The organism is Alysiella crassa DSM 2578, assembly GCF_000745955.1.
Classification (GTDB): Bacteria; Pseudomonadota; Gammaproteobacteria; order Burkholderiales; family Neisseriaceae; genus Simonsiella; species Simonsiella crassa.
In genome coordinates this window covers 1-57671 of record NZ_KN050786.1, presented here as the reverse complement: position 1 = coordinate 57671, position 57671 = coordinate 1, and the positions used below count along the sequence as shown (strand labels likewise).

Here is a 57671-nt window from a genome sequence, read left to right as displayed (position 1 = left end):
TGATTTTCCATAGCTTGCACAATGGCATCTAGTGTAAATGGGCTGTACGCTGTATAAATAATTGCCGCCATATTATTCCTTTATTCATTTATAATTATGAATCCATAATTTTATTCTATCATAAAAATCTTGGATTTTTATCCGTTTTTTACAAATAACTGAAAAAGTGTTAAAATATTTTAACAAGCAATTTTTATACCAATTTTCAAAATAATGGTAAGGCAGCCTGAAACGGAGAAAATCATGATAAAAACAAAATATGGGCTATTATTCGGCAGTTTCATTTGTGTGAACGCGCTCGCCGCCCCTTTGCAAGACATTTATTTTGAACACAAAGACTGGGCAACCGCTTGCGACAACACAGGCACTTGCCGCGTGGTGGGTTATCATCATGAAAATGAAGATGAAAACTTGGTTTCCGTCTTATTTACCCGCCAAGCAGGTTCACAGCAAATTTCGGGCGAATTGACTTGGTTAAGCGAAAAAAATATGGGCAATCCCCAAAATATTCACTTATTGATTGACCATCAAATCATTGGCAAAATCCCATTCAAGCAAGGCGACAGCGTGCCGCTTTCGCCCAGCCACACCGCCGCCATCATCGCCGCCACCAAAGGGCGCGGCGTGGTGCATATTCGGGTGGGCAAAAATGTGTTTGTTTTGTCCAATGCGGGTGCGGCGGCGGCTTGGTTGAAAGCCGATGAATTTCAACAATTTGGCAAACTCAAACCGCAGCCCAAACCCCTTATCAAACCAGCCAAAACGCTTTCAGGCAGCCTGAAAATCAGTTCAGCCGAACAAAACGCCATTCGCCAATTATTGCGCGGCAAAATCAACAACGACACCTGCCACGAATTACACGAATCCAGCCACCCCGTTTCGCTCTATCGCCTGAACGCGCAAAATGTGTTAGCCGAAACAGAATGTTGGCGCGGCGCGTATAATGTGGGCTACGCGTATGCGGTGCTGGACAATTCGCGCCGCCAAATCCACCAAATCCCCACCACAGACGGCTCGGATTATGCAAAGGGCGTGATTAGCAATTACCACAAAAGTCGCGGTATGGGCGATTGTTGGTCGGGCGCAGAATATGTTTGGAATGGTCGCCGTTTTGTGCAAACGTCAGCGCATACAACGGGTATGTGTCGCGGTTTTGCGGGCGGCGCGTGGCATTTGCCGACTTTTGTGAGCGATGTGAAATAATGTTCAGGCAGCCTGAAAGGTTTTTTTGATGAGAGAAATCCATATTTACCACAGCAAAATCAGTCTTTTGATTGATATTTTATTGCCGTATCTTGTATTGGCTGGATTATATTGGTGGTTTGACGGCAGCCCATGGCAGCAACAGGCGCGTGAAATGTTGCCGATGCTCAAAGAAATCAATTGGTTGGCATGGCTGCAAAAAATATGGGATACAGAGTGGGGCATATTCCTTATTTTTGTTGGAATGTTGGTTTTGAATTTGCTTTGGGGCATTTTGTCTTCATTCCGCCAAACATACTGGAATATCATCTATCTGTTTCAAAAAAAGCCGCAAATCACCATCAATGCCTACAACATCAGCAGCCACCGCGAACAAATCAGCATGGCTTGGGACAATATTGCTTCGTTTGAGTTTCGCAACTACAAAGGCAATGTTTCTCTCATTTTGGTTTACCGTCCCACTTCGTCTGACGAACGATTGCAGCCTGAAAATCCCCAATCACAATCCAGTTGGCAAAATCTGAAAAATTATTTTAAAACCCATTTGGTACAACAAAATGCTTATTTATCATTGGACAATTTGGCGATTGATGAGAAGAAATTAAGCAAATTGTTCACACAATTGATTGCCACCCAAGACCCTGCACAACGCGAAATATGGATTCATCAGTTTCAGGCAGCCTGAAAATTCAAATCAGAAAGAAATAATATGAAATACAAAGACCTACGCGAATTTATCCAAATCCTTGAACAACAAGGCAAACTCAAACGCATCACCGCCCCCGTGTCGCCCTATTTGGAAATCACCGAAATCAGCGACCGCGTTTTGCGTGCTGGCGGAGCGGCTTTGTTGTTTGAAAACGTGGTCAAAGCAGACGGCACCAAATACCCCTACCCCGTTTTGGCAAATTTGTTTGGCACCACCGAGCGCGTTGCCATGGGCATGGGCGCGAGCGACATCAGCCAATTACGCGAAATCGGCAAAACCTTGGCATATTTGAAAGAACCCGAGCCGCCCAAAGGCGTAAAAGACGCATTCAGCAAATTGCCCTTGCTCAAAGACATTTGGAGCATGGCACCGAATATCGTCAAAAACACCCCTTGCCAAGAAATTGTTTTGGAAGGGGAAAATGTCAATTTGTACGATTTGCCGATTCAGCATTGTTGGGCGGGCGATGTTGCGCCTTTGATTACTTGGGGCTTGACCGTAACGCGTGGTTACAACAAAAAACGCCAAAACTTGGGCATTTACAGGCAGCAAGTGTTGAGCAAAAACAAAGTGATTATGCGTTGGTTGGCACATCGCGGCGGCGCATTGGATTTTCAAGAACACAAACGCCTGTTCCCCGACCAGCCCTACCCTGTTTCGGTGGTGTTGGGTTGCGACCCTGCCACCATCTTGGGCGCGGTAACGCCCGTTCCCGATACGTTGAGCGAATACCAATTTGCAGGTTTGCTGCGTGGCGCGCGCACCGAATTGACCAAGTGCATTGGCAACGATTTGCACGTCCCAGCGCGCGCCGAAATCGTGTTGGAAGGCGTGATTTACCCCGATGAAGTCGCGCTGGAAGGTCCTTATGGCGACCACACGGGCTATTACAATGAACAGGATTATTTCCCTGTGTTCACGGTGGAACGCATTACCATGCGCGAAAACCCCATTTACCACAGCACCTACACAGGCGCACCGCCCGATGAACCTGCCGTATTGGGCGAGGCTCTGAATGAGGTGTTTGTGCCATTGTTGCAAAAGCAATTTCCTGAAATTGTGGACTTTTATTTACCGCCCGAAGCCTGTTCCTATCGCATGGCGGTCGTGAGCATGAAAAAGCAATACGCGGGACACGCCAAGCGCGTGATGATGGGTTGCTGGTCATTTTTGCGGCAATTTATGTACACCAAATTCATTGTGGTGGTGGACAATGACATTGACGTACGCGACTGGAAACAAGTCATCTGGGCGATGACCACGCGCATGGACCCTGTGCGCGACACGGTTTTGATGGAAAACACGCCGATTGATTATTTGGATTTTGCCAGCCCCGTGAGCGGTTTGGGCGGCAAAATGGGCTTGGACGCGACGAATAAATGGGCGGGCGAAACCAACCGCGAGTGGGGTGTGCCAATTAAACATAACCCTGACACGGTGGCGAAAGTGGATAAAATGTGGGCGGATTTGGGTTTGTGAAATGTGTTTCAGGCTGCCTGATATTTTCAGGCAGCCTGAAATTTCCCAACACACCCATTCACAAAATCTATATAATACAAACAGTCCCTTAACCCATCTCACGAAGGAGTAAACCATGCGTAAACGTGAACCTGCGCGTTTGGCGTTTAAAGAAATCGGCGGTCGTTATGACCATGTGATTCGCCAATTGGAAACTTTATTAGCGGAAAACACGATTGAACCCAAATTGCGCGAATTGATTAAAATCCGCGCCGCACAAATCAATGGCAGCCTGTATCATGTTGATAAACATGTAAAAATCGCCAAAGATTTGGGCGAAAGCGATTTGCGCTTGCACCATTTGGCGATTTGGTACGATTCGGACTTGTTCAACGACCGTGAACGCGCCGCCTTGCAATGGACAGAATTGCTGACCAAATTATGCGGTCATGGTGTTTCTCGCAAAGATTATGATTACATTAAAGATTTTTTCACAGAAGAAGAATTGGTGGACTTGAGTTTTATTATTGCCACCGCCAATTCACGTCATCGTTTGGCGGCGGCGTTTTTGCCTGAAGTGGGCGCGGAAGACGCGGCATTTGGACATCAGCGTTAATTTTCAGGCTGCCTGAAAAATCATAAAGTGGGTGGATTCAATGATTCACCCATTATTTTTTTATTTTAAAAATCAATATGTTTCCCGAAATTAATTATTTAACTTTATTTGTGTTGGGTTTTTTTGGTGGCACGCATTGCGTGGGCATGTGCGGCGGCTTGAGCAGCGCGTTTGCCTTACAATTGCCGCTCCATATTCCGCGTATTTTATTGATTACATTACTGAATATTGGACGAATCAGCAGTTATATTGCCATTGGCGCATTGATGGGCGCATTGTCGCAATTGGGTTTGGCATTAGATGAAGCGCGTTCGGCTCAACTGATTTTGCATGTGGCGGCGAATATTTTATTATTATTGATGGGTTTGTATTTGGCGGGTGTGTGGGCGTTGGCGGCGAAAGTGGAATTATTGGGCAAACCTGTTTGGCGGAAAATTAATCCCTTATTAAACAAATTATTACCCATACAATCGGTTTCAGGCTGCCTATGGGTGGGGGTGTTGTGGGGCTGGCTGCCGTGTGGTTTGGTGTACAACGCTTCTTTGTACGCGCTGGGAAGCGGTTCGGCGGCGCAAGGGGGTTTGCTGATGTTGGCGTTTGGGCTGGGGACTTTGCCGAATTTGTTGGCGATGGGCGTGTTTGCCGCCCAATTGCGTGTTTTTTTGCAACATAAATGGGTGCGTTTGGTGGCGGGATTGTTGGTGTGTGGCTGGGCGATTGGGTCGCTGTGGCAAATTGTGCAGGCAGCCTGAATAAATTATCTTAAATAATTGAATAAAAATATTATTTTATATTTCAGGCAGCCTGAAACTTGTTTTTATACCTGATTATGCGCATAATCTTGTTTTTCCCTTTTAACAAACTGATTTTAGGATAATGTATGAAAAAATTAACTTCTGCGGCGGCGTTGGCGGCATTTTTGTTGGCAGGTTGCGCGGGTTCGGGCAGCGCGGTAAATGATATGGCGGCGGGCGTGGGTTCGGTGCTGGGCGGCATGGTAAACGGCGGCGACAATCAAACCAACACCGAAGGCAAATCGCCCAGCATTACGGCTGGGTTGATTAAAATGTATGTAAATAATCAATGTGTTACAAATTTACAAGCCCGCAAAGAATGGCGTACCGCCGCCCTGTTGATGACGGCAGAAAAACAAGCCGAATGGGAAGACAAAATCTGCGGTTGCGTGAGCGAAGAAGCCCCACAACACATCACCGCCGCCGATTTAGCCAATGTGATGACCGAAACAGGTCGCGCCAAATTGATGACCGAAATCACCACCAAAACCGTAACCGCTTGCTACAAACGCTTGTTTACCGACAGCATTACGGGTAAATAATGTTGCAGGCTGCCTTGCAGTACCCTATAAAAAAACGTGTCAATCTGACGTAGTAAACCCACCAAAATTGTTGATATTCAACAAAATGGTGGGTTTACACCCACCCTACGGCAATGCCTATTTTTCAGGCAGCCTGAAATTTATTCTCCAGCTATTTATTCAACCAGTTATTCAACGAGACCCCAATCATGCACTACATCAGCACACGCGGACAAACCGAGCGCAAAACCTTCAGCGATATTTTGTTAATGGGATTAGCCCCCGATGGTGGTTTAATGCTGCCTGAAGAATATCCTGTGGTTTCCGAAACCATGTTGGCGAATTGGCGCAATTTGAGTTACAAAAATTTGGCTTTTGAAATCATCAGCCTATTTGCTACCGATATTCCTGCCGAAGATTTGCACAACATTATTTCGCGCACCTACACCGAAGAAACCTTTGGCACGCCCGACATCACGCCCGTGCGTACCCTGTCGGACGGCATTAAAATTCAAGCCCTGTCCAATGGTCCCACGCTCGCGTTTAAAGATATGGCAATGCAATTTTTGGGCAATATGTTTGAATATGTATTAAATAAACAAAACAAACAGTTAAATATTTTAGGCGCAACCAGTGGCGACACAGGCTCTGCTGCCGAATACGCTTTGCGTGGCAAAAAAGGCGTAAACGTGTTTATGCTCTCGCCCGAAGGCAAAATGTCCGCTTTCCAACGCGCCCAAATGTTCAGTTTACAAGACGAAAACATTGTCAATATCGCCGTAAAAGGCATGTTTGACGACTGCCAAGACATTGTCAAAGCCGTACAAAACGACCACAGTTTCAAAGAAAAATACCACATCGGCACAGTAAACAGCATTAACTGGGGGCGAATTGTCGCGCAAGTGGTTTACTATTTCGCAGGCTATTTCCGCGCCACCGAAAACAATCGCCAAGAAGTCAGCTTCTGCGTGCCAAGCGGCAATTTCGGCAATGTCTGCGCGGGGCATATCGCCAAACAAATGGGTTTGCCCATCAAACGCTTAATTGTCGCCACCAATGAAAATGACGTGCTTGACCAATTTTTCAAAACGGGCGAATACCGTCCGCGCAATACCGAACACACTTATGTAACCTCCAGCCCCTCTATGGACATCAGCAAAGCCTCTAATTTTGAACGCTTTATTTGTGATTTAATGGAACGCGACAGCAGCGAAGTGGCAAGTTTGTGGGCGGAAGTGGGAACGGGCAAAGGCTTCAATTTGGCGTTCAGGCTGCCTGAAATTCGGGAACAATATGGTTTTGTGTCGGGCAAAAGTTTACACCGCGACCGTTTGGCGACCATCAAGCAAGTCTTTGAAACCGATGGCGAATTAATTGACCCACACACCGCAGACGGCGTGAAAGTGGCGCGTGAAGTGCGTTTGCCAGACGAAACCATTATTTGCTTGGAAACCGCATTGGCAGCGAAATTTGACGAGACGATTCGTGAAGCCGTTGGCGATGTGGCGATTCCGCGCCCAGCCAAATTGGCGGGTTTGGAAGATTTGCCGCAGCGCGTGCAAGTCGTGCCAAACAATGCCGATGTGGTGAAAATGATTATTCGGGAAAAATTAGATAATTAATCATTAGATAATGAATTGATTTAAAAAAATATTCAGGCAGCCTGAAAAATTTCAGGCTGCCTAATATTATGTTTCACGCACCCCACAACACCCACTCACGTCCACACTGTCATCATGAAATGCCGCCAACGTGCTGCGGTGCCCAATACTGACGATAATGCTATCAGGCAATTTTTGTTTCATTAAATCATATAATTGTGCTTCGGTGGCTTCGTCTAATGCGGCGGTGGCTTCGTCCAGCAAAATCAATTTGGGTCGCGCCAAAAAAATTCGCGCAAAAGCAATGCGCTGCAATTCGCCCAACGACAATAAATGTTGCCAATCTTTAGATTTATCCAAAAAATCAATCAAATGCGCCAATTCACATTCACGCAAAACCGCATGCAATTCCGCTTCACTCGTCTGCAAATCGGGATAACACACCGCTTCGCGCAGCGTACCCTGCGGCACATAAGCGCGTTGCGGCACAAACATGGTTTCAGCAAAATCAGGCGCAAACACTTTGCCCGAACCGCCAAACGTCCACAGCCCCGCCAACATTCGCAATAAAGATGTTTTGCCACAACCCGATTTGCCTTTAATCAATAAACTTTCGCCCTGCCCTACGCTTAAATGAATGTTATTTAATAAAATTTCCCCATTGGGGCGCAATAGGCTTACGTCTGATAATTTCAGGCAGCCTGAAACCGTTTCGCGTTGCGCGTGGGCGATTGCTGCTTCTTTTTCCATGCTCGCCAAAAATCCGCTCAAACGCTCCAAACGCGCCCGATATGCAGTAAATTGCTCATAAAATAAGCGAAAAAACGACAAAGCGCGTTGCAATCGCGCAAAGGTTTGCACCGTTTGCTGAATATCGCCCAATTTAATTTGCCCCGCAAACAGGCGCGGTGCTTGCAAAATAATCGGCAATAATTGCACCGCTTGGCTAAACATATCGTTAAAACCACTCAAACCCACACTTTGTCGCGCCATGCGCCAACGATTTTGAATAATCAAAACAAAACGTTGTGATAAACGCAAATGCTCCGCCGATTCGCCATGATAAAACGCCACACTCTCCGCATGGTCGCGCACCCGAATCAGGGAATAGCGATAATCGCCGTTCAATCGCTCATTTTCATAATTGTATTGAATCAATGGTTTACCTATCCACATCACCACCACAGTCGCCACAATCACAAAAATAAACACAAAGAAAACAATCCCATGCGGAATATTGACCCCAAACACCGTCAGCACCCCAGCCAGCCCCCACAGCACCACCGCAAACTCCATAGACGAAATCACCGAATTGAGCATGCCACGCACAAATTCAATGGTATTGTGAATAAAGTCCTGTACATCTTGTTGAATACGTTGATCAATATTATCGGGCGTATGGCGCAGCATTTGCAGGCGGTAATAGTTTTTGTCTGCCAACCAGCGCGCCACCAGCACCGCATTCAGCCGCTCCGACCATTTAATCTCAAGGGCTTGGTCAAAAAAATCATTCACCGCGCCATTAAACGTCCGCAACAAAACCACCGCCGCATTCATCGCCGCAAATACCCAAAACGCATTCACATTCAAATCCTGCATAGATGTATATAAACCATTGGACATAAAGGTACTTAATACATTTAAACGCACTTCCGTCAGCAATAAAATTATCATCGCCGCAATCATCAACAACACACGAAACAGCGTTTTTTTGTCCAAACACAGCGTTAAAACATGGCGAAATTGCACACCAAAACGCGTTTTGCCCACCCAAAAAATCAGGATAAGACACGCCAACAATACCCCCGCAAAGGTTTTCAATAACCATAAGGGCGTGTTATACAATTCAATTTGCCATTTTTGCATGATTTTATTTCAATAATTAATGATGGGAGATAAAAATTCAGGCAGCCTGAAAACGCTTTCAGGCTGCCTGAATCCATTATAATTGAGAATATTTTGCAACAAAAGTGTAAACCATTTAAGTTTTTGATTGACAAATAGAAAGAAATTTTGCCATCAATTCGGGCGATTTCACACCAGCCGATTGTTCCACACCACTAGACACGTCCACCGCCACCGCGCCCGTTTGCGCCAAAGCCGCCGCCAGATTGTCCACATTCAGCCCCCCCGACAAAATCCAGCGTGCACCCAAATCATCAGGCAACATCGTCCAATCAAAAGCATGACCTGTACCACCGTATTCACCCACCACATAGGCATCAAAAAGTACCGCCCGCGCGTCATCATATTTTTCCAACGCGTCCAGCACATCCGCCTCCGAACGCACGCGCACCGCTTTTAAATAGGGGCGATGAAATTGGCGACAAAATTCGGGCGACTCATCACCGTGAAATTGCAAAATATCCAATGGCACGGTTTGCAGAATTTTTTGGATATTTTCCGCCGTCTCATTCACAAACAAGCCCACCGCACTCACAAATGGCGGCAATTGTTGAATAATGGGCTTGGCGGCTTCGGGCGTGATGGCGCGTTTGCTGCCCGCAAAAAAGACAAAACCCAGCGCATCCACCCCCAAAGCCGCCGCCTTTAGCGCATCTTCGCTGCGCGTGATACCGCAAATTTTTGTGTGAATTTTCATATCATTAAACCTTATTTTCGCTCAATTTTTAGAGTAGAAACTATATCATAAACTGCACGACTGCCCAAAATTTGTTACCATTGATGGCTTTCAGGCTACCTGAAAACAGATAATTTCCTTAACCCAAATTGCATAAACAGAGAAACAACATCATGATAAAAAACAGCTTTATTTTACTCACCACCACCGCCCTACTCGCCGCTTGTGCAGGCGATGGCAATTCACGCCGCCCCTGCACCAACCCACCTGCGGGGCAATACTGCATCCAAACGGGCGACACGCTGACGCGCATTTCACAGCGTTTTCGCGTGAATGTGGCAGATTTGCGCCGTTGGAATAATTTAAGCAGCGACACCATTCATGTGGGCGATAAACTGATTATCCGCCCACCATATAATCATAAAATCGCACCAAACAATGCTGGCAAAACATTCAGTTTACACATGCCCGTCAAAGGCAAAATCATTCAAAACTACAGCAACACCAGCAAAGGCATTGACATCGCCGCAGAACGCGGCACGCTGGTACATGCCGCCGCAGATGGCGTGGTAATTTATTCAGGCAGCACTGTGCCACATTACGGCAAAATGCTGCTCATTCGCCACAGCAATACGACCATAACCGCTTATGCCAATAATGAAAACCTGCTCGTGCCAATGGACGCACGTGTCAAAGCAGGACAAATCATCGCCGAAGTGGGCGATAGCGGTCGGCGCGATGGGCGCACGGCTTTGCATTTTGAATTGCGTGTGAATGGCAAGCACGTTAATCCAACTCATTATTTCAAATAATAGTACGGTAATATTTTCAGGCAGCCTGAAAGCTCCAAATGACTGATTTAATTGACCAATTACTAGAACATCTCTGGCTACAAGAACGACTTGCCCACAATACTTTGGAAGCCTATCGCCGTGATTTACACAAAATCGCCACCCGTCTTTCCGAACAAGAATTGGATTTTTGGACGGCAAACGCGGTGGATTTGGCGGCGGCGGTGTACGCGCCCGATGAACAGCCACGTTCACAGGCACGCGCTTTGTCGGCGGTCAAGCGGCTGTATGGTTGGCTGGCAGAAACCGCGCAGCGCGAAGACAATCCCACCCGCGATTTAAAAGCCAACAAAACCCCGCACACCCTGCCCAAAATCATCACCGAACAACAAATTGACGACCTGCTCAACGCGCCCGATTTGGACACGCCACACGGTTTGCGCGACAAAGCCTTACTGGAATTGATGTACGCCACAGGTTTGCGCGTGAGCGAAGCCGTCAAATTACGCAGCGATGAGGTCAATCTAAACAATGGTTTAGTCAATACCATCGGTAAAGGCGACAAACAGCGCATTGTGCCACTTGGTGAAGAAGCGGTGCATTGGATTGGACAATATATCCAATTTGGGCGACCTCTTTTGTTGAAAAATCGGCGTTGCGATGCCCTATTTGTCAGTCAAAAAAAAACAGGGATTACGCGCCAATTGGCATGGCTGATTGTAAAACAATATGCTGATTTGGTTGGCATAAAATCGCTATCGCCACACAGTTTGCGCCATGCGTTTGCCACCCATTTGGTCAATCATGGCGCGGATTTGCGTACCGTGCAAATGTTGCTGGGACACGCCGACATTGCCACTACACAGATTTACACCCATGTTGCCAATGAGCGACTAAAACACATTGTAGAACAACACCATCCACGCGCCTAATCCCAAATAGACGTGATTTTTATTCATACATTTTGCACACTTTAGGCAGCCTGAAAATGTGTAAAATGCGTTTTTTATGCAAATTATTTTTTAATAAAATTCAAATATTTATAAATAAGAAATTTTTTTATTTACGAAAAAATGTTTTTTTAATCCAATTTTTTTGTTTACAAACATCAATTTATGTAAACATAATTACACACTATTACGCTCATCTATCTCCATCAATTTAATAGGATTTTTGAAAAATAAGACTACCCAAGTTCACAAAAACAAGGTAAATTAACACCCCGTGCAAAGCGGTCAAATTCTATTGATTTTTTGATTGCTTTGCATGAATTTAATTCATTTAGAAAAACATTGATTTGCGGTATTCACTTTTCAGGCTGCCTGAAAAGTGTGCCAGCAAAGAGGAAATCTTTATGCAAACCGAAAAATTACACTCTGGCAAAAAACGCCCCGTGTATTTGGATATGCCCACAATTATCAAGCATTTACCCATGCCTGCGATTGTATCCATTTTGCACCGCGCTACGGGCGTTGCGCTGTTTATTTTATTACCGTTTCTGCTGGCGATGTTGAGCGGCTCGCGCTCTAGCGGCGAAGATTTTGCTTTCTACAAAGCATGGGCAGACAATTGGTTCGTCAAGTTGATTTTGTGGGGCGTTTTGTGGGCGTTCTGCCACCATTTATTTGCTGGCGTGCGCTTTTTATTGATTGACGCTGAAATCGGCTTGAACTTGGAAACAGCGCGTAAATCTGCGCGTATCGTTCTAATTGCTGGCGCAGTAACCGCTTTTGTTTTGGGGATTGCATTATGGTAAACCGCAAATTAACTGGCGCACATTATGGTGTGCGCGATTGGGTAATGCAGCGCATGACGGCTGTGGTGATGGTTGCCTATACTGTTTTGTTTTTATTCTTTTTATTAGGCATGGCTGGTGCAGACGATTACACCGAATGGCAAGCCTTTTTTGACAAAACGTGGGTAAAAGTATTCACGCAAACCACGTTTATCGCCCTATTCTTGCATGCTTGGGTAGGTATGCGCGATTTGTGGATGGACTATATTAAACCATTCTATTTGCGTATGTTTTTGCAGTCTGCCACGATTATTTGGTTGGTGGGCTGTACCGTTTATTCATTCTTTGCAATTTGGGGCTAAAAAATCATGACTTATCCGATTCGTAAATTTGATGCCGTAGTGGTCGGCGCGGGTGGTGCGGGTTTGCGTGCAGCCCTGCAATTATCACAGGCTGGTTTAAACACCGCCGTATTATCTAAAGTATTCCCTACGCGCTCGCACACGGTGGCGGCGCAAGGGGGCGTGTCTGCGTCCTTGGGCAATGTGCAAGAAGACAATTGGCACTGGCACATGTATGACACCGTAAAAGGTTCAGACTGGCTGGGCGACCAAGACGCGATTGAATTCATGTGTAAAAACGCCGTAGATGCGGTGGTGGAATTGGAACACATGGGTATGCCATTTGACCGCGTGGAAAGCGGCAAAATTTACCAACGTCCATTCGGTGGACACACCGCCGAATACGGCAAACGTGCCGTAGAACGCGCTTGTGCCGTAGCCGACCGCACAGGTCATGCCATGTTGCACACTTTGTATCAACAAAACGTGCGTGCTGGCACCAACTTTTTCGTGGAATGGACTGCGCTGGACTTGATTCGTGATGACCATGGCGATGTGGTCGGCGTTACCGCGATGGAAATGGAAAGTGGCGAAGTGTTTATTTTCCATACCAAAGGCGTGTTGTTCGCCACAGGCGGTGGCGGTCGCATTTACGCTTCTTCCACCAACGCATTCATGAACACAGGCGACGGCTTGGGCATTTGCGCTCGCGCAGGCATTCCATTGGAAGACATGGAATTCTGGCAATTCCACCCAACTGGCGTGGCAGGTGCTGGCGTGTTGATTACCGAAGGTGTGCGCGGTGAAGGCGGTATTTTGTTGAACGCGCAAGGCGAGCGTTTCATGGAACGCTATGCGCCAACCGTGAAAGATTTGGCTTCACGCGATGTGGTTTCACGCGCGATGGCGATGGAAATTTATGAAGGTCGCGGTTGTGGCCCGAAAAAAGACCATGTATTGTTGAAAATTGACCACATTGGTGCGGAAAAAATCATGTCCAAATTACCAGGGATTCGTGAAATTTCCATTCAATTTGCTGGCGTGGACCCGATTAAAGACCCAATCCCAGTTGTACCCACCACACACTACATGATGGGCGGTATCCCAACCAATTATTTGGGCGAAGTGGTTGTGCCAGAAGGCGACAATCCTGAAAAAGTGGTAAACGGCTTGTACGCGGCAGGCGAATGTGCTTGCGCTTCGGTACACGGCGCAAATCGTTTGGGGACAAACTCTTTGTTGGACTTGGTGGTATTCGGTAAATCGGCTGGCGACAGCATGGCGGAATACGTTAAAAACAATGATTTCAAACCTTTGCCTGAAAACGCGGGCGAGTTCACCAAACAACGTCTTGACCGTTTGAACAATCAAACAGGCGGCGAAAACGTGGACGCTTTGCGCAACGAATTGCAACGCACCATTCAATTACACGCTGGCGTGTTCCGCACAGACGTGATTTTGAAAGAAGGTATGGAAAAAGTCTTGGCATTGGCAGAACGCGTAAAACGCACTGAAATCAAAGACAAGAGCCAAGTTTGGAACACCGCTCGTATTGAAGCTTTGGAATTGGATAATTTGATGGAAGTGGCAAAAGCCACCATCGTGTCCGCCGAAGCCCGCAAAGAATCTCGCGGCGCACACGCTTCCGATGACCACCCAGAGCGCGATGATGAAAACTGGATGAAACACACTTTGTATTATTCAGAAGGCAATCGTTTGGTGTACAAACCTGTTCACACCAAGCCTTTGACCGTTGATTACATTGAGCCAGCAAAACGCGTTTACTAATAAAACCAGTTTTTTCAGGCAGCCTGAAAGTCTTTTCCCAATCTTAAATTAGGAAAAATATAGAAAACAGGCAGCCTGAAAAAACAAAAGGAACACCCACATGGAAAAAATTCGCCTACAAGTGTATCGCTACAACCCAGACCGCGATGCCAAACCTTATATGCAAGATTACGAGTTGGAAATTGATGCCACCGATGTGAAATTATTGGACGCGCTCGTAAAATTGAAAGCACAAGATGACAGCTTATCTTTCCGCCGTTCTTGCCGCGAAGGGATTTGCGGTTCAGATGGCATGAACATCAATGGTAAGAATGGCTTGGCTTGCTTGACTGACATTCGCAGCCTGCCTCAACCAATTGTACTGCGCCCCTTACCTGGCTTACCCGTTATCCGCGATTTGATTGTGGACATGACGCAATTTTTCAAACAATATCATTCTATTAAACCTTATGTAGTGAATGATACCGCCAAGCCAGAACGCGAGCGTTTGCAAAGCCAAGAAGACCGCGCTGAATTGGACGGTTTGTACGAGTGTATTTTGTGCGCGTGCTGCTCAACGTCTTGCCCATCATTCTGGTGGAATCCTGATAAATTCGTAGGTCCTTCTGGTTTGTTGAACGCTTACCGCTTTATCGCCGACAGCCGCGACACAATTACCAATGAGCGTTTGGACAATTTGAACGACCCATATCGCTTGTTCCGTTGCCACACGATTATGAATTGCGTGGACGTGTGTCCGAAACATTTGAATCCGACTCGTGCGATTGGCAAAATCAAAGAGATTATGTTGGAACGTGCCATTTAATTTTTCAGGCTGCCTGAATCTATCTCCATTGTTCAGGCAGCCTGAAATCACGTTCACAAAAAATAATCGCAACCATTAGAAAAACGAAACCCCATTCACAAACGGTAAACGACTATGGCACAATTTGACGATACCGCAAAACGCCGCATTCGCTTCCAAACCCGACGCGGTTTATTGGAATTGGACATCGTGTTAAAACGATTTATGGCGGAAGAATTTGAGCAATTAAGCGATGAAGAATTAGCTCTATTCGTGGATATTTTGGCGTTGGAAGACCAAGAATTTTTGGCAATCGTCAATCAATATGAACCATCGCCACGCGCTGATTTTGAACCCTTATTGCAAAGAATCAGAAATGCGAAAGCATAAAAAATTCTGTTTTACCTGTTTTCAGAACTTTCAGGCAGCCTGAAAACAGCACACCAGCCTGATTTTATAAGTAAAATTATTTAACCCCAAGCTAGGAGCCAGAGATGACTAACAAGACTGTAAAACTGCAAGGTGAAGGTTTTGACACCACCGAATTGCCCGTATTAACAGGCACTTTTGGTAATGAAGTGATTGATGTACGCGCATTGAACAAAGCCACAGGCATGTTCACGCTTGACCCTGGTTTTGTGTCCACCGCAAGCTGCGAATCCAAAATTACTTTTATTGATGGCGACAAAGGTTTGCTGTACTACCGTGGCTATCCCATTGAACAATTGGCCGAACACAGCGACTATTTGGAAGTGTGCTATTTACTGATTTACGGCGAATTGCCCACCGCAGAGCAAAAAGCCAAATTTAAAGAAACCGTTACCAAACACACCATGGTGCATGAACAATTAACATGGTTCTTCCGTGGTTTCCGCCGCGATGCACACCCAATGGCGATGATGGTGGGCGTGGTGGGCGCATTGTCTGCATTCTACCAAGACAGCTTGGAAATCTCTGACCCACGCCACCGTGAAATTGCCATTTTCCGCTTATTGTCCAAAGTACCAACCATCGCGGCAATGTGCTACCGTTACTCTGAAGGCTTACCATTCAACTACCCACGCAATGATTTGGGTTATGCCGCCAATTTCATGCACATGATGTTTGCCACACCTTGCGAACCTTATGAACCCAATCCTGTGTTGGTACGCGCATTAGACCGCATTTTTATTTTGCACGCCGACCACGAGCAAAACGCCTCCACTTCTACCGTTCGTTTGGCGGGTTCTTCTGGTGCAAATCCATTTGCGTGTATCGCATCTGGTATTTCCAGCTTGTGGGGACCCTCTCACGGTGGTGCAAACGAAGCCGTTTTAGATATGCTGGATGAAATCGGCGATGTGTCTCGCGTAGCCGAATTTATGGAAGGCGTGAAACAGAAAAAATACCGCTTGATGGGCTTCGGACACCGCGTTTACCGCAATATGGATCCTCGCGCTTCCATCATGAAACAAACTTGCCACGAAGTTTTGACCGAATTGGGTTTACAAGACAGCCCCAAATTCAAATTGGCAATGGAATTAGAACAAATTGCGTTGAACGACCCCTACTTTGTTGAACGCAAATTGTATCCGAATGTGGACTTCTACTCTGGTATCGTATTAAGTGCATTAGGTATTCCAGTTTCTATGTTTACGGTAATTTTCGCCTTGTCGCGCACAGTGGGCTGGATTTCTCATTGGAACGAAATGATTAGCGACCCGAACCAAAAAATCGGTCGCCCACGTCAGTTGTACACAGGCTCAGCACGCCGCGATTTTGTACCCACAGATAAACGCTAATTGAATCTTCAGGCAGCCTGAAAAACTGGGAAACTGGTTACAGGCTGCCTGAAATGCTTTGTAATTTCATCTGATATTTTGATTCAAACGCCATCTGCCAATCATGTAAATAAATACCCCACGCGATATAAGCATTTTCATTTTTTTATGAAATCAATAGCATAACAAAGCAATATTTTGTCAAGCGCAACCCAGTTTGCTTGCTTGTAATGTTTTGTAATAATTCACTTAATGCTGGTTTACACATCAAAATTTCCTGTGTTATGTATATCAAATCATTTGTTAAACCTTTCAGGCTGCCTGAAAAACACATCCCATCAATAAAAAATAACTGACAAACTCTTAACAAAAATAGTAAAATAAACCCATTTGCACAGGGTCAAAAAATCCCTTCGCACACCGACTAACTACACTTAGACGAAATTAAAGGTAAGTGCCATGATGGACGAAAAACGCAATTTTTCCTATTTATTCGGCTCAAACGCTCCCTATATTGAAGAGCTATACGAGCAATTTTTGAGCGACCCTAACTCTGTAGAAGAGCATTGGAAACAATATTTTAGCGATTTGACTGCCCAGTCAGGTGCAAAAGATATTGCCCATCGCCCTATTCAAGAAGCGTTTGCACAATTGGCAAAACAACACCGCCCAGTCGTAACCGTAGCGGCTGGCGAAGTAGATGAAGCCTTGTTGCAAAAACAAATCGCAGTTTTACGCCTGATTTCAGCCTACCGCATTCAAGGCGCGGGCGCAGCCGATATTGACCCATTGGGCATGAGAAAATCACGCAACACAGAAGGCTTGAGCTTGGAAGCACACGGCTTGAGCCAAGCGGATTTGTCGCTGAAATTTGGTTTGGGCGATGGCGATTTCTCATCGGCTCAAGAAGAAAAATTGCCTTTGGCGGACATCATCGTCAAATTACAAAAAACCTATTGCGGACACATCGGCATTGAATACATGCACATTGCCAACCGCGAAGAGCGTTTGTGGATTCGCAACCATTTTGAACGCGATTTGTCCACACCCAAGTTCTCTGTTGAACAAAAACGTTCTATTTTAAAACAAGTTACCGCCGCAGAAACTTTGGAACGCTACCTGCACACCAAATATGTGGGTCAAAAACGCTTTTCTGTTGAGGGCAGCGAAAGCGCGATTGCTGGCTTGAACTACTTAATCCAAAACGCAGGCAAAGATGGCGTGGAAGAAGTGGTCATCGGTATGGCGCACCGTGGTCGCTTGAATGTGTTGGTGAACACATTGGGCAAAAAACCTGCTGATTTATTTGCTGAATTTGAAGGTCGCGCCGAAATCAAATTCCCAAGCGGCGACGTGAAATACCACAACGGTTTCAGTTCCGACATCGCTACGCCACACGGTGCCATGCACGTTACGCTGGCGTTTAACCCATCGCATTTGGAAATTGTGAATCCTGTGGTGGAAGGTTCGGTTCGCGCCAAACAACAACGTCGTGGCGAAAACGGTCGCGCACAAGTATTGCCTGTATTGATTCACGGCGACTCGGCATTTATTGGCTTGGGCGTGAATCAGGCAAACTTTAACTTGTCGCGCACACGCGGTTATACCACAGGCGGCACGGTGCATATCGTGATTAACAACCAAATCGGTTTCACGACTTCCGATACCCGCGACACGCGTTCTAGCGTGTATTGCACCGACATCGCCAAAATGGTGGACGCGCCCATTTTCCATGTGAATGGCGATGACCCTGAAGCCGTATGCTATGTGATTCAGGCTGCCTTGGATTACCGCAAAACTTTCCAAAAAGATGCGGTGATTGATTTGGTATGCTTCCGTAAATTAGGACACAACGAAGGCGATGACCCAACTTTGACTCAACCTTTGATGTACCGCGCCATCGCGCAACACAAAGGCACTCGCGCTGTGTATGCGGATAAATTGATTGCAGAAAATGTGATTACCGCCGCAGACGCAGACAATTATGTACAAGAATACCGCAATGCTTTGGACAAAGGCGAACACGTTGAACAAACGCGTTTGACCGATTATGAAAGCAAACATCGCGTAGATTGGTCTAAATACAATGGTGGCGATTGGCGCGAACAAGTGGAAAGTGGCTTGCCAGCAGCAGATATTGCGCGTTTGGCAGACAAATTCACGCAAGTACCTGAAAATTTTGGCTTGCACAACACCGCTAAACGTGTGATTCAACAGCGTAAAGACATGGCAGCAGGTCAGCAAAACATTGACTGGGGCATGGCAGAAACCATCGCCTACGCCAGCATGGTTACCAATGGTACACCTGTTCGCATTTCGGGCGAAGATTCGGGTCGCGGCACGTTCTCACATCGTCATGCCGTATTGCACGATACCAACCGCCAACAACATGACGCGGGCATTTTCATTCCATTGCAACACATGGCGGACAATCAAGCCGATTTCACCGTGATTGATTCCATTTTGAATGAAGAAGCGGTGATGGCTTATGAATATGGTTTTGCGTGTTCTGCCCCCGAAGCCTTGACGATTTGGGAAGCGCAATTCGGCGATTTTGCCAATGGTGCGCAAGTTGTGATTGACCAATTTTTGTCATCAGGCGAAACCAAATGGGGACGTTTGTGCGGTTTGACCACGATTTTGCCACACGGTTATGATGGTCAAGGTCCAGAGCATTCATCTGGTCGCGTGGAACGCTGGTTGCAATTGTGTGCGGAACACAATATGCAAGTGATTATGCCATCTGAAGCATCACAAATGTTCCATATTTTGCGCCGCCAGACTTTGCGTTCATATCGCAAACCATTGGTAATTTTCATGTCTAAACGCTTGTTGCGCTTCAAAGATTCTACTAGCCCATTGGAGAATTTCCTGGAAGGCACCACATTCCGCCCTGTGATTGGCGATGTGGCAACGCGTGCCAGCAATGACAGCGTGAAACGCGTGGTATTGTGCGCGGGTCAGGTTTACTATGATTTGGCAAAAGCGCGTGATGAGCGCAATTTGGCTGATGATGTGGCGATTGTGCGCGTGGAACAATTGTATCCATTCCCTTACGCTGAAGTAGAAGCTGAATTGGCGAAATACCCCAATGCTTCTGAAATCATGTGGTCGCAAGAAGAGCCGAAAAATCAAGGGGCTTGGTATCAAACACGCCATCGTTTAGAAGCATTGGCGCAAAAAGGTCAAAAAGTGGTGTACGCAGGTCGCCCTGCCAGCGCATCGCCTGCGGTGGGCTATGCCAGCAAACACAATGCACAATTGGCTCAATTGGTTGATGATACTTTGAATTTGAGCAATGTTGTGCCATTGGAAACTTTGTTTAAGGCTGCATCAGCAGTTGCTGCCGATGTGGTAGCAGAAGTTGCCGAGAAAGTGGAGGGCGTGATTGAAGCGGTAAAGGAGGTAGTGCTGCCTGAACAGGCAGCACAGGAAGCCCCAGCCAGCCCAACACCAGAAGCCACTCCAGCAGAAATCACAGTAGAAGTGATTGATGCGGATAACAAAGCCGTACCCGAAGTGCATGTTGCGCCGAGCATTGTGGATATGTCTGCGGTAGATGTGGACGTGGTGGAAGTGAATCCGAGCGATGCGGGTGTGGGCATTTTGAATGCCAGCACCAATGTAGCGGAAAATATTGAAATCAGCGTGGTGGCAGAAGAACCTAAAGTCGCCGCAACTGTAGAAGAAACCCCTGAAACCGCAACCGAAAAGAAAAACAGTTTTTCTAGTGGAAATGCAAATTTTGTTTGGAGAATCAAATGATTGTAGAAGTAAACGTACCCGTATTTGCTGAAAGTATTACGGAAGGCACTTTATTGTCTTGGCACAAAAAAGTAGGCGACAGCGTTGCCCGCGATGAAGTGTTGGTGGACATTGAAACCGATAAAGTGGTGTTGGAAGTGCCTGCGCCACAAGCGGGTGTGTTGGTGGAAATCCTTGTGCAAGATGGCGCGGTGGTTGGCACGCAACAATTGTTGGCAAAAATTGATACGGAAGCCAGCGCGGCAGCTTCTGCGCCTGCGGCTGCTGCTACAGCCGCTCCTGAAGTTCAGGCTGCCCCTGCTGCGGCTCAAGGCAATGCGGTTGCCATGCCTGCGGCGGCGAAATTGGCTGCAGAGACTGGTGTTGATGTGAACGCGGTGCAAGGTTCGGGTCGTGATGGTCGCGTGTTGAAAGAAGACGTGCAAGCGGCAGCGGCTGCGGCTGCGGTTCAGGCTGCCTCCAAAGCGGCTGCACCTGTGGCGACTGTGCCTGCGGGCAATCGCGTGGAAGAGCGCGTACCGATGAGCCGTCTGCGCGCGCGTGTGGCGGAGCGTTTGTTGGCTTCGCAACGTGAAAACGCAATTTTGACCACGTTCAATGAAATCAACATGAAACCTGTGATGGATTTGCGTGCTAAATACAAAGAGAAATTTGAAAAAGAACATGGCGTGAAATTGGGCTTTATGTCTTTCTTTGTGAAAGCGGCTGTGGCAGCATTGAAAAAATACCCCATCATCAATGCGTCTGTAGATGGCAATGACATTGTTTATCATGGTTATTTTGATATTGGCATTGCGATTGGCAGCCCACGCGGTTTGGTTGTGCCGATTTTGCGTGATGCCGACCAAATGAGCATTGCCGACATTGAAAAAGCCATCGTGGATTACGCGAAAAAAGCCAAAGATGGCAAAATCGCCATTGAAGATTTGACTGGCGGCACGTTCAGCATTACCAATGGCGGTACATTTGGTTCTATGTTGTCCACGCCGATTATCAATCCGCCACAATCTGCCATTTTGGGCATGCACGCCACCAAAGACCGCGCTGTGGTTGAAAACGGCGAAATCGTGGTGCGCCCCATGATGTACTTGGCATTGTCTTACGACCACCGCATTATTGACGGTCGTGAAGCGGTGTTGGCTTTGGTAACCATCAAAGAATTGTTGGAAGACCCATCTCGCTTGTTGTTGGACATCTAATAATTGATTAGAATAAGGCAGCCTGAAATGAAAATTTTTCGTTTCAGGCTGCCTTTTTCATTTAATTTAAGGAAAAACATCATGAAAAACAAAATTGTATTGACAAGCATTTTATTGGCATTGAGCGCACCCGCATTGGCATTGGACGCAGACGATGTGGAAGGCAAATGGCGTTACGATGCCGCCGCGCCCGTTGCCGAGCGTTTGCCCGAATTTATTGAGATGCAAGAGCGAGACGGCACGCAACGCGCCAGCCGTCAATGCGGCAATTTTGAAACGCTGCAATTTGCCGATGCCACAGGCACGGAAATCGCGGAAGATTTGGCGGAACAAATGCCCGAAGTGTTGGCGTTTAGCAATGAGCGTGAATTTGCCGATTATGCGGATTTTTCGCGTGATGCGGCACGTTGGTTCAAACCGCGTCAAACGTATTTGATTGCTTCGTGGAATTGTGGCGAAGTGGGCGGCAATTATTATTTTCTGGACAAAAATCGCGGCGTGGCAACTTCGGCAGGCGTGAAAGCGGAAGATACGTTTGTGGTTGAAATTTCAAGATAAAATATTGTTCAGGCTGCCTGAATTTTTTGCCTACGGCGTGCGCACTGTCGCCGCGCAGGCGACTTACTTTTTGGAAAAGTAAGCCAAACAATAAAATTAAAAATATTGTTCAAATTCAAATGGTTTAAATTTTCAGGATGCCTTAACAATACACGACAAAAATAACAGTACGCACCAAATTCGCCACAATGTTTAAATTATTCAGCTATTTGGTGCGAACGACACACCCTACATTTTCGTGAATTGTTAGGCTGCCTGAACATTTTGGCGAAATGGCTAATCGTGGGGCTGGACAGCGTGGTACGCGGCGCAACGCGTGTACAACTCAATGAGTAATTAGGGGCTAATTTTCCTGTTTTCAGGCTGCCTTTCAGTACACGACAATTTTGCCAATCACAAATCATGTAGGGTGCGCCCTGCGCACCAAATAACTGAATAATTTAAATATTGTGGTGAATTTGGTGCGCACGGCGCACCCTACTGTTATTTTTGTCGTGTACTGAAAGGCTGCCTGAAAATTTTTATCGTACACGGTTCAGGCAGCCTGAATATTCCGTCTAATCGCGCTATAATTCGTTTTTTCCCCATCAATATTTTTATTTGGACAACAAACCATGTTTTTTGAACCGATTACCGCCGCCCCAGCCGACCCAATTTTGGGTTTGGGCGAAGCCTTCAAAGCCGAAACACGCCCCGAAAAAGTAAACTTGGGCATTGGCATTTACAAAAACGCGCAAGGCGAAACCCCGATTCCGCAAGCCGTTAAAACCGCCGAAAGCCGCTTGCTTACCGAAGAAAAAACCAAAAATTACCTGACGATTGATGGCGTAGCCGCCTACAACCACGCCACGCAAATTTTGCTGTTTGGCGAAAACCACGAAATCATCACATCTCACCGCGCCAAAACCGCGCAAAGTTTGGGCGGCACAGGCGCATTACGCATTGCCGCCGAATTCATCAAACGCCAAACTCAAGCACAAACCGTGTGGATTTCCAGCCCCACTTGGCCTAATCATGACGCAATTTTTCAGGCTGCTGGCATTCAAATTCGCCATTATCGCTATTATGACGCGGCTTCACACGGTTTGGATTGGACAGGTTTAACCGAAGATTTATCGCAAGCAAAACAAGGTGATGTGGTCTTATTACACGGCTGCTGCCACAACCCAACTGGCATAGACCCCACGCCCGAGCAATGGGACGCATTGGCGCAAATGTCGGCGCAAGTGGGCTGGTTGCCCTTATTTGACTTTGCTTATCAAGGCTTTGCGCGTGGCTTGGAAGAAGACGCTTACGGCTTACGCAGTTTTGCTAAATTAAACCGTGAGTTATTGCTTGCCAGTTCCTACTCCAAAAATTTCGGCATGTACAACGAGCGCGTGGGCGCGTTCACATTGGTGGCGGACAACGAAGAAGTCGCCAACCGCGCATTCAGTCAAGTCAAATCCATTATCCGCACGCTCTACTCCAACCCCGCTTCACACGGCGGCAGCACCATCGCCCTGATTTTGCAAGACGCTGATTTGAAAGCACAATGGATTGCCGAATTAGACGAAATGCGTGAACGCATTCACGCCATGCGCCAAAAATTTGTTGCCACGCTCAAAGCCTGTGGTGCGAAACAAGATTTTGATTTTATTATTCAACAAAATGGCATGTTCTCGTTTAGCGGTTTGACGGCGGAACAGGTGGACAGATTGCGCGATGAATTTGCCATTTATGCGGTGCGTTCGGGGCGGATTAATGTCGCGGGGATTACCGATGACAATATTCAGTATTTGTGCGAAAGCATTGTGAAAGTGTTGTAATCTTTATTTTTCAGGCAGCCTTTCAGTACACAATAAAAATCACAGTAGGGTGCGCCGTGCGCACCAAATTCGCCATCATATTTCAATTATTCAAGCCATTTGGTGCGCACGGCGCACCCTACTTTTAGTGTTTATCAAAATTCTCGTGTACTGAAAGGCAGCCTGCAAAAAATCCCCTCAAACCATTCCCATATTTATTCATTAGCTTGACTAATGAATCTGCATACAATCATTAACCCAATTTAACACACATAAATTTAAGCAACTGAATTTAAATAAAACATAAAATCATGGTCTAAATTATCACGCATTTCATTATTTATTTTTATATTATGCTGATGTTTAAATTCATGCCAGATTGTTTTATAATAAGCGGTCAATTCTCATGACACCATGATTGTATTATTTAAATTTAACTCATTAAAAACAAAGGAAATCTCTATGCTGAAAATGAAAACTTGGCTGCTTGCGCCTGTGGTGGCGTTTACTTTGGCGGCATGTGGTGGTGATGACAATAAAACCCCTGCCACCGCTTCAAGTGCTGCGCCTGCGGCGGCTGCGAGTGGCAATGTTTTAAAAGTGGCGGTTGAACCCGTTTACCCACCTTTTGTGCAACCTTTACCTAGTGGCGGCTTTGAAGGCTACGACATTGACGTATTGAACGCGATTGCAGAAAAAGAAGGCTTTACCGTTAGCTACACGCCCTACCCTTGGGATATATTGTTCCAACAATTGGATAGTGGCGCAGCAGACGTAGTAGCTGGTGGTTTGTCAGCTACCGAAAAACGTAAAGAAACCATGGACTTTACTGATTCATACGACTCTATTTCTTTGGTATTAGCCGTGCCAAAAGATTCACCAATTAAAACATTCACCGATGTACGCGACAAAACCGTAAGCTACCAAAAAGGCACTAAAGCCGCAGAAGAATTAGCCAAATTGCAAAATAAAGCCCCGAACGAAAAAGACGCCACCGACAGCGCGTGGCTGACCATTAAAGCGGTCATGGGCGGCAAAGATGCAGCAATCGGCGACTCTGCACCATTTGAATATTATGCCAATCAATACAAAGATACCAATATCCGTTTAATTTACAATGATAATGCACAAATTGAACCCATCGGATTTGTGGTGAAAAAAGGCAATACTGAATTATTGGCTAAATTAAACAAAGGTTTGGCAGCAATGAAAGCAGATGGCACTTTGGATAAAATTCATCACAAATGGATGCCTAATGAACAACAACATAAAAATGATGGGCATAACCATGCTGCTTCAGCAACTCATGCGCACTAATTTATTGATTTAATAATAAAATAAGGCAGCCTGAAAAGTTTTCAGGCTGCCTTATTTTTGATTTATTTTTTACTACAAATCTTCCACGCGCATACCGCCCAATGCCCGTTGAATATTCCTATCCATGCGCCGCGCCGCAAAATCATCGGTGGCATGCGACAATTCTTGCACCAAAGCGCGAATCTGCTCCGCCGTGTGCGCCGACAAACTGGCGATTAATCGCGCAATCAAGCCATTGATTTGATTCAATTCATCGGCACTCAATAAATCGCCGTCCAAGGTCAAGGCAGCCTGAATCGCGCTGATTAAACCTTCCGCTTCCACTTTGGCTTCGGCGCGAGCGCGGGCTGCTGCATCATCTTTGGCGTTGCTCATGCTGTCGCGCAACATTTGCGTAATCGTCTCATCGTCCAAACCATAAGATGGCTTCACTTCCACTTGCGCCTGCACCCCAGTCGTTTGCTCACGCGCCGACACCGACAACAAGCCGTCCGCATCTACTTGAAACGTAACCCGAATTCGCGCCGCCCCCGCTACCATAGGCGGAATACCACGCAAAGTAAATTTCGCCAAACTGCGACAATCCGCCACCAATTCACGCTCGCCTTGCACCACATGAATGGTCATCGCCGTTTGCCCATCTTTAAACGTGGTGAATTCTTGGGCGCGCGCAGTCGGCAAAGTGCTGTTTCGTGGAATAATTTTCTCCGCCAAACCGCCGTAAGTCTCCAATCCCAAAGACAAAGGCGTAACGTCCAACAACAGCCATTCGCCATCATTTTTATTGCCCGCCAACACATTCGCCTGCATTGCCGCGCCCAGCGCAACCACTTGGTCGGGATTCAAATTATTCAAAGGCGTTTGCCCAAAAAACGCACCCACCGCCTGTTGAACGTGCAACATTCGCGTTGCGCCACCGACCATAATCACGCCCTTAATGTCCGATTTTGCCACACCAGCGTCTTTCAGTGCTTGTTTAACGGGTTCAATGGTTTTGGCAACCAAATGCTGGGTCAGCGCGTGAAATTCTGCGCGTGTAATCAAAGTGTTGATTTGTTTACCCGATGACAATTCCGCCACAATATGCGCTTCAGGCTGCCTGCTCAATTCTTCTTTGGCATGGCGCACCAAACCGAATAATAATTGTACATCGCGTTCATCAGTTAAAGAAAGCTGATTATTTTCAACAATATGGCAAAATAAACGGTGGTCAAAATCATCGCCACCCAAAGCCGAATTGCCGCCAGTCGCTTTCACTTCAAACAAACCTTTGGACAATTGCAACACGGAAACGTCAAACGTGCCGCCGCCCAAATCGTAAACCACAAACGTGCCTTCCGCCGCATTATCCAAACCGTAGGCGATGGCGGCGGCGGTCGGCTCGTTCAGCAAACGTAACACGTTCAGCCCCGCCAAACGCGCCGCGTCTTTAGTGGCTTGGCGTTGCGCGTCATCAAAATAAGCTGGCACGGTGATGACCGCACCCACCAGTTCGCCGCCCAAAGATTGCTCGGCACGTTCACGCAATTCGCGCAAAATATCGGCGGACACGTCTATCGGCGTTTTCAAACCATTTTTTGTTTGTAATTCAATAATTTGCTCGGATTTACCAAAACGGTAAGGCATATGCGCCGTATCAATTTCAGGCAGCTTGCGCCCAATCAAGCGTTTGGCGGAAGAAATGGTGTTTTGCGGGTCAAGTTTTTGTTCAGATAAGGCTTTTTTGCCGACAATTTTGTTTTCATTGCCCACATAACGCACCACAGACGGCAAAGTCATCTCGCCATTTTCGTCTGCCAAACAGCTTGCCGCGCCACTTTTCACGGTGGCAACCAGACTATTGGTCGTCCCCAAATCAATGCCCACCGCCAAACGGTGTTGGTGCGGCGCGGCGGACATATTCGGTTCGGCGATTTGTAAAAGTGCCATGATGTGTATTCCTTCATTTGTATTTTTAACGGCGCGTATTTTACATTACTTGAGTGAATTTGTCGGGTTTCAGGCAGCCTGAAAATAAAAACCCGTATTTTTCAGATGAATCAATACGGGTTTAAACCGTTTGATTACCCAAAAAATAATTGGGTAATCAAACGGTTATATTTTTCAGGCTGCCTATTTTCACAATCCAAATGATTTTGATGGTGGATTTATCCACGCCGCGCAATTCACATCACGCCAAAATCTGTGCCACCTGCGCTGCTTCGCCACAAGACAATAATTGTTCGCGTGTGGTTTTATCGGAAAACTTGCTGGCTAGGTGCGACAACAATTCCAAATGCGCCCCAGTTGCCGCTTCAGGAACGAGCAGTACGCAAACCAATGAAACAGGTTGATTGTCGGGCGCGTCAAAATCAATCGGCTCGGCGGTGCGCACAAACGCGGCAGTCATCTGCTGCACATGTGCGTGGCGACCATGTGGAATCGCCACGCCATGCCCTAAACCTGTTGAACCAAGTTTTTCACGCGCAAATAAGCATTCAAACACATCATTCGCGCTCAAATTTTCATCAGCCAACAATTTGCCCACTTCTTCAAACAGGCGTTTTTTGCTGCTGATGTCTAAATCTAAAATAATGTGCGATAAAGGTAAAATCTCGCCAATGGCATTCATAATCGTGTGCTGTGCAAATTGAATAAGCTGAAATTTTAACGCCGCTTGCTATTTATCTCAACATCTAAAACGGTTTTATTTGTTTCAGGCTGCCTGAAAAGGGCAATTTCTGACAAATTAGGTAGGGTTTTATGGAGTGTTCACTTTTGCTCAAATGGCTGGCAAGTCTTATAATATGTGTCATTTAAGTCAAATCTCAACATGTGAGAATTATTATGAATATTCAAGTCATCACACACCCATTGGTTCAACATAAATTAACATTAATGCGCGAAGCAGAATGCAGTACAGGCAAATTTCGTACTCTCACCAAAGAGTTAGCCCGACTCATGACCTATGAAGCCACTCGAGATTTCAAAATTGAAGAATATGAAATTGACGGTTGGTGCGGCAAAATTCAGGGACAACGCATTAAGGGGAAAACGGTTACCGTTGTGCCGATTTTACGCGCAGGTTTGGGGATGTTGGACGGCGTGTTGGATTTGATTCCGAGCGCGAAAATCAGCGTGGTGGGCTTGCAACGTGATGAAACGACTTTGCAACCCGTATCCTATTTTGAAAAATTAGTGGACAAAATGGATGAACGCCCTGCCCTGATTTTAGACCCGATGTTGGCAACGGGCGGCTCTATGGTGGCAACCATTGATTTGTTAAAACAAAAAGGTTGCAAAAATATCAAGGCTTTGGTTTTGGTTGCCGCGCCCGAAGGGGTGAAAGTGGTGAATGAAGCCCACCCCGATGTAACGATTTTCACGGCGGCTTTGGACAGTCATCTGAATGAAGATGGTTACATTATTCCTGGTTTGGGCGACGCGGGCGATAAGATTTTTGGCACGCGGCATGGTTAAGTGTCAGGCAGCCTGAAAACGTGTTTTGCCTACTTCATTTTTCAATACTGCCCATTATTTGTATTGAAAAAAACAATAAAAATTTGAAATATTTAGGATAAATCATGAGTTTTAAAGAAAATTTAGATACAATGCCCGATATTGCCCATTTAAGCAGCTTGGACGTGTGCGATGCAAACGGCAGCGTTATCCACAGCATTCCTGCGGTAGAAGGTAAATTAGGCAGCCTGAAAGTGTACAACGCTTTGGCGGCGAAATTTGATGGCGTGCTGAACGCCGAATCCGCCGCACAAGGCTTAACATGGTTTGCCGAACACACCGCAGACGCGCAAGCCAATGTAGGCAAACACCCCAATATTGATTTACTGTTTCAAGTGCAAAGTGAAAATTTAACTTGGCAACTTGTTCCACGCAGCAAATAATTTTTCAGGCAGCCTGAATATGAAAATTCTCTTTATTTCCGACCCACTAGAAACTTTTAAAACCTATAAAGACAGCACTTATGTGATGATGCGCGAAGCAGCACATCGTGGGATTCATTTATATCACACCTTGAGCAGCCAATTGTCCGTGCAATATTATGGGCAAGTGGTGGCATTAGCGCGCCCATTTAAATTTATTGGCGCACAACACGACCACGACCATGAATGGTTTCGTGCCACCGAAGCTGTTCAGGCTGCCTTAACGCTTTTTGACGCGGTGATTATGCGTACCGACCCGCCGTTTAATATGCAATATTTATACACCACCCAATTGCTCAGCTTGGCACAAAAACAGGGCGCGAAAGTGTTTAATAGCGGACAAGCCATGCGCGATTTTAATGAAAAACTCGCCATTTTGGGTTTCCCCAAATTTACCGCCCCCACCATCGTCAGCACCCATTCAGACGAAATTCGCGCCTTTTTGAAAACCCACCAAGACATCATTGTTAAACCGCTAGACGGCATGGGCGGCATGGGCATTTTCAGGCTGCGTGAACACGATGGCAACACCAACAGCATTTTAGAAATGCTCATGCAAAACGACACCCGCACCATTATGGCGCAGCAATATTTGTCCGAAATCGTGTTGGGCGACAAACGCATTTTGATTATCAACGGCGAAGTGTTGCCCTACGCGTTGGCGCGTATTCCACAAGACGGCGAAACGCGCGGCAATTTAGCCGCAGGCGGACGCGGTGTGGCGCAAGAATTGAGTCGCCGCGACCGCGAAATCGCAGAAACACTCGCCCCAATCTTGAAAGAACGCGGTATCTTATTGGCAGGTTTGGACGTGATTGGCGATTATTTAACCGAAATCAATGTAACCAGCCCCACAGGTTTCCAAGAAATCATGAAACAAAAACATTTTGATGTGGCGCAAATGTTTATTGACGCGGTGGAAAAAGAAAGCCAGAAATAAATTTCAGGCAGCCTTTCAGTACACAATCATTTTTACCCACACCTAAAATGTAGGGTGTGTACCACGCACCAAATCATTCAAATAACTTGAAATTTTGGTGCGTAATATGCACCCTACATAAGTTTTTTCGTGTACTAAAAGGCAGCCTGAAAGCCCTATTTCCCGTTCAGGCTGCCTGTTTTATCATTTATTTAACGAGAAAATAATGAAACAATATCAAACTCTTATCCGATATATTTTAAGTCATGGCACAGACAAATCCGACCGCACAGGCACAGGCACACGCTCCGTTTTTGGCTACCAAATGCGTTTTGATTTGGCGGACGGTTTCCCGCTTTTGACGACCAAAAAGCTGCATTTGCGCTCCATTATTCACGAACTACTCTGGTTTTTGCGCGGCGACACGAATATTCAATATTTGAAAGACAATCAAGTCTCCATTTGGGACGAGTGGGCAGATGAAAACGGCGATTTGGGGCGCGTGTATGGCGCACAATGGCGCAGTTGGCAAGCCCCCAACGGGCACAGCATAGACCAAATTAGCCAAATTATTCAACAAATTAAAACCAATCCCGACAGCCGCCGCATCATTGTTTCCGCGTGGAATCCTGCCGAAGTGGACGATATGGCGTTACCGCCCTGCCACGCGCTGTTTCAATTTTATGTGGCGGAAGGCAAATTGTCCTGCCAACTGTATCAGCGCAGCGCGGACGTGTTTTTGGGCGTGCCGTTTAATATTGCCAGCTATGCGCTGCTGACCATGATGGTGGCGCAAGTATGCGATTTGCAAGTGGGTGAATTTATTCATACTTTAGGCGACGCGCACATTTACAACAATCATTTTGAACAAGCCAAATTGCAATTAATGCGTGAACCACGCCGTTTGCCCACAATGAAAATCAATCCTGAAATCAAAGATTTATTTGCATTTACTTTTGATGATTTTGAATTATTGGATTATGACCCACACCCGCATATTAAAGCGGAAGTTTCTGTTTAATTATAGTGAATTCAATTTAAACCAGTACCGCGTTGCCAGCTCCCTTATGTACTATGTGTACACGGCGGTCGCTGTCGCCTTGTCCTGATTTAAATTGAATCCACTATAAAATATTTAGGCAGCCTGAAAATATTTTCAGGCTGCCTTTTTGTTGGCAAAAATGGCTTACACATCTTTCCCATTTTTTACAAAACGCATACAATCTCATTTTCTATTCCAAAAATCGCATTATGAATTGGCAATATATTTTTCAAGCTGCGCCGCGTTTTTTTCAGGCTGCCTTAATCACGTTGGAACTATCATTGTATGGCATTGTTTTATCGTTGATTTTGGGGATTTTCGTTGCCATTTGCACCGCATATCGTTTACCTGTTTTCAATACCATTTGTCGTGGCTATATTGAATTATCACGCAATACCCCTTTGTTGATTCAACTGTTTTTTCTGTATTACGGCTTGCCCAAAATCGGGATTAAATGGGACGGCTTCACCTGCGGCGTGATTGCGCTGGTGTTTTTGGGCGGCAGCTATATGGCGGAAGCCTTACGCGCTGGGCTATTAGCCGTGCCGCGCGGTCAAACCGAAGCCGCCAAAGCGATTGGTTTGAGCGATGTGCAAATTTTCCACTATGTGGTTTTGCCGCAAGCGTGGGCGATTTCGCTGCCTGCGATTGGCGCGAATGTCTTGTTTTTAATCAAAGAAACTTCGGTGGTCAGCGCGGTGGCGGTGGCAGAATTGATGTTTTTAACCAAAGACATCATTGGCATGGATTACAAAACCAATGAAGCATTATTTTTATTATTTATCAGTTATTTAATTATTTTGCTGCCCGTATCGTGGTGGGCGCGGCGAGCAGAACGCAAGGCAAGGAGCGCGAAATATGGCGTTTGATTGGTTGATGGAAGGGCAAAATGCACAACGCTTGGCGGCAGGTTTGTGGCTCACGGCGCAAATTTCCTTTATTTCGGTGGCGATTTCCTGTGTTACGGGGACGATTTTTGGCTTGTTAATGCGTTCTCACAATAAAATTTTGCGTTCAGGTTGCCTGTTTTATTTGGAAACGATACGGATTGTGCCGATTTTGGTGTGGCTGTTTGTGCTGTATTTTGGGCTGGCGGAATGGACGGGGCTACATTTGAGCGGTTTGTGGGTGTGCGTGTGGGTGTTTGTGCTGTGGGGTACGGCGGAGATGGGCGATTTGGTGCGTGGCGCATTAGAATCCATTGAAAAACATCAAGTTGAAGCAGGCATGGCATTGGGTTTATCGCGCCAACAAATTTTTTGGCACATTGAAGCACCGCAAGGTTTGCGTCGCGTATTACCCAGCGCGATTAATCTGTTTACCCGCATGGTCAAAACCAGCTCGCTAGCCGCATTGATTGGCGTGATTGAAGTGGTGAAAGTAGGGCAGCAAATCATTGAAAATTCATTATTAACCATGCCAAATGCGTCATTTTTTGTTTATGGTTTGATTTTTGTGTTGTATTTTCTGATTTGTTATCCCTTGTCTTTGGTGGCGATGAAATTGGAAAAGAAATGGGAAGTTTAATTTCAGGCTGCCACAATTTTTTGAAATGACCACAAACCTATCCCCTCCCCCGTCCCCAACGGGCTAGGGTGGGGGAAAATCTTGACAGCAAATAAATTTTGTTCAAAATTAAAGAACTACCCCCACCCTAACCCCCGCCAGCGTGGGAGGGAACAGGTTACAGGCAGCCTGAAAGATTTTTACCATGTACCAAAAGGCAGCCTGAAAACAAAATAATGAAAGAAAACAAATGAATAATCCACTCATCAGCATTAAAAATTTACACAAAAAATATGGCGACACGGTTGCCATTCCCAATTTAGATTTGGATTTACACAAAGGCGAAGTGGTGGTGATTTTGGGTGCTTCGGGCTGCGGCAAATCCACTTTATTGCGCTGCGTCAATGGTTTGGAAAGCATACAAGGCGGCAGCATTCACATGGACGGCGTGGGCGAATTTGGCAAAGACGTATCGTGGCAACAAGCGCGGCAAAAAGTCGGCATGGTGTTCCAAAGTTACGAATTGTTCGCGCACATGAATGTGATTGACAATATTTTGCTCGGCGCACTCAAAGCGCAAAAACGCGACCGTGCCGAAGCCGAAGCGCAAGCGGATAAATTATTGAAACGCGTGGGTTTATTTGAACGCAAAACCGCTTTTCCACGCGAATTATCGGGCGGACAAAAACAGCGCATTGCCATTGTCCGCGCCCTGTGCATGAATCCCGAAGCGATTTTATTAGACGAAATCACCGCCGCGCTTGACCCCGAAATGGTGCGCGAAGTGCTGGACGTGGTGCTGGAATTGGCTAACGAAGGCATGAGTATGCTTATCGTAACCCACGAAATGAGCTTTGCCGAAAAAGTCGCCGACCGCATTGTGTTTATGGATAAGGGCGTGATTATTGAACAAAATACGCCTGAACAATTTTTCAGGCAGCCTGAAACCGAGCGCGCACGCCAATTTTTAAATATTATGGAATATACCAAATAAGATAATCTTATTGTTTTTTTATGGTTTTATTTATCAATTCTATATTTCAGGCTGCCTGAAAGATTTTTGTAGTACTGTAAGGTTGCCTGAATATTCCCCCTACTTTTCTGGAGAAGAAAAATGCAATTAAACAAAACTTTATCCTTCGTATCGGCTGCATTATTGAGCTTGGGTTTGGCGGCGTGTGGCGACAATGCCGCGCCCGCGCAAAACACGCAAGGCAGCGCACCAGCCGCCGCCGCAGGCGAAGACACGTTGGCAAAAATCAAAGCCGCCGACAAAATCCGCATTGGCGTGTTCGGCGACAAGCCACCGTTTGGCTATGTGGACGCGAATGGCAAAAATCAAGGCTTTGACGTGGAAATCGCCAAAGAATTGGCAAATGATTTGCTCGGCAGCCCCGATAAAGTGGAATTTGTCTTAACCGAAGCCGCCAACCGTGTGGAATACGCGAAATCGGGTAAAGTGGATTTGGTATTAGCTAATTTCACGCAAACGCCTGAACGTGCAGAAGTGGTTGATTTTGCTGCGCCTTATATGCAAGTTTCGCTGGGCGTGGTGTCGCCAACCAATGCGAAAATCACCGATTTAGCGCAATTGAAAGACAAAACCTTATTGGTGAACAAAGGTACGACTGCGGACACGTATTTCACCAAAAATTACCCTGAAATCAAATTGTTGAAATTTGACCAAAACACGGAAACGTTTGACGCGCTGAAAGATGGTCGCGGTGCAGCATTGGCACACGATAATGCTTTGTTGTGGGCATGGGCAAAAGAAAATCCAAACTTTGAAGTGGCGATTGGCAAATTGGGCGAGCCTGAAAACATCGCGCCTGCGGTGAAAAAAGGCGACAAAGTGTTGCTGGATTGGGTGAATGCGGAAATGGCGAAATTGAAGCAAGATGGTCGCTTGAACGCGGCGTATGAAAAAACGCTGAAACCTGTGTATGGCGACAAAGTGAAGCCTGAAGAATTATTAGCTAAATAATTGGTTTAAATGAAAAAGGCAGCCTGAAAGGTTTTCAGGCTGCCTAAATAGTGGATTCAATAAGTGAGCTGGCAACGCGGTACTGGTTTAAATTGAATTCACTATATATTTAAAATAAACCCATCAATGTGTTAAACACCCACACCAGCACAAACCAACCAAATTTCACCAAATAATACGCCGCCACACACAACGCCAAAATCCCCACACCCGCCATCGCCGCCCGTTGATTGACTTGGCGGATTGTGTCGGGGTTGCCCGCCGCGAATTGTTCAATTAATTCAAAATTTTGCTTATTGGATTTATAGAAAAAGTCCAGCACCGTACCCAATATGGGGATAAAACCCAACACCATATCCTTTAAGCCATTGAATATAATCACCAAAGTTAAACGCTTGGAACGCAATTTCACCAAAGCAATATAAATATATACCAAATTAAAACAATGACTTAACGCACTCCCCACAAAGGGAATCAAGCCAATTACACCGTCCAAATAATATTCGTCTAAATATTTTTTGATTTGTTTGCCCAATTGAAAACTGCGGCTATTTTGCAATGCGTTTTGTTTGTCTTTTGTATTCATTATGTTATCCAAATAATCAGGCAGCCTGAAAAGGGAAATTCCATTTTTCAGGCTGCCTTGTTTACCTAAAATCAACGATTACACGCTGAACGATTTAATTGACCGTAACGCCCCACAATCCCTTGAATCGCGCTGGCTTCTTGGTCGCTCACTTGCATAAACACCACGTTCATACGCGCGGTGCTGTCGCCGTTGCCATTGTCCACTACTTGACGGCTGGCGGCGTGCGGATAGCGACCCAACAAGCCTTTAATGCGGTGGAAATCGTCTTCGGGCATGCTCACGCGAGCGGAGCATTCTTTGTATTTGGCGCGTGGTGTGCCTGTGTTTTGGTCGCCAGATGCCACCACAGGGGCGCGGCGGGGTTCTTCGCGGCGAGCTTGTTTGTCATTATTGTTGTTTTTATTGTTATTTTTATTTTCTTCGCGTTTAGGTTGTGCGGCTATGGCTTTGTTGCCCGTCGCGGCAACTGCTGGGGCGGCTGCGCCACTTGCTGCGCTGGCGGCGGCTTCAGACGCGCTTTTGGTAACCGCTTTCACCAAATCGCTGCTTTGAATGATGATGGTTGGCGGTGGCGTAACTTGTTGTACCCTAGCTTCCGCAGGCATGTGCTGTTTCAACATTTTGCTGGCAATCATGCCGCCAAACACCAGTAAATTTAAAAACACGAGTATCCAAAATAGATGTTTCATCTTCAATTATCCTTAAAATTTTTTTCAGGCAGCCTGAAAAGGGGTACTGGGCGTATGTGCATACGGCTGCTGCTCCAACCAGTTTAATAAACCAAAAATCACGAGATTATCTACAATTTTCACGCAATTGTCTAAAACAAATGTTTCGGGCAATGATTTGGCGACTTTTGCCGCACCGCCACCTGTCATAATCACGTCCACTTTGCCACCGTTTTCTCGTTCTTTTAAACGGGCATGCATAATCATGACCGAACCACACACCGCGTCCATCATGCCGCCCGCGAGCGCGTTGGCGGTGGTGGTGGGAAAGGGAAATAATTTGCCAACGGGTTGATTTAAATTGGCGGTTTTCATTGCCATCGCTTCTTTCATTAAATGAAACCCTGGCATAATCGTGCCGCCCAAATAATGATTATCCGCCGTCAGCGCGTCCACCGTAACCGCCGTGCCGCAGCTCATCACCACACACGCATTTTGCGTAAAACGGCGACTGCCCAGCGCGTTAAACCAACGGTCTGCGCCGTGTTGCTCGGGATTTTGGTAATGATTGTACACGCCCAAAGCGCGTTTCATGGAACCCAGCCATTGTATCGGCACGGGAAGCTGGGCTTCCACCATCGCCTGTTTCGCCAAACCGCACACCGCCGAACCCACCACGCGCACATTTTTATCGCCCCATCGCGCCCATTCATTTAGTAAACGCGACAAATCACGATACGGCGCGTGTGCCGAATGCACCAATTCGCCCTGCTCTACCCACGCCCATTTTAAGCGACTGTTGCCGCCGTCCAACAATAAATATCGTGTGCAGGCAGCCTGAAAATCGGGTGATAACGCAGGTTTGGGCAATTGTTCAGGGCGGCGCAAACTGGTTTCGCCGCTTACAATTTGTTCAATTTTATCATCGGTTTGTAATAATAATGCGCCATTATCGGAAATCCCAACTATCACGCCCGTTTGCACAATCTGATTGTCGCGCAAAATACACACTTCCTGTGCGTGGTCGCGGTGCAATTGCTGGTAGGCAGCCTGAAACGGCGTGAAACCATGTCGCTCAAATTCAGGTAAACTGGTGTGCAGCTCGTCCAAAATCGCGTTTAACGCGTCAGCCGCCGTAACCCTATGCGTACAGGCTGCCTGAACCGAAGTCGCCCCTTCCACCTCTTTGGGCAAAACAAAATTAATCCCTATGCCAATAATCACATGCGTTTGATTTTTTTGCCGAACCGTCTCAATCAGCACCCCACCCAATTTCTCCAGCCCAATCACCAAATCATTAGACCATTTGATTTGCGCCACACAACCCAGTTTCGCCAAACCACGCTGACACGCCACCGCCACCACCAAAGCCATTGCGCCCAACGCCGATTGTGGCTGGGTAAACGTCCAGCCCACACTAAACGTCAAGCATTCGCCCAAACGGTTATGCCAAATACGTCCTTGTCGTCCACGCGCCGCCGTTTGATGGTGCGCCACCACCACTTGCCGATGAATGGGCGAATTGGCGCGGATTTGCTGCATTAATTCATCATTGGTGGACGAGGTTTCGGGTAACACGCGCACATCAAATGTGTCATGTTCATGCTGTGGCGAGAGCAGCGCAAGCGGACGCACCAGCCGCCAAGTCCCATCTTTTTGGCGCAACAAACCGCGAATATGGGGCGGCGTGTGTTGCCAAATAGCATTGAGATTTTGCGGCTGACGCTGAACGGCGTGGGCAAGCTCCGTAATATGGTGCGCCGCGCCATCGGCTAAAATTTGAATCAGTTGATTGCTGGGCATATTATTATTTTTTATATTTTAAAATAAGGGGATATGTTTTTCAGGCTGCCTAAATATGTGGCAAATTTAATGTAGGGTGCGTATTACGCACCGAAATGTCAATTATTTAAATGATTTGGTGCATGGTACGCACCCTACATTTTGGGTGTTGGTAAAAATTGTCGTGTACTGAAAGGCAGCCTGAACACCAAAACAGCAATTTTACAACAAAACTAAATCCCTGCCCCAATATACAACGAGCCATCGTCCACAAAATTCTGATTCATCTCATCAGCAGGTTTACAAGACGACACGCCGCCCACCGCTTTCGCAGGTACACCCACCACCGTTGTGTGCGGCTCAACGTGGCGCACCACCACGCTGCCTGCGCCCACTTTCGCGCATTCGCCCACCCGAATATTGCCCAAAATAGACGCATTCGCCCCAATCATCACCCCATCGCCAATTTTCGGGTGGCGGTCGCCACTTTCCTTGCCCGAGCCGCCCAGCGTAACCCCATGCAAAATAGAAATATCATTGCCCAACACCGCCGTTTCGCCCACCACCACCCCCGTGCCGTGGTCAATCATAATCCCATGCCCAAACCGCGCCGCAGGGTGAATGTCCACCCCAAACACTTCCGAAACCCGATTTTGTAAGAAATACGCCACCGTTTTGCGCCCATGATTCCACAGCCAATGATTAATCCGATGCGCCTGAATCGCATGAAAACCCTTAAAATACAACAAAGGCAAACAATACAAATCACACGCAGGGTCGCGTTGATAATACGCACAAATATCCGCTTCCACCGCCGCCACAATTTGCTCATCGTCCGTTAAGGCTTCCAAAAACAACTCATTCAGGCTGCGTGCGTCCATCACACTATTGGACAATTTGCTGGATAAATGAAACGCCAACACACTTGCCAATGATTTGTGCCGCAACACCGTTAAATGCAAGAAACTAGCCAAAGTTGGTTCTTCACTAGCAGATTGTGCTGCTTCCACACGAATTTGTTGCCATAAATTCAAATCCATCTTATTTCACCACTTTACTTTTCACAATCAATTTCAGTACACGACAAAAATAACTGTAGGGTGCGCCATGCGCACCAAATTACTGAATAATTTAAATATTGTGGTGGGTTTTGGTGCGAACGGCACACCCTACAGTTATTTTTGTCGTGTACTGAAACAATCAATAAAATAAAACCGTTTATACACGATTTGACACAGGTTTACAAACTGCGGTAATCTTCACTTTAGCCACAAAAAGTTGAGCTGTTGCACCATAACTTTTTGATTTTATCAACATTATTGACACCTTATACTTAAATTTTATATGTATTATTTTTTTAGATTCTTACGAAAAAACAAAAAAGAAATGCTGTGGGCATTTTCTACTATCCCATTAATTTTCAATTATTTTTTCTGGGTACACGGCTCATCTACAAGCTATGTGATGTCTTTAGATTTTGAGCGCGTGTTTTGGGTGCTTTCGCCATTGGTTAGCTTATTTGCGTTTACCCAAGTGGATTCAGGCAGCTATTTACCCTCGTTTCACAAAATGGGTTTGCCATGGCAATTGTCGTATTTTGTGGAAAAATTGCTGCATTTAATCTGTTGTTTTATCAGCATTAGCAGTTTTTTGTGTTTGCTGACAGTGTTTTTAATTCGCGGCGCACCCAATCAATATGTGGAAACGCGTGTCGCCCAATTAGACGAATTCCGCTTCATCACCTACCATTATTATTGGCAAGTGAAAAGCCCAAACGAACAATTGCTTATGCGTCATTTTAAAATCGGCAGACGCGATTATCGCTGGCTGGACGACCATCGCCACGACCCAATTCGCATTCGCCTGAAACAAAATATCGCAGGCTCAAGCGTTACCGTGATTAAAAAATAAGGCTTCAGGCTGCCTGAAACAAATTTTTTGTATTTTTATACTTGAAATTTGTTTCAGGCAGCCTTATTTTGTGGTTTGTAACAAACTTTTCCTTTTTTTAACACATCAATTTTTCGGAGAATAAAATATGAATATCCGTCCTTTACACGACCGTGTTGTCATCAAACGCTTGGAAGCGGAAGAAAAAACCAGCTCTGGCATCATTTTAGCCCCCAGCGCAACCGAAAAACCCGATATGGGCGAAGTGATTGCAATTGGCGAAGGCAAAATTGGTCGCGATGGCAACCGCCGTCCATTAGACGTGAAAGTAGGCGACAAAGTGATTTTCGGCAAATATTCAGGTCAAACCGTAAAAGTGGACGGCGAAGAATTGCTGGTCATGAAAGAAGAAGACATTTTTGGCGTGATTGCTTGATGTTTCCGTAGGGTGCAACTTATTCACCTTAACATCTTGCATCCGCTAGGACTTTCAGGCAGCCTGAAACAATGTTAGGGTGCGTATCACGCACCAAAATTTCCCATTTTTTGACAATTCGGTGCGTGATACGCACCCTACAAATTGATTAAATACAACAAATTTTTGGAGCATATTAAATGGCAGCAAAAGACGTACAATTCGGCACAGACGTTCGTGCCAAAATGGTCAATGGCGTAAACGTATTGGCAAATGCCGTGCGCGTAACTTTGGGCCCGAAAGGTCGCAATGTGGTGCTTGACCGTTCATTCGGCGGCCCCCACATCACCAAAGACGGCGTGTCTGTGGCAAAAGAAATTGAATTGAAAGACAAATTTGAAAACATGGGCGCACAAATGGTCAAAGAAGTTGCGTCCAAAACCAACGATGTGGCAGGCGATGGCACCACCACCGCCACCGTATTGGCACAAGCCATTGTTGCCGAAGGCATGAAATACGTTACCGCAGGCATGAACCCCACCGACTTGAAACGCGGCATTGACAAAGCCGTAGCCGCCTTGGTGGACGAATTGGCAAACATCGCCAAACCTTGCGAAACCTACGAACAAATCGCCCAAGTTGGCTCAATTTCCGCCAATTCTGACGAACAAGTCGGCAAAATCATCGCAGACGCAATGCAAGAAGTGGGCAAAGAAGGCGTGATTACCGTAGAAGACGGCAAATCATTGGAAAATGAGTTGGAAGTGGTTAAAGGTATGCAGTTTGACCGTGGCTACTTGTCGCCTTATTTCGTGAACGATGTGGAAAAACAAATCGCAGGTTTGGACAATCCTTTCGTGTTGTTGTTTGACAAAAAAATCAGCAATATCCGCGATTTGTTGCCCGTATTGGAGCAAGTTGCCAAAACTTCACGCCCCTTGTTGATTATCGCAGAAGACGTGGAAGGCGAAGCTTTGGCGACTTTGGTGGTAAACAGCATTCGCGGCATTTTGAAAACCGTTGCCGTAAAAGCCCCTGGTTTTGGCGACCGCCGCAAAGCCATGTTGCAAGACATCGCCATTTTGACTGGCGCAACCGTGATTGCCGAAGAAGTGGGCTTGACTTTGGAAGCCGCCACTTTGGAACACTTGGGTCAAGCCAAACGCATTGAAATTTCAAAAGAAAACACCACCATCATTGACGGTTTTGGCGACAAAGCCCATGTTGATGCGCGTGTTGCCGAAATCCGCCAACAAATTGAAGTGGCTACCAGCGACTACGACAAAGAAAAATTGCAAGAGCGCGTAGCCAAATTGGCTGGTGGCGTGGCTGTGATTAAAGTGGGCGCGGCAACCGAAGTGGAAATGAAAGAGAAAAAAGACCGCGTTGATGACGCTTTGCACGCGACCCGTGCGGCTGTGGAAGAAGGCGTGGTAGCAGGCGGTGGCGTGGCATTGTTGCGCGCACGTGCGGCTTTGACCAAAGTGCATGCCGACAATGCCGACCAAGAAGCTGGCGTGAAAATCGTGTTGCGTGCGGTGGAATCGCCATTGCGTCAAATCGTTGCCAATGCGGGCGGCGAAGCCTCTGTGGTGGTAAACAAAGTGTTGGAAGGCGAAGGCAACTTCGGCTACAACGCAGGCAACGACACTTATGGCGACATGATTGCGATGGGCGTGCTTGACCCTGCAAAAGTAACGCGCTCTGCTTTGCAACACGCTGCGTCCATCGCTGGCTTGATGCTGACCACCGAGTGCATGATTGCCGACATTCCCGAAGACAAACCTGCTGCACCTGATATGGGTGGCATGGGCGGTATGGGTGGCATGGGCGGTTTCTAATCCCTGCATTCCATTGATTTAAAATGATATTCAGGCAGCCTGAAAACTGGGAAACTGGTTTTCAGGCTGCCTGAATATATTTTGATGGTGCATAGCTTGGGTTATTTTTTCAGGCAGCCTGAACGCGCTCGCCCAATAATTCGCCCATTTTAGTCGCCACACCAGCGTGTAATTGACTATTTAGCAACACTTTTTCGGCAGGAAATAAATTAATCACCGTTGAACCCAAACGGAATGCGCCCATCTCCGCGCCCTTGTCCAAACGCACCACGCCCACGCCTTCGGCTGGATAATCCCACACTTTAACCGCTTGATTACGCGGCGGATTGACTACACCATGCCACACCGTACTCATGCTCGCGGTAACGGTTGCGCCCACCAAAATTTGTACCATCGTGCCAAATTCGGTGTCAAACACGCAAATCACGCGCTCGTTTCGCGCAAACAAATTGGGAATGTGTTGCGCCAAAAATGGGTTCACCGAAAACAATTCGCCCGACACATAAATCATTTTACGCAACACGCCAGCGCAAGGCATATGCACGCGATGATAGTCTCGCGGCGACAAATAAGTTGTAATAAATGAACCATTTGTGAATTTTTGCACCAATTCGCTATCGCCAGCCAACAAGTCTGACAAAGTGAAAAAATGCCCTTTGGCTTGCAACAATAAATCATCTTTGATGTTGCCACATTCGCTCACGCGCCCATCGGCTGGCAGGGCTAATTGGTGGCTGCCTGAAACAATGGGGCGCACGCCATCTTTTAATTCGCGGGTGAAAAATTCGTTAAATGTTTTGAAATCCGTTGCTTGGGATTTTTTGGCTTCGTCCCAGTTGATTTTGTAGGCGCGGGCAAATTGTTTGATGACAAAATGGGTGGTGCCGCCCCACTCTTTTTCGGCAAACCAGCCAGCCAAGCGCGTTACCGCCAATTGGGGCAGCAAATAGTGGAACGCAATTTTTGCGCGTTGGCAACAAGTGGGTTTGGGGTAAGGTGTTAAATTCATAGCAAAACTCGTTTTTTTATCCAATCAAAAATCTTCAGGCTGCCTGTCAAAATAAGATTTCAGGCAGCCTGAAGATTGATAAATTAAAATCGCAATACAGTTTTCAAATAACCAATTGAAGAAGCAGGCAATTTCACCGCCAACAATTCATCTGCCAACGCCAAATAGGCTTGTGCGCCTTTGGATTTGGGGTCGTAGGCTAATGCGGGCATGCCATGACTGGGGGCTTCCGCCAGTCGTACATTGCGCGGAATGGTGGTGGCGAACACGCGTTGCCCAAAATAATTTTTCAATTGTGAGCTGACTTCTTTGGACAAATTGTTTTGTGTGGTAAACATAGTAAACACCACGCCTGTGATGTCCAGAGTCGGATTGATGGTTTGGCGCACTTTTTTGATGGTGGCGAGCAAATCGGAAATGCCTTCCAGCGCGTAATATTCGCAAACCATGGGAATCAAAACGCTATCCGCCGCCGCCAAACCGTTTAACATCAACAATGACAAGGTAGGCGGACAATCAATCAGGATAAAATCGTATTCATCGCGCACTTGGACAATCGCATCGCGCAAACACATTTCACGTGCGGGACGCTGCATCAGGGCAATTTCCACGCCTGTTAAATCGCGGTTGGCGGCAATCACATCAAATTGTCCAGATTCGCTGGGAATAATGGCTTGTTTCATGCTCGCTTCGCCGAGCAAAATATGATAAGTACCGAATTGGAAAGTATTTTTATCCACGCCCGCGCCCATAGTTGCATTGCCTTGTGGGTCAATATCTATCAGCAAAACTTTGCGGTTGCGGTGCGCCAAACTGGCGGCGAGATTGACGGCGGTGGTGGTTTTGCCCACACCGCCTTTTTGATTGCAAATCGTAATAACTTTATGTTTTTGGCTCATTATTTGACCTTAATGGTTTTATTTTTCGTGAATTCAGGCTGCCTGAAATCCATTATTTCGGGCGCATTAATACCATGTGGCGTTCTGCGCCCAAAGTGGGCACATCTAATTTATCAATTTGATAAACATCAATATTTTTCGGCACATTTTCCAATTCTTCGTAGGGATACACACCTTTCATGGCTGCCCAATAGCCATTTTCGTTCAATAAATGCTTGGTTAGCGCAATAAAATCGTGCAATTCGGCAAAAGCGCGACTGGTTACCACATCTACTTTTTTATCGTGCATGGCTTCCACGCGACCACTTGCCACCGTTACATTTTTCAAACCCAATTCAATCACTGCTTGTTGCAAAAAGGTGGTTTTTTTCGTATTGGAATCCAGTAGGGTAATCTGTAAATCGGGGCAACAAATGGCAGTCGGAATCCCCGGCATACCGCCGCCCGAACCCACGTCCATCAAAGTTTTCGCATTCGCCACATAGGGCAACAGGGTTAAGCTGTCCAATAAATGATGGCTAATCATGGTGCGCTCATCGCGCAAAGCAGTTAAATTATAGGTGCTGTTCCATTTTTTCAGCAAGGCAATGTATTCCAGCAACAATAACTGTTGGGTGGCAGGCAATTCCAAATTCATTGCCTGCAAACCCGCTTTGAGTTGTTCTTTTAAATCAGTCATTTTTATTTTCCTATTTTATTTTGATGATTAGCCTAAATGCTAACCGAATTTGTGAAAATATGTAAGACGTTGGCATAAATTTTGCTATTTCCACGATAATAATGAACTTTATTTTAGGAATTGAGCATGCGCACGCAAAAAGGTTTTACTCTGATTGAATTGATGGTTACCATCGCGATTTTGGCGATTTTGGCAGCCATTGCCTATCCATCATACATTGATTATATTCGCAAAGGGCGTTTGGAAGACGCACGCGCTACGATTTTGGACAATAAAAAATTGATGGAACGCTATTACGGCGCAGCGCGTACTTTTGAATGCAAAGCCCCCTATTCCACCAATATCGGTGTAGCCTGCAATGCCAACAAAGCCATTGTTGCCAACACCAGCAATTCTAAAGTGAACAAATACTACGATTTTGAAGTGCAATTAGCCGATAATGGCAGCAATTACATCATCACCGCCACACCCAAAGAGGGCGTGTATAACAATAATGTATTGGAAACCCAACAAGTATATTTGATTTACCATTCAGGCAGCGAAAGTTATGCCAAATGCACTTCTAGCGGCAAAACCAATTCTCTGAAAAATGACAAAAACATGAAAACCATTGAAGGTTGTGTGGCATTGTAATTTGCAGGCTGCCTGAAATATCGTAAACCCCAATAAAACACGCCAAATCATACGATTTTGGCGTGTTTTTTATGAAATTTGTTAAAATGGCGCGTTTTTGAATTTTCAGGCAGCTTGAATATGAATTTCCCCCTTCCCAAACCCGCGCAAAAATCCTTCTGGACAGATTTATCATTAGGCTCAATGCCTTATTTATTAAGCGAAAATCTCCCCAAAAATTCAAGCAAAATCATTTTAACTGCCGACAGCGAAACCGCCCACCGACTTCATCAAGCATGGCAATTTTTCCGCCCACGCGACAATGCCCTGTTTTTCCCCGATTGGGAAACTTTGCCCTACGAACATTTTTCGCCACACCAAGACCTTGTTTCTGAACGATTATCTGTATTGTGGCAACTGAAAAACGGTATGGTGGACGCGCTGTTTTTGCCCGTTGCCACCGCCATGCAAAAGCTCGCGCCTGTGTCGTTTTTGTTGGCACGGACGTTTTGGTTGAAAGTCGGTCAAACTTTACACATTGATTCTTTAAGGGAAAATTTGATTCAGGCAGGCTATCATTTGGTGGACAATGTGTTGGCGGCAGGCGAATTTGCCGTGCGCGGTGGCATTGTGGACGTGTTCCCCATGGGTGCGGATTTGCCCTATCGCCTTGATTTGTTTGATGAAGAAATTGACACCATCAAAATTTTCAACCCCGAAACGCAGCGAACCATTGAAAACATTCAAGAAATCAGATTGTTGCCCGCCCACGAATTCCCTACCGATGCGGACGCGCAGAAAATCTTCCGCAGCCGTTTCCGTGAAGAAATTGATGGCGACCCCAGCGCGGCAGCAGTGTACAAAGCGGTGGGCAATGGGCAATTTGGCGCAGGCGTGGAGCATTATTTGCCTTTGTTTTTTGAAGAGAATTGTGCCAATCTGTTTGATTATGTTGGCGAAAATGCGATTGTGGTTTGCACGGACGATGTCCACGCCTACGCCAACCGTTTTTGGGGCGATGTGAAGCAACGCCACCAATTCGCGCAGGGCGAGCCGCATTATCCGCCACTTGCACCGCAGTTTTTGTATTTGTCGCCCGACCAGTTTTCAGGCTGCCTGAAACCGTATCCGCAAATTTGGACTTCGCCCGACCACCGTCACGATTTGCCCAATCTTGCCGTAAATCGTCAGTCGGAACAGCCGCTTTTGGCGTTGCAGGATTTTCAGGCAGCGTTTGACGGCAAAATTTTGCTTTGTGCCGACAGCTTGGGGCGCAGGGAAACCATGTCCGCTTTTTTCAAACAAAATGGTTTGGACGTGGCACAAGTGGCAAGTTGGCAGGATTTTGTTCAACAAAACCATAAATTGGCAATTTGCGTGTCGCCTTTGGTGCAGGGCTTTCAAATTGCCGACAACCTTGTTCCCTCCCCCGTCTCAAACGGGGGAGGGTTAGGGTGGGGGCAATTTGGCGAAACCACCCCCCCCCCAGCCCTCCCCCGCCAGTCGGGGGAGGGGGCAGATGTGTGGCAGCCTGAAAATGCGTTGGCACAATCCCATTCACAAAATGTGAAAAATCAAGTTTCAGGCAGCCTGAAAATTGCCGTCATCACCGAAACCGAACTTTATCAATACGTTGCTCGCCCCAAAACGCGCCGCTTGAAACACGCCAAAATTGCCGACACCGCCTTGCGCGATTTGGCAGAAATCAACATGGGCGACCCCGTTGTCCACCAAGAACACGGCATTGCGCGGTATCAAGGCTTGGTCAACATGAATTTTGGCGATGGCGACACCGAAATGATGTTGCTGGCATACGCCAACGAAGCGCAACTGTATGTGCCTGTTTCACAACTGCATTTAATCAGCCGCTATTCAGGCAGCGCGTCCGAAAACGTGCAATTACACAAACTCGGCACAGGCGCGTGGGGCAAAGCCAAACGCAAAGCCGCCGAACAAGCCCGCGACACCGCAGCCGAATTGCTCAATTTGTATGCCCAACGCGCAGCACAATCGGGTTTCAAATTTGAAATCAACGAATTGGATTATCAAGCCTTTGCAGACGGATTCGGCTACGAAGAAACCGAAGACCAAGCCGCCGCCATCGCTGCCGTGTTGAAAGATTTAACCCAAGCCAAACCGATGGACAGGCTGGTGTGTGGCGATGTCGGTTTTGGCAAAACCGAAGTGGCGTTGCGTGCCGCATTTGTGGCGGTGATGGGTGGCAAACAGGTGGCGGTACTCGCGCCCACCACTTTGCTGGTGGAGCAACACGCGAAAAATTTTGCCGACCGTTTTGCCGATTTTCCCGTTAAAACGGCGGCGTTGTCGCGTTTTAACAGCAGCAAAGAAACCAAAGCCACACTCGCAGGCATGGCAGACGGCACGGTGGACATCGTGATTGGCACACACAAATTGGTGCAAGATGATATTGCGTTTAAAAACTTGGGCTTGGTCATCATTGACGAAGAACACCGCTTTGGCGTGCGCCAAAAAGAGCAACTCAAACGCCTTCGCGCCAATGTGGACATGCTCACGCTGACCGCCACGCCCATTCCGCGTACATTAAGCATGGCTTTGGAGGGTTTGCGCGATTTTTCATTGATTACCACCGCGCCATCGCGCCGCCTTGCCGTGAAAACTTTTGTCAAACCCTTTGGCGATGGCAGCGTGCGCGAAGCCGTGTTGCGCGAATTGAAACGCGGCGGACAGGTGTTTTTCCTGCACAATGAAGTAGAAACCATTGAAAATATGCGAGAAAAATTGGCAGAACTCTTGCCCGAAGCCCGCATTGGCGTGGCACACGGACAGTTGCGCGAACGCGAATTGGAACAGGTCATGCGCGAATTTTTGCAACAGAAATTCAATGTTTTACTCTGTTCTACCATCATTGAAACGGGGATAGACATTCCCAATGCCAACACGATTATCATCAATCGTGCCGACAAATTCGGTATCGCCCAGTTGCACCAGTTGCGTGGGCGCGTGGGGCGCAGTCATCATCAGGCGTATGCTTATCTTTTTACTGGCGAATTTGTCAGCAAAGACGCGCAAAAACGTTTGGACGCGATTGCGGCTGCCGATGAATTGGGTGCAGGTTTCGCGCTTGCCATGCAAGATTTGGAAATTCGCGGCGCAGGCGAAATTTTGGGCGAGGGGCAATCGGGCGAAATGGCGCAAGTGGGTTTGACTTTGTACACGGAAATGTTGAAACAAGCCGTGCGCGAGTTGAAAAAAGGGCGTGTGCCTGATTTGGACGCGCCTTTGGGTGTGAACACGGAAATCAAGCTCCATGCACCTGCTTTGCTGCCTGAAAGTTATTGCCCCGATATTCACGAACGTTTGGTGCTGTACAAACGTTTGGCAACTTGCGAAAACATCAATCAAATCAACGATATTTTTGAAGAACTCATAGACCGTTTCGGGCTGCCTGAACAAGCCGTGAAAACGCTGGTGGAAAGCCACAAATTGCGGATTATGGCAAGCGATTTGGGCATCAGCACGGTGGACGCGACTGCCGAAGCCATCACATTGGCGTTTGGCAAAAACATGGTGCTGAACCCAGCCAAAATCATCGCCATCATGCAACGCGAAAAAGGCTGGCGCATGGCTGGCAGCGACAAATTGCGCGTGGAAATGAAAAGCGCAGATGTGGTGGCACGGATTGAAAATGCGCGGAAAGTGTTAAAATTGTTGGCGGAATGAGGGTTCAGGCTGCCTGAAAAGGTTTTTTCCAACTTCAAGCAGCCTGAAAAATATCTGTTAATAATCATTAAAGTATGTTAAAATAACGGTTATTTTTATAAGGAAAATATAATGCAAGTTCGCAAGTTCGCAAGTTCGCAAGTTCGCAAGTTCGCTAACGCTTAACGCATTTTCAGGCTGCCTGAAACCCTTTTTCGCAATGAAAGGGGTGTAATCATGGCAGGAAACAAAAGTCTACACGCTGCCAATAAAGCGAAAAACGATGAATTCTACACGCAACTTTCTGATATTGAGAAAGAATTGCGCCACTACAAACATCATTTCAAAAATAAAATTGTTTACTGTAATTGCGATGACCCGCGTGTAAGCAATTTCTTTCACTATTTTTCATACAATTTTGAACAGCTTGGTTTGAAAAAACTAATTGCCACTTGCTACAAAAGTCAAGAACGCGATTTATTCAGCCAAAACAACAGCGAAACCGCCGTTTATTTGGAATATACAGGCGATAAAAATGGCGACAATTTGCCCAATCCCGATGAAATCGCCGTTAAACTACTCAAAGGTGATGGCGATTTTCGCAGCAAAGAATGTATTGAATTACTGAAACAAGCGGATATTGTGGTAACCAATCCGCCATTTTCACTGTTTCGTGAATATGTAGCACAGTTAATTGAATATAAAAAGCAATTTCTGATTATTGGCAATAAAAATGCCATTACTTATAAAGAAATTTTCCCCTTAATTCAAAATAATCAAATGTGGTTGGGGGTAACACCAATGGGGACGGATATGTTGTTTGGTGTGCCTGATGATTATGCGGCTATCTTGGTGGAAAAGAAAAAAGCAGGCAGCAGCTATCGGATTATTGACGGTGTCATTAAAGCACGCGCCCAAGCGTGTTGGTTTACCAATTTAGACCATGATAAACGCCATGAAAATTTGATTTTGTATAAACAATATAATCCAGAAGATTATCCAAAATATGATAATTATAATGCTATTGAAGTAGGTCAAGTTTCTGATATTCCGATAGATTATGATGGAGCAATGGGTGTACCCATTACATTTTTAGATAAATACAATCCTGAACAATTTGAAATTATTGGAATTGACAGATATGTGGAAGACAATCCAAATTATGGAAAACGTTTCACAATCAATAATAAAGAAGTTTATGCCAGAATTTTAATTAAAAACAAAAAGGTAAAAAATCATCATGAAAATTGAAATGACCACCATCACAATCCGCCAATTGGTTGAAAATTATCAAGATAATGCCGAAAATGGTGTCCGTGCATTTGGCGGAAAATTGGATGTGCGTCCACCCTATCAGCGTGAATTTGTTTATAAAGACAAACAGCGTGATGCCGTAATTAACACCATTAACAAAGGTTTTCCACTCAATGTAATGTATTGGGCAGTACGCGATGACGGCACATTTGAAATTGTGGACGGTCAGCAACGTACCCTTTCCATTTGCCAATATGTGAATGGTGATTTTGCTTATGAAATGCGCTATTTCCATAATTTGCAACCTGATGAACAAGAAAAATTTTTAAATTATGAATTAACGGTTTATCAATGTACAGGCAGCCCTAGCGATAAATTAGATTGGTTTCAAACCATCAATATCGCTGGCGAAAAATTGACCGACCAAGAATTACGCAATGCAGTTTATGCAGGCAGTTGGGTTACAGACGCAAAACGCCATTTCAGTAAAAATGGATGTGTGGCGTATCAAATTGGTAAGGATTATTTAAATGGTTCGCCAATCCGCCAAGATTTTTTGGAAACAGCAATTGCTTGGCACGCCAATCAAAGTAGCGATACTGCCATTCGGCAATATATGGCGATTCATCAGCATGATAAAAATGCCGATGATTTGTGGCTGTATTTTAAAAATGTGATTGAATGGGTTAATTTGAAATTCCCAGTTAAACGCGCTAAATTGATGAAAGGACAAGATTGGGGATTTCTATATAACCGTTTTCAGGCTGCCAATTTGGATAAAGATGCATTGGAAAGTGAAATTGCCAAATTGATTGCCGATGATGATGTGGGAAATCAAAGGGGGATTTATCCCTATGTTTTAACACGTGATGAGAAATTTTTGAATATCCGTGCTTTTTCAGACAGTTTGAAACAAAAAGTTTTTGAAAAACAAAAAGGTATCTGCCCGAATTGTAAACAAAAATTTGAATTAGCCGAAATGGAAGGCGACCATATCACACCTTGGAGTGAAGGTGGTAAAACGGTGGAAGAGAATTGCCAAATGTTGTGTAAACCGTGTAATCGCCGTAAATCCAATAAATAATTATTGCATGAGAAAATGCTTACGATAAAATACCGTGAGCATTTTTTTATTTCAGGCAGCCTGAAAGGACTTCCCCCCATGCCCCAAGACTGGAACCCCCAAGCCTATTTAAATTTCGCTACCCAACGCAACCGCCCAGCCCTAGAATTGCTCTCCCACATTCTCCATCGCCCCGCACAACACATTACCGATTTAGGTTGTGGCGCGGGCAACAGCACCGCGCTGTTACGCGAAGTTTGGCAACACGCCCACATCACAGGCGTGGACAATTCGCCCAATATGCTGGCAGCAGCGCGTGAAAACTTGCCATCGTGCGAATTTATTCAGCAAGATTTTCACGACTGGTGCAGCGATGTGCCGCAAGATGTGATTTTTGCCAATGCTTCTTTGCAATGGTCGCCCGAACCCGAAACATTGTTTTCGCATATTATTGAACAACTTGCACCCAATGGCGTGTTGGCAATCCAAATGCCCGATAATTTAAACGAGCCATCTCATCGTCTGATGAACGAAGTCGCGCAATTACCACAATGGCGCACCACCATGCAACAGGTCGCCAGTCGCCCAAATATATTAAAAGTACATGATTCTTATGATATTTTTGTAAAAAATCATTGTCGCGTGGACACTTGGCATACGGTTTACCACCATGTTTTGCCCGATGTTGCCAGCATTGCCCAAATGTTTGCCAGCACCGCACTGCGCCCCTATTTGGCGTGTTTAGATGAAACGCAACAATTTGAATTTCAAGAAATTTATATTCAAAAATTACAACAATATTATCCTAAACAATACGATGGGCAAATTTTATTGTCTTTGCCACGTTTGTTTATTGTGGCGGAGAAAGTTCAGGCAGCCTGAACATTTGCCACACAATAAAGGGCGGATTTGCTTTCCGCCCTTTTTTATTTTTTAACAACACAACCATCACACCCGTTCAATCCCCTTGACACATTTATTCACTTATTTTATAAAATCATTCCGATAAAAAAATTACATCTTATTACATTATGCTTACCCTACACCCCATCAGCGAAAACGGCATTGTTTGCCAACTTCCCCCGCCAGCCGAATTAGCCAAACAACAAAAAATCTGGGCATTTGCCGATAAACTTCAAACGCTTGAACATGTGGCAGAAGTGGTGGTTGGCATGAACAACGTTACCATTTTCACAGACTATGGCGTGGATTTGCACGATTTTTCAGGCAGCCTGAACGCGATTTGGGACGAAACCCAAGCGGCAAACTATCAAGGCAAACACGTTGAAATCCCAGTCGTTTACGGTGGCGAATTTGGCATGGATTTGGCGGACGTTGCCAAGTATCACAATGTTTCCATTGAAAAAATTGTCGCCGAACACACCAGCCACACCTACACCGTTTTTATGATGGGCTTTCAGGCAGGTTTTCCATATTTGGGCGGATTAGCCGAACATCTGCACACGCCGCGCCACACCACGCCACGCACGCGCGTGGAAGCGGGTTCGGTCGGCATTGGTGGGGCGCAAACGGGGGTTTATCCCTTTGCATCGCCAGCAGGTTGGCAGATTTTGGGGCGCACCAATCTTCCATTGTTTCAAGCGGATAACACGCCACCGACTTTGCTTAATGCGGGGGATACGGTGCGATTTGTGGCGGAAAAAATTGAGAAATAAGGTTACAAAAAATATTTTTCAGGCTGCCTGAAACCGTAAAATAACCACAAACCCGTCCCCTCTCCTTTGGGAGAGGGTTAGGGAGAGGGGAAAACTGACGATGCTCAACGATTTTTCCCTCTCCCCAGCCCTCTCCCAAAGGAGAGGGAGTGGGTTTGTGGCAAGATTAAAATTGGTCGTGTATTTTCAGGCAGCCTGAAAACAATTTAAAAATAACAGGATAAAACAAAAATGTTAGAAATCACATCATGCAACGCATTGGCGAGCGTACAAGATTTGGGGCGTTACGGTTGGCGGCGATTTGGCGTGGGACACGCTGGCGCAATGGACACTTTGGCGTTGCGGACGGGCAATATTTTGCTGAATAATCAAGAAAATGCCGCCGCGATTGAAATCGCATTGGGCGGATTGAGCGTGAAATTTGAACGCGATATGCCCTTTTGCATCACAGGCGCGATTTACGAAGCGTTTTTGGACGATGAACCCGTGCATTCCTACTGGCGTTACAGCGCGAAACGCGGTCAAACTTTGCGTTTGGTGCGCGCGGTGCATGGCATGTACGGCTATTTGTGCGTGGACGGTGGCGTGGACGTACCCGAAATATTGGGCGCAAAAGCCACCGATTTAAAAGCGCAATTTGGCGGATTTCACGGTAGAAGTTTGCAAAAAGGCGATAAATTGGGCGTGTTGGGCGATTCAGGCAGCCTGAAAAAAGTCGGCGTTGCGCCCATCGCGCTGACCAACCGCATTCACGCCTTGCCCTCATCGGAATACGGGCAATTCAACCGCAACGCGCATTTCCGCTTTTGGCAAAACGGCTGGACACTGCAAAGCGACAGCAACCGCATGGGCTACCGTTTGGGCGGTGGCGTGTTGGAACGCGCGGAAAATGTGGAAATGTTGTCGCACGCGGTGCAATTTGGCACGGTGCAAGTGCCGCCAAGCGGTCAGCCGATTGTGTTGATGGCGGACACGCAAACCACTGGCGGTTATCCGAAAATCGCGACTGTGGTGGCGGCGGATTTGGGACGTTTGGCGCAAATTCGGTTTGGCGCGAAGGTGTTTTTTCAGATTGCCACGCCACAAGAAGCCGCCAAATTAAAACGGCGCAATGAAGCGTATTTGCATCAAATTGAAGTGATTGCGCGGTCAAAATAAATTTCAGGCAGCCTGAAAATCGCGCGAATTTGTTTTAAAACCATGTTGCATAAGGAAAAATCATCATGTATGCCACACGTTCATTGTCATTCACACATCAAAAGCACATTCAACTCCATGCTTTAAAAGGCAAATTATTGGCAAATAACCGCGATTTGGAAACGGTGGTTTCGGGTTACGGTGGTGGTGGCGAAATCAAAGGCAAGGCTTCAGGGTCAGTGTTTGGCGGTTCAGGCAGCCTGCACGGTACGATGAAAGGCAAAATTGACCCAGTTCGCATTCGCAGCGAAACTCTTGTGCATGAAGAATTGTTTTTACTGGACGAAACGACTGGGCAAGAGCATTCATTTCATTTTACCGATTGGCAAATTTCATGTCGCCCTGATAATCAAATCATCGTGGTTTGGTGGAACGATGAAAGGCGAAACTCGGTTGTTTATGTAGAAAATCAATCGCTTAATCAAAATTATCAAGCACCAGCCAAATTGAGTTACCCCAATTTTATCGGTTCATTTGAAGGTTTTTTGATTGTTTTGGCACGATTGTTTTTGATGATGGCGATTTTGGCTGTGGTTTGGTTTGGGGCGGATTGGTTGTTTTTGCCCACCGATTCATTCGCAAAAGTCATTTATTATGTGGTGAAATTTTTTGTGATGTGTGGCGTGTTTGGGTTTGCGTGGGCAATGAGCAATGATATTGATTTTGCGAAATATTGTGCGCCCACCGCTCAACGCGATACGGCAAAATTTGAAGATGAAATCAGCAATTTGATTGATGAAGTGCGTGGATAAAATGTTCAGGCAGCCTGAAAATGAAAAACATAAAATACGAAAACCAAATTCAATCTTCCAAAATATTCAGCAAACACGCCACTTATGGCAACTTACCCATTCCGAAAAACCGTTTATTTTTAACGCCTTCGCTTATTGGTATGCCAGACGTGTTGTGTTTTCGCTATGGTTCGCACGTTTACCGCGTTTTTTGGCAGGATTTGCAATTGGCATATTGGGAAGAATGCGAGCGTTGGGCGATTAAAGAATGTCCGCCACCGCCTGATTATGATGACGAAAATTGGCGAGCATGGGACGAAAAAATTTTCGCTTTAACGCACGATATGCCCGAAAAACACAATTTAATCATGCGCCCCAGTTGCGTGATTAAACAAAGTTATTCAGGCAAAATCATCAAAATGTCATTGCCAAACAAAGAGATTGTCCCTGAAACGGTTTACGAAATGGCATTGTCCATATTGAAACGCGAGAAAACCATGTTGGACTATTTTCCTGATGTGGTTTATACAAAAGATGATTTTTTCAGCGAACCCAGTCAGGCAACCTGAAAAATGAAAAAAATGTTTTCATTTCCCATTTTGATTTTAATTGTGGCGATTGTGAATTTGGGTTTGACGATTTTATGTTTGTCGCTTGGTTATTGTGTTTCCACCAGACGCTTTTTGCATATTCATGATTTTAATGAAAGAATTTGGCTGTCCGCTTTGCATTTTTTGGCTGGTGTGGTGGCGATATTTCTATTCTACCAGTTTGCAAAAAACGAATAGCCACAACCAAACGCGTAGGTTGGGTTGCAAACCCAACATCAACACAATTTAAATTTGGAAAAATGTTGGGTCAAGACCCAACCTACATTTTTCAGGTGGTTTCCGTAGGTCGGGCATTTATACCCTACATAATCAATCGCGGCACATTGTGTCGGGCATAAATGCCCGACCTACAAACTCTGAAAAAAACACACAACCCATTAAAAGGAAAAGAAAAATGCAAGTGGATTTAAACGCCGATTTAGCCGAAGGTTTTGCGGTGGACGAAACGCTGTTGCAGCGCGTAACGTCCGCCAATATTTGTTGCGGCATACACGCAGGTGGCGCGAAAGAAATCGCCCAAGCCCTTGAATGGGCAAAACAAAATGGCGTTCGAGTGGGCGCACACCCCAGCTTTCCCGACCGTGAAAATTTCGGCAGAAAAAACATGAATTTGCCAGCACACGAGTTACGCGCTTGGCTGTTGTATCAGTTGGGTGCGGTGCAAAGTTTGTGCGACCATTTTGGCGTAGAAATGGCGTATGTGAAACCGCATGGCGCGTTGTACAACCAATCGGCACAAGACCTTGATTTGGCAAATTTAATTTGTAAAACAATCCAACAATTTAACCCCAAATTGAAATTGATGGGGCTTTCAGGCAGCCTGCACATTCAGGCAGCGCAAAACACAGGTTTGGGCGTGATTTCGGAAGTGTTTGCCGACAGACGTTATTTGCCAGACGGCTCGCTGGTGCCGCGTTCGCGCCCTGACGCTACGGTCGCCAGCGATGATGAGGCGGTGGCGCAGGTGTTGCAAATGGTGCAAGAACAATCGGTTACGGCAGTGGACGGCAGCCGCGTGGCGGTGCAAGCCGACAGCATTTGTTTGCATGGCGATGGGGCGCACGCGCTGGAATTTGCGGATAAAATTCGCAAGGCTTTGGCGGATAATGGGATAAGCATTCAGGCAGCCTGAAAATATTTTTAAAGGATAAAATCATGTTTAAAAAAGTTATTTTGGCAATTTTGGTGTGCAATGTGTTGGCGTGTTCCGACAAATCCGACCAAAAAACACAAACCCAATCCAAAAATGCGGTCGCGCAAACCCAAACCGCGCCACCGCCTAAAATCGCGCCCAAACCACAACCCAACTATCGTGTGGAACACCAAAATGGTCATGTGGGTTTGCTCAATCAACAAGGCGAAGTGGTCATTCCATTTGAATACAATCGTTTGGAATTGTCCAATGATGAAAAAACCTTGTTGGCGATGAAAAAAGATTCGGCGTTGTACGGTTTTATTGACATTTCGGGCAAAGAAATTGTGCCATTCAAATACAAAAAAGCGGCTGAATTCAGCGAAGGCTTGGCTGCCGTATCCGAAGATGGCAAGAAAATGGGCTTTATTGATTTAACGGGAAAATGGGTCATTCCTGCCCAATATGATTGGCAAGGTTTGACCCCATACCAATTTACCGATGGCGCGGTGGTGGTGTATCAAGACGCGCCCCAAGAAATCAAAAATCCCCTGAATGGCGAAACCGCTACGCTCAACATTCCGCAAGCTGCTGTCATCAATGCGAAAAATGAAATCATTGTGCCATTTGGTCAATATGCAGGCATGGACGGTTTCAAAGAAGGCTTGGCGCGTGTGGAAATCAAAGCCAAAAGCGATGGCACGATGGACAATGGCAAAATGGATTTGGGGAGACGTTTCGGTTTCATCAACACCAAAGGCGAATTGGTCATTCCAACCATTTATCATGACGCAGCCGTGTTCCGCGAAGGTTTGGCAAATGTCGCCATTAAAGACAAATACGGTTTCATTGACCAACAAGGCAACACGGTTATTCCGTTTGAATACGACAATCATCTGCACAGCTATTTCCACAATGGTTTTGCCACCATGGTTAAAAGACGGAACGGCAGCATTATTTGTGCATCGGGCGTGATTGATGTGAATAATCGCGTGATTGTACCGTTTGAATACGACAAAATTCAATACACGGAAGACGGTTTCAGTGCAATCGGTTGCGACAATGATAAGAAAACTTTATTTAATCGTGAAGGCAAACGCATGTAGTCATTGATGGTTTTCAGGCAGCCTTTCAGTACACGACAAAAATCTTTCAGGCTGCCTGTAACCTGTCCCCTCTCCCGCTTGCGGGGGAGGGTTAGGGTGGGGGTTCGTTGATTTTCAAGACAATTAATTTATTCCACAAATTTTCCCCCACCCTAGC

At 46.2% G+C, this 57671-nt stretch carries 55 protein-coding genes and 1 pseudogene (1 of these 56 running past the window's edge); 43 read left to right on the top strand and 13 right to left on the bottom strand.

Going from position 1 to position 57671, the window contains the following annotated elements; all coding sequences use genetic code 11:
* Nucleotides 1-71, bottom strand: the 5' portion of a protein-coding gene (locus tag Q338_RS12815) for a DUF1877 family protein (RefSeq protein ID WP_034296271.1). 487 nt of this gene lie to the left of the window's left edge; only the first 71 of its 558 coding nucleotides appear in the window; it begins with the start codon at nt 69-71; the stop codon falls past the left edge of the window.
* A gap of 172 nt (nt 72-243) precedes the next feature.
* Here Q338_RS12815 and Q338_RS12810 point away from each other — a divergent pair, with 172 nt between their 5' ends.
* From Q338_RS12810 to thrC, 7 genes are all read left to right on the top strand, one after another.
* Complete coding sequence (locus Q338_RS12810) at nt 244-1203, top strand: DUF1176 domain-containing protein (RefSeq protein ID WP_051968657.1); 960 nt, start codon at nt 244-246, stop codon at nt 1201-1203.
* A gap of 28 nt (nt 1204-1231) precedes the next feature.
* Nucleotides 1232-1888, top strand: coding sequence for a hypothetical protein (locus Q338_RS12805; protein WP_034296267.1), 657 nt, complete (start codon nt 1232-1234; stop codon nt 1886-1888).
* 24 nt (nt 1889-1912) lie between these two features.
* A complete protein-coding gene (gene ubiD / locus Q338_RS12800) occupies nt 1913-3391 on the top strand; it encodes a 4-hydroxy-3-polyprenylbenzoate decarboxylase (RefSeq protein WP_034296264.1) in 1479 nt (492 codons plus the stop codon).
* Between the two features lie 115 nt (nt 3392-3506).
* Nucleotides 3507-3986 (top strand): carboxymuconolactone decarboxylase family protein, encoded by a 480-nt coding sequence (locus Q338_RS12795; protein ID WP_051968656.1) that lies wholly within the window; start codon nt 3507-3509, stop codon nt 3984-3986.
* A 77-nt stretch (nt 3987-4063) separates the two neighbouring features.
* On the top strand, nt 4064-4738 hold the full coding sequence (locus Q338_RS12790) for a sulfite exporter TauE/SafE family protein (protein WP_034296262.1): 675 nt from the start codon (nt 4064-4066) through the stop codon (nt 4736-4738).
* 128 nt (nt 4739-4866) lie between these two features.
* Nucleotides 4867-5322, top strand: a complete 456-nt coding sequence (locus tag Q338_RS12785; protein ID WP_034296259.1) for a hypothetical protein — start codon at nt 4867-4869, stop codon at nt 5320-5322.
* Nucleotides 5323-5510: 188 nt separating this feature from the next.
* A complete protein-coding gene (thrC, locus tag Q338_RS12780; protein WP_034296257.1) occupies nt 5511-6923 on the top strand; it encodes a threonine synthase in 1413 nt (470 codons plus the stop codon).
* Between the two features lie 66 nt (nt 6924-6989).
* Here the strand turns inward: thrC and Q338_RS12775 are convergent, their stop codons facing one another.
* Nucleotides 6990-8768 (bottom strand): ABC transporter ATP-binding protein/permease, encoded by a 1779-nt coding sequence (locus Q338_RS12775; RefSeq protein ID WP_034296255.1) that lies wholly within the window; start codon nt 8766-8768, stop codon nt 6990-6992.
* A gap of 115 nt (nt 8769-8883) precedes the next feature.
* Nucleotides 8884-9504: a phosphoribosylanthranilate isomerase gene (locus Q338_RS12770; protein ID WP_034296252.1), complete on the bottom strand. Its 621-nt coding sequence runs from the start codon at nt 9502-9504 to the stop codon at nt 8884-8886.
* A 152-nt stretch (nt 9505-9656) separates the two neighbouring features.
* Between Q338_RS12770 and Q338_RS12765 the strand changes: the two genes are divergently transcribed.
* From Q338_RS12765 to Q338_RS12715, 11 genes and pseudogenes are all read left to right on the top strand, one after another.
* Nucleotides 9657-10295 (top strand): LysM peptidoglycan-binding domain-containing M23 family metallopeptidase, encoded by a 639-nt coding sequence (locus Q338_RS12765; protein WP_034296249.1) that lies wholly within the window; start codon nt 9657-9659, stop codon nt 10293-10295.
* Nucleotides 10296-10333: 38 nt separating this feature from the next.
* Nucleotides 10334-11206 (top strand): site-specific tyrosine recombinase XerD, encoded by an 873-nt coding sequence (gene xerD, locus Q338_RS12760; RefSeq protein WP_034296246.1) that lies wholly within the window; start codon nt 10334-10336, stop codon nt 11204-11206.
* A gap of 422 nt (nt 11207-11628) precedes the next feature.
* Nucleotides 11629-12030, top strand: coding sequence for a succinate dehydrogenase, cytochrome b556 subunit (sdhC, locus tag Q338_RS12755; protein WP_034296243.1), 402 nt, complete (start codon nt 11629-11631; stop codon nt 12028-12030).
* Nucleotides 12024-12371 carry a succinate dehydrogenase, hydrophobic membrane anchor protein gene (gene sdhD / locus Q338_RS12750; protein ID WP_034296240.1) on the top strand — a complete coding sequence of 116 codons (348 nt, stop codon included), beginning with the start codon at nt 12024-12026 and terminating at the stop codon, nt 12369-12371. Before sdhC ends, sdhD begins: the two co-directional genes overlap by 7 nt.
* Nucleotides 12372-12377: 6 nt before the next feature.
* A complete protein-coding gene (gene sdhA / locus Q338_RS12745) occupies nt 12378-14138 on the top strand; it encodes a succinate dehydrogenase flavoprotein subunit (protein WP_034296237.1) in 1761 nt (586 codons plus the stop codon).
* 100 nt (nt 14139-14238) lie between these two features.
* Entirely contained in the window at nt 14239-14943 is a 705-nt protein-coding gene (locus Q338_RS12740; RefSeq protein WP_034296234.1) for a succinate dehydrogenase iron-sulfur subunit, read from the top strand.
* Nucleotides 14944-15057: 114 nt separating this feature from the next.
* Nucleotides 15058-15312 (top strand): FAD assembly factor SdhE, encoded by a 255-nt coding sequence (locus Q338_RS12735; protein ID WP_034296232.1) that lies wholly within the window; start codon nt 15058-15060, stop codon nt 15310-15312.
* Nucleotides 15313-15416: 104 nt separating this feature from the next.
* Complete coding sequence (gene gltA, locus Q338_RS12730; protein ID WP_034296229.1) at nt 15417-16703, top strand: citrate synthase; 1287 nt, start codon at nt 15417-15419, stop codon at nt 16701-16703.
* Between the two features lie 438 nt (nt 16704-17141).
* Nucleotides 17142-19979: pseudogene (locus Q338_RS12725) on the top strand (2-oxoglutarate dehydrogenase E1 component); the annotation flags it as partial.
* A 464-nt stretch (nt 19980-20443) separates the two neighbouring features.
* Nucleotides 20444-21646, top strand: coding sequence for a 2-oxoglutarate dehydrogenase complex dihydrolipoyllysine-residue succinyltransferase (gene odhB, locus Q338_RS12720; protein ID WP_034296223.1), 1203 nt, complete (start codon nt 20444-20446; stop codon nt 21644-21646).
* An 81-nt stretch (nt 21647-21727) separates the two neighbouring features.
* A complete protein-coding gene (locus Q338_RS12715) occupies nt 21728-22204 on the top strand; it encodes a hypothetical protein (RefSeq protein WP_147293704.1) in 477 nt (158 codons plus the stop codon).
* A gap of 197 nt (nt 22205-22401) precedes the next feature.
* Here the strand turns inward: Q338_RS12715 and Q338_RS14670 are convergent, their stop codons facing one another.
* Nucleotides 22402-22608, bottom strand: coding sequence for a hypothetical protein (locus tag Q338_RS14670; protein WP_147293703.1), 207 nt, complete (start codon nt 22606-22608; stop codon nt 22402-22404).
* Between the two features lie 210 nt (nt 22609-22818).
* Here Q338_RS14670 and Q338_RS12710 point away from each other — a divergent pair, with 210 nt between their 5' ends.
* Both Q338_RS12710 and Q338_RS12705 read left to right on the top strand, forming a co-directional pair.
* Nucleotides 22819-24012, top strand: a complete 1194-nt coding sequence (locus Q338_RS12710; RefSeq protein ID WP_034296217.1) for an amino acid aminotransferase — start codon at nt 22819-22821, stop codon at nt 24010-24012.
* 441 nt (nt 24013-24453) lie between these two features.
* Nucleotides 24454-25308 carry a transporter substrate-binding domain-containing protein gene (locus tag Q338_RS12705; protein WP_034296215.1) on the top strand — a complete coding sequence of 285 codons (855 nt, stop codon included), beginning with the start codon at nt 24454-24456 and terminating at the stop codon, nt 25306-25308.
* A 72-nt stretch (nt 25309-25380) separates the two neighbouring features.
* On the opposite strand, the gene hscA is transcribed toward Q338_RS12705, so the two are convergent.
* Together hscA and ptsN are read right to left on the bottom strand one after the other, a co-directional pair.
* Complete coding sequence (gene hscA, locus Q338_RS12700) at nt 25381-27237, bottom strand: Fe-S protein assembly chaperone HscA (RefSeq protein ID WP_034296214.1); 1857 nt, start codon at nt 27235-27237, stop codon at nt 25381-25383.
* 241 nt (nt 27238-27478) lie between these two features.
* Entirely contained in the window at nt 27479-27919 is a 441-nt protein-coding gene (gene ptsN / locus Q338_RS12695; protein ID WP_034296211.1) for a PTS IIA-like nitrogen regulatory protein PtsN, read from the bottom strand.
* Nucleotides 27920-28134: 215 nt separating this feature from the next.
* Between ptsN and upp the strand changes: the two genes are divergently transcribed.
* The 8 genes from upp to Q338_RS12655 all read left to right on the top strand — a co-directional run bounded on the left by upp (nt 28135) and on the right by Q338_RS12655 (nt 34679).
* Nucleotides 28135-28767, top strand: a complete 633-nt coding sequence (gene upp, locus Q338_RS12690; protein WP_034296209.1) for a uracil phosphoribosyltransferase — start codon at nt 28135-28137, stop codon at nt 28765-28767.
* 104 nt (nt 28768-28871) lie between these two features.
* The gene (locus Q338_RS12685) at nt 28872-29189 is read left to right on the top strand and encodes a DUF2322 family protein (RefSeq protein WP_034296206.1); all 318 of its coding nucleotides are present in this window, start codon (nt 28872-28874) and stop codon (nt 29187-29189) included.
* A 19-nt stretch (nt 29190-29208) separates the two neighbouring features.
* Entirely contained in the window at nt 29209-30168 is a 960-nt protein-coding gene (gene gshB, locus Q338_RS12680) for a glutathione synthase (RefSeq protein ID WP_034296203.1), read from the top strand.
* A gap of 205 nt (nt 30169-30373) precedes the next feature.
* A complete protein-coding gene (locus tag Q338_RS12675) occupies nt 30374-31168 on the top strand; it encodes a thymidylate synthase (protein ID WP_034296201.1) in 795 nt (264 codons plus the stop codon).
* Nucleotides 31169-31398: 230 nt separating this feature from the next.
* Nucleotides 31399-32058 (top strand): amino acid ABC transporter permease, encoded by a 660-nt coding sequence (locus Q338_RS12670; protein WP_034296198.1) that lies wholly within the window; start codon nt 31399-31401, stop codon nt 32056-32058.
* A complete protein-coding gene (locus tag Q338_RS12665; RefSeq protein ID WP_034296195.1) occupies nt 32048-32716 on the top strand; it encodes an amino acid ABC transporter permease in 669 nt (222 codons plus the stop codon). The genes Q338_RS12670 and Q338_RS12665 overlap by 11 nt, the downstream gene beginning before the upstream one ends.
* Nucleotides 32717-32945: 229 nt before the next feature.
* Nucleotides 32946-33689 (top strand): amino acid ABC transporter ATP-binding protein, encoded by a 744-nt coding sequence (locus Q338_RS12660; protein WP_034296193.1) that lies wholly within the window; start codon nt 32946-32948, stop codon nt 33687-33689.
* 120 nt (nt 33690-33809) lie between these two features.
* On the top strand, nt 33810-34679 hold the full coding sequence (locus Q338_RS12655; RefSeq protein WP_034296191.1) for a cysteine ABC transporter substrate-binding protein: 870 nt from the start codon (nt 33810-33812) through the stop codon (nt 34677-34679).
* Nucleotides 34680-34788: 109 nt separating this feature from the next.
* On the opposite strand, the gene Q338_RS12650 is transcribed toward Q338_RS12655, so the two are convergent.
* The 4 genes from Q338_RS12650 to cysE all read right to left on the bottom strand — a co-directional run bounded on the left by Q338_RS12650 (nt 34789) and on the right by cysE (nt 38758).
* A complete protein-coding gene (locus tag Q338_RS12650; protein ID WP_034296189.1) occupies nt 34789-35265 on the bottom strand; it encodes a DUF4112 domain-containing protein in 477 nt (158 codons plus the stop codon).
* A 71-nt stretch (nt 35266-35336) separates the two neighbouring features.
* Nucleotides 35337-35957: a hypothetical protein gene (locus Q338_RS12645; protein WP_034296186.1), complete on the bottom strand. Its 621-nt coding sequence runs from the start codon at nt 35955-35957 to the stop codon at nt 35337-35339.
* Nucleotides 35958-35981: 24 nt separating this feature from the next.
* Nucleotides 35982-37739, bottom strand: a complete 1758-nt coding sequence (locus tag Q338_RS12640; protein ID WP_034296183.1) for a biotin--[acetyl-CoA-carboxylase] ligase — start codon at nt 37737-37739, stop codon at nt 35982-35984.
* 212 nt (nt 37740-37951) lie between these two features.
* The gene (gene cysE, locus Q338_RS12635) at nt 37952-38758 is read right to left on the bottom strand and encodes a serine O-acetyltransferase (protein WP_034296181.1); all 807 of its coding nucleotides are present in this window, start codon (nt 38756-38758) and stop codon (nt 37952-37954) included.
* Between the two features lie 346 nt (nt 38759-39104).
* Here cysE and Q338_RS12630 point away from each other — a divergent pair, with 346 nt between their 5' ends.
* The 3 genes from Q338_RS12630 (at nt 39105) to groL (ending at nt 41864) form a co-directional block, all read left to right on the top strand.
* Nucleotides 39105-39629, top strand: coding sequence for a hypothetical protein (locus Q338_RS12630; RefSeq protein WP_147293702.1), 525 nt, complete (start codon nt 39105-39107; stop codon nt 39627-39629).
* Between the two features lie 127 nt (nt 39630-39756).
* Nucleotides 39757-40044 (top strand): co-chaperone GroES, encoded by a 288-nt coding sequence (locus tag Q338_RS12625; RefSeq protein WP_034296176.1) that lies wholly within the window; start codon nt 39757-39759, stop codon nt 40042-40044.
* Nucleotides 40045-40223: 179 nt separating this feature from the next.
* Nucleotides 40224-41864, top strand: a complete 1641-nt coding sequence (gene groL, locus Q338_RS12620) for a chaperonin GroEL (protein ID WP_034296174.1) — start codon at nt 40224-40226, stop codon at nt 41862-41864.
* Between the two features lie 109 nt (nt 41865-41973).
* Here the strand turns inward: groL and asd are convergent, their stop codons facing one another.
* From asd to rsmG, 3 genes are all read right to left on the bottom strand, one after another.
* Nucleotides 41974-42873 carry an archaetidylserine decarboxylase gene (gene asd / locus Q338_RS12615; protein WP_034296173.1) on the bottom strand — a complete coding sequence of 300 codons (900 nt, stop codon included), beginning with the start codon at nt 42871-42873 and terminating at the stop codon, nt 41974-41976.
* Between the two features lie 83 nt (nt 42874-42956).
* On the bottom strand, nt 42957-43772 hold the full coding sequence (locus Q338_RS12610; RefSeq protein ID WP_034296172.1) for a ParA family protein: 816 nt from the start codon (nt 43770-43772) through the stop codon (nt 42957-42959).
* 52 nt (nt 43773-43824) lie between these two features.
* The gene (gene rsmG / locus Q338_RS12605) at nt 43825-44451 is read right to left on the bottom strand and encodes a 16S rRNA (guanine(527)-N(7))-methyltransferase RsmG (protein WP_034296170.1); all 627 of its coding nucleotides are present in this window, start codon (nt 44449-44451) and stop codon (nt 43825-43827) included.
* A gap of 126 nt (nt 44452-44577) precedes the next feature.
* Here rsmG and Q338_RS13940 point away from each other — a divergent pair, with 126 nt between their 5' ends.
* The 12 genes from Q338_RS13940 (at nt 44578) to Q338_RS12545 (ending at nt 57514) form a co-directional block, all read left to right on the top strand.
* Nucleotides 44578-45084 (top strand): type IV pilin protein, encoded by a 507-nt coding sequence (locus tag Q338_RS13940; RefSeq protein ID WP_051968655.1) that lies wholly within the window; start codon nt 44578-44580, stop codon nt 45082-45084.
* A 120-nt stretch (nt 45085-45204) separates the two neighbouring features.
* The gene (gene mfd, locus Q338_RS12595) at nt 45205-48765 is read left to right on the top strand and encodes a transcription-repair coupling factor (protein WP_034296169.1); all 3561 of its coding nucleotides are present in this window, start codon (nt 45205-45207) and stop codon (nt 48763-48765) included.
* 216 nt (nt 48766-48981) lie between these two features.
* Nucleotides 48982-49995: an adenine-specific methyltransferase EcoRI family protein gene (locus Q338_RS12590; RefSeq protein WP_034296165.1), complete on the top strand. Its 1014-nt coding sequence runs from the start codon at nt 48982-48984 to the stop codon at nt 49993-49995.
* 1 nt (nt 49996) lies between these two features.
* A complete protein-coding gene (locus tag Q338_RS12585) occupies nt 49997-51082 on the top strand; it encodes an HNH endonuclease family protein (RefSeq protein ID WP_245946740.1) in 1086 nt (361 codons plus the stop codon).
* A 15-nt stretch (nt 51083-51097) separates the two neighbouring features.
* Nucleotides 51098-51943: a trans-aconitate 2-methyltransferase gene (gene tam / locus Q338_RS12580; RefSeq protein WP_211249463.1), complete on the top strand. Its 846-nt coding sequence runs from the start codon at nt 51098-51100 to the stop codon at nt 51941-51943.
* Between the two features lie 149 nt (nt 51944-52092).
* A complete protein-coding gene (gene pxpB / locus Q338_RS12575) occupies nt 52093-52737 on the top strand; it encodes a 5-oxoprolinase subunit PxpB (protein ID WP_034296158.1) in 645 nt (214 codons plus the stop codon).
* Nucleotides 52738-52968: 231 nt separating this feature from the next.
* Complete coding sequence (locus tag Q338_RS12570) at nt 52969-53895, top strand: 5-oxoprolinase subunit C family protein (protein WP_034296155.1); 927 nt, start codon at nt 52969-52971, stop codon at nt 53893-53895.
* A gap of 65 nt (nt 53896-53960) precedes the next feature.
* Nucleotides 53961-54686: a hypothetical protein gene (locus tag Q338_RS12565; protein ID WP_034296152.1), complete on the top strand. Its 726-nt coding sequence runs from the start codon at nt 53961-53963 to the stop codon at nt 54684-54686.
* Between the two features lie 20 nt (nt 54687-54706).
* Nucleotides 54707-55234, top strand: coding sequence for a hypothetical protein (locus Q338_RS12560; protein ID WP_034296150.1), 528 nt, complete (start codon nt 54707-54709; stop codon nt 55232-55234).
* A gap of 3 nt (nt 55235-55237) precedes the next feature.
* Nucleotides 55238-55453 carry a hypothetical protein gene (locus Q338_RS12555; protein WP_034296148.1) on the top strand — a complete coding sequence of 72 codons (216 nt, stop codon included), beginning with the start codon at nt 55238-55240 and terminating at the stop codon, nt 55451-55453.
* A gap of 217 nt (nt 55454-55670) precedes the next feature.
* Nucleotides 55671-56408: a 5-oxoprolinase subunit PxpA gene (pxpA, locus tag Q338_RS12550; RefSeq protein ID WP_034296146.1), complete on the top strand. Its 738-nt coding sequence runs from the start codon at nt 55671-55673 to the stop codon at nt 56406-56408.
* A 23-nt stretch (nt 56409-56431) separates the two neighbouring features.
* Complete coding sequence (locus tag Q338_RS12545; protein ID WP_034296143.1) at nt 56432-57514, top strand: WG repeat-containing protein; 1083 nt, start codon at nt 56432-56434, stop codon at nt 57512-57514.
* Nucleotides 57515-57671: the final 157 nt, after the last annotated feature.

Coding starts and splice junctions, on each gene's coding strand:
- thrC (WP_034296257.1), top strand. CDS start 5,511: ATGCACTACATCAGCACACGCGGACAAACCGAGCGCAAAACCTTCAGC.
- odhB (WP_034296223.1), top strand. CDS start 20,444: ATGATTGTAGAAGTAAACGTACCCGTATTTGCTGAAAGTATTACGGAA.
- sdhA (WP_034296237.1), top strand. CDS start 12,378: ATGACTTATCCGATTCGTAAATTTGATGCCGTAGTGGTCGGCGCGGGT.
- Q338_RS12765 (WP_034296249.1), top strand. CDS start 9,657: ATGATAAAAAACAGCTTTATTTTACTCACCACCACCGCCCTACTCGCC.
- Q338_RS12645 (WP_034296186.1), bottom strand. CDS start 35,957: ATGAAACATCTATTTTGGATACTCGTGTTTTTAAATTTACTGGTGTTT.
- groL (WP_034296174.1), top strand. CDS start 40,224: ATGGCAGCAAAAGACGTACAATTCGGCACAGACGTTCGTGCCAAAATG.
- Q338_RS12565 (WP_034296152.1), top strand. CDS start 53,961: ATGTATGCCACACGTTCATTGTCATTCACACATCAAAAGCACATTCAA.
- Q338_RS12640 (WP_034296183.1), bottom strand. CDS start 37,739: ATGCCCAGCAATCAACTGATTCAAATTTTAGCCGATGGCGCGGCGCAC.
- Q338_RS12685 (WP_034296206.1), top strand. CDS start 28,872: ATGAGTTTTAAAGAAAATTTAGATACAATGCCCGATATTGCCCATTTA.
- Q338_RS12675 (WP_034296201.1), top strand. CDS start 30,374: ATGAAACAATATCAAACTCTTATCCGATATATTTTAAGTCATGGCACA.
- Q338_RS14670 (WP_147293703.1), bottom strand. CDS start 22,608: ATGATTTGTGATTGGCAAAATTGTCGTGTACTGAAAGGCAGCCTGAAA.
- Q338_RS12785 (WP_034296259.1), top strand. CDS start 4,867: ATGAAAAAATTAACTTCTGCGGCGGCGTTGGCGGCATTTTTGTTGGCA.
- Q338_RS12715 (WP_147293704.1), top strand. CDS start 21,728: ATGAAAAACAAAATTGTATTGACAAGCATTTTATTGGCATTGAGCGCA.
- Q338_RS12710 (WP_034296217.1), top strand. CDS start 22,819: ATGTTTTTTGAACCGATTACCGCCGCCCCAGCCGACCCAATTTTGGGT.
- gshB (WP_034296203.1), top strand. CDS start 29,209: ATGAAAATTCTCTTTATTTCCGACCCACTAGAAACTTTTAAAACCTAT.
- Q338_RS12560 (WP_034296150.1), top strand. CDS start 54,707: ATGAAAAACATAAAATACGAAAACCAAATTCAATCTTCCAAAATATTC.
- Q338_RS12770 (WP_034296252.1), bottom strand. CDS start 9,504: ATGAAAATTCACACAAAAATTTGCGGTATCACGCGCAGCGAAGATGCG.
- Q338_RS12655 (WP_034296191.1), top strand. CDS start 33,810: ATGCAATTAAACAAAACTTTATCCTTCGTATCGGCTGCATTATTGAGC.
- Q338_RS12660 (WP_034296193.1), top strand. CDS start 32,946: ATGAATAATCCACTCATCAGCATTAAAAATTTACACAAAAAATATGGC.
- gltA (WP_034296229.1), top strand. CDS start 15,417: ATGACTAACAAGACTGTAAAACTGCAAGGTGAAGGTTTTGACACCACC.
- Q338_RS12625 (WP_034296176.1), top strand. CDS start 39,757: ATGAATATCCGTCCTTTACACGACCGTGTTGTCATCAAACGCTTGGAA.
- rsmG (WP_034296170.1), bottom strand. CDS start 44,451: ATGACTGATTTAAAAGAACAACTCAAAGCGGGTTTGCAGGCAATGAAT.
- Q338_RS12775 (WP_034296255.1), bottom strand. CDS start 8,768: ATGCAAAAATGGCAAATTGAATTGTATAACACGCCCTTATGGTTATTG.
- Q338_RS12810 (WP_051968657.1), top strand. CDS start 244: ATGATAAAAACAAAATATGGGCTATTATTCGGCAGTTTCATTTGTGTG.
- upp (WP_034296209.1), top strand. CDS start 28,135: ATGAATATTCAAGTCATCACACACCCATTGGTTCAACATAAATTAACA.
- Q338_RS12650 (WP_034296189.1), bottom strand. CDS start 35,265: ATGAATACAAAAGACAAACAAAACGCATTGCAAAATAGCCGCAGTTTT.
- ptsN (WP_034296211.1), bottom strand. CDS start 27,919: ATGAATGCCATTGGCGAGATTTTACCTTTATCGCACATTATTTTAGAT.
- Q338_RS12610 (WP_034296172.1), bottom strand. CDS start 43,772: ATGAGCCAAAAACATAAAGTTATTACGATTTGCAATCAAAAAGGCGGT.
- Q338_RS12790 (WP_034296262.1), top strand. CDS start 4,064: ATGTTTCCCGAAATTAATTATTTAACTTTATTTGTGTTGGGTTTTTTT.
- Q338_RS12665 (WP_034296195.1), top strand. CDS start 32,048: ATGGCGTTTGATTGGTTGATGGAAGGGCAAAATGCACAACGCTTGGCG.
- xerD (WP_034296246.1), top strand. CDS start 10,334: ATGACTGATTTAATTGACCAATTACTAGAACATCTCTGGCTACAAGAA.
- tam (WP_211249463.1), top strand. CDS start 51,098: ATGCTTACGATAAAATACCGTGAGCATTTTTTTATTTCAGGCAGCCTG.
- Q338_RS12590 (WP_034296165.1), top strand. CDS start 48,982: ATGGCAGGAAACAAAAGTCTACACGCTGCCAATAAAGCGAAAAACGAT.
- Q338_RS12545 (WP_034296143.1), top strand. CDS start 56,432: ATGTTTAAAAAAGTTATTTTGGCAATTTTGGTGTGCAATGTGTTGGCG.
- ubiD (WP_034296264.1), top strand. CDS start 1,913: ATGAAATACAAAGACCTACGCGAATTTATCCAAATCCTTGAACAACAA.
- Q338_RS12555 (WP_034296148.1), top strand. CDS start 55,238: ATGAAAAAAATGTTTTCATTTCCCATTTTGATTTTAATTGTGGCGATT.
- Q338_RS12795 (WP_051968656.1), top strand. CDS start 3,507: ATGCGTAAACGTGAACCTGCGCGTTTGGCGTTTAAAGAAATCGGCGGT.
- Q338_RS12740 (WP_034296234.1), top strand. CDS start 14,239: ATGGAAAAAATTCGCCTACAAGTGTATCGCTACAACCCAGACCGCGAT.
- sdhC (WP_034296243.1), top strand. CDS start 11,629: ATGCAAACCGAAAAATTACACTCTGGCAAAAAACGCCCCGTGTATTTG.
- hscA (WP_034296214.1), bottom strand. CDS start 27,237: ATGGCACTTTTACAAATCGCCGAACCGAATATGTCCGCCGCGCCGCAC.
- asd (WP_034296173.1), bottom strand. CDS start 42,873: ATGAATTTAACACCTTACCCCAAACCCACTTGTTGCCAACGCGCAAAA.
- Q338_RS12705 (WP_034296215.1), top strand. CDS start 24,454: ATGCTGAAAATGAAAACTTGGCTGCTTGCGCCTGTGGTGGCGTTTACT.
- Q338_RS12630 (WP_147293702.1), top strand. CDS start 39,105: ATGCTGTGGGCATTTTCTACTATCCCATTAATTTTCAATTATTTTTTC.
- Q338_RS12735 (WP_034296232.1), top strand. CDS start 15,058: ATGGCACAATTTGACGATACCGCAAAACGCCGCATTCGCTTCCAAACC.
- cysE (WP_034296181.1), bottom strand. CDS start 38,758: ATGGATTTGAATTTATGGCAACAAATTCGTGTGGAAGCAGCACAATCT.
- pxpB (WP_034296158.1), top strand. CDS start 52,093: ATGCTTACCCTACACCCCATCAGCGAAAACGGCATTGTTTGCCAACTT.
- Q338_RS12670 (WP_034296198.1), top strand. CDS start 31,399: ATGAATTGGCAATATATTTTTCAAGCTGCGCCGCGTTTTTTTCAGGCT.
- Q338_RS12585 (WP_245946740.1), top strand. CDS start 49,997: ATGACCACCATCACAATCCGCCAATTGGTTGAAAATTATCAAGATAAT.
- pxpA (WP_034296146.1), top strand. CDS start 55,671: ATGCAAGTGGATTTAAACGCCGATTTAGCCGAAGGTTTTGCGGTGGAC.
- Q338_RS12570 (WP_034296155.1), top strand. CDS start 52,969: ATGTTAGAAATCACATCATGCAACGCATTGGCGAGCGTACAAGATTTG.
- Q338_RS13940 (WP_051968655.1), top strand. CDS start 44,578: ATGCGCACGCAAAAAGGTTTTACTCTGATTGAATTGATGGTTACCATC.
- Q338_RS12805 (WP_034296267.1), top strand. CDS start 1,232: ATGAGAGAAATCCATATTTACCACAGCAAAATCAGTCTTTTGATTGAT.
- sdhD (WP_034296240.1), top strand. CDS start 12,024: ATGGTAAACCGCAAATTAACTGGCGCACATTATGGTGTGCGCGATTGG.
- mfd (WP_034296169.1), top strand. CDS start 45,205: ATGAATTTCCCCCTTCCCAAACCCGCGCAAAAATCCTTCTGGACAGAT.